The 42,513-nt window shown below is 61.4% G+C and carries 51 protein-coding genes and 1 tRNA gene (1 of these 52 only partly in view); 23 read left to right on the top strand and 29 right to left on the bottom strand.

Features of this window, described 5'->3' with window-relative positions:
• Positions 1 to 86 precede the first annotated feature (86 nt).
• From C5L10_RS34725 to C5L10_RS09825, 3 genes are all read right to left on the bottom strand, one after another.
• Positions 87 to 218 (bottom strand): hypothetical protein, encoded by a 132-nt coding sequence (locus C5L10_RS34725; protein WP_256384677.1) that lies wholly within the window; start codon positions 216 to 218, stop codon positions 87 to 89.
• A gap of 58 nt (positions 219 to 276) precedes the next feature.
• Positions 277 to 927 carry a DUF4189 domain-containing protein gene (locus C5L10_RS09830; RefSeq protein WP_105429479.1) on the bottom strand — a complete coding sequence of 217 codons (651 nt, stop codon included), beginning with the start codon at positions 925 to 927 and terminating at the stop codon, positions 277 to 279.
• 78 nt (positions 928 to 1,005) lie between these two features.
• Complete coding sequence (locus tag C5L10_RS09825) at positions 1,006 to 1,593, bottom strand: hypothetical protein (RefSeq protein WP_245447963.1); 588 nt, start codon at positions 1,591 to 1,593, stop codon at positions 1,006 to 1,008.
• A gap of 232 nt (positions 1,594 to 1,825) precedes the next feature.
• Between C5L10_RS09825 and C5L10_RS09820 the strand changes: the two genes are divergently transcribed.
• Complete coding sequence (locus C5L10_RS09820; RefSeq protein WP_105429477.1) at positions 1,826 to 2,530, top strand: hypothetical protein; 705 nt, start codon at positions 1,826 to 1,828, stop codon at positions 2,528 to 2,530.
• A 77-nt stretch (positions 2,531 to 2,607) separates the two neighbouring features.
• Positions 2,608 to 3,051: a hypothetical protein gene (locus C5L10_RS09815; RefSeq protein ID WP_172716968.1), complete on the top strand. Its 444-nt coding sequence runs from the start codon at positions 2,608 to 2,610 to the stop codon at positions 3,049 to 3,051.
• Here C5L10_RS09815 and C5L10_RS09810 read toward each other — a convergent pair.
• Entirely contained in the window at positions 3,032 to 3,409 is a 378-nt protein-coding gene (locus C5L10_RS09810; protein WP_105429475.1) for a hypothetical protein, read from the bottom strand. The genes C5L10_RS09815 and C5L10_RS09810 overlap by 20 nt on opposite strands.
• A gap of 879 nt (positions 3,410 to 4,288) precedes the next feature.
• Between C5L10_RS09810 and C5L10_RS09800 the strand changes: the two genes are divergently transcribed.
• Positions 4,289 to 4,900, top strand: a complete 612-nt coding sequence (locus tag C5L10_RS09800) for a hypothetical protein (RefSeq protein ID WP_172716967.1) — start codon at positions 4,289 to 4,291, stop codon at positions 4,898 to 4,900.
• Position 4,901: 1 nt separating this feature from the next.
• Here the strand turns inward: C5L10_RS09800 and C5L10_RS09795 are convergent, their stop codons facing one another.
• The 5 genes from C5L10_RS09795 to C5L10_RS09775 form a co-directional block, all read right to left on the bottom strand.
• Positions 4,902 to 5,231, bottom strand: coding sequence for a hypothetical protein (locus tag C5L10_RS09795; protein ID WP_105429472.1), 330 nt, complete (start codon positions 5,229 to 5,231; stop codon positions 4,902 to 4,904).
• A complete protein-coding gene (locus C5L10_RS09790; RefSeq protein ID WP_105429471.1) occupies positions 5,231 to 5,608 on the bottom strand; it encodes a hypothetical protein in 378 nt (125 codons plus the stop codon). Before C5L10_RS09790 ends, C5L10_RS09795 begins: the two co-directional genes overlap by 1 nt.
• Before the next feature lie 562 nt (positions 5,609 to 6,170).
• Positions 6,171 to 6,392 carry a hypothetical protein gene (locus C5L10_RS09785; protein ID WP_105429470.1) on the bottom strand — a complete coding sequence of 74 codons (222 nt, stop codon included), beginning with the start codon at positions 6,390 to 6,392 and terminating at the stop codon, positions 6,171 to 6,173.
• On the bottom strand, positions 6,389 to 6,724 hold the full coding sequence (locus C5L10_RS09780; RefSeq protein ID WP_172716966.1) for a hypothetical protein: 336 nt from the start codon (positions 6,722 to 6,724) through the stop codon (positions 6,389 to 6,391). The genes C5L10_RS09785 and C5L10_RS09780 overlap by 4 nt, the downstream gene beginning before the upstream one ends.
• 11 nt (positions 6,725 to 6,735) lie before the next feature.
• On the bottom strand, positions 6,736 to 7,584 hold the full coding sequence (locus C5L10_RS09775; protein WP_105429468.1) for a hypothetical protein: 849 nt from the start codon (positions 7,582 to 7,584) through the stop codon (positions 6,736 to 6,738).
• Between the two features lie 84 nt (positions 7,585 to 7,668).
• On the opposite strand from C5L10_RS09775, the gene C5L10_RS09770 reads away from it, so the two are divergent.
• Complete coding sequence (locus tag C5L10_RS09770) at positions 7,669 to 8,058, top strand: putative phosphothreonine lyase domain-containg protein (RefSeq protein WP_105429467.1); 390 nt, start codon at positions 7,669 to 7,671, stop codon at positions 8,056 to 8,058.
• A 332-nt stretch (positions 8,059 to 8,390) separates the two neighbouring features.
• Here the strand turns inward: C5L10_RS09770 and C5L10_RS33585 are convergent, their stop codons facing one another.
• Positions 8,391 to 8,657, bottom strand: a complete 267-nt coding sequence (locus C5L10_RS33585) for a hypothetical protein (protein ID WP_172716965.1) — start codon at positions 8,655 to 8,657, stop codon at positions 8,391 to 8,393.
• Positions 8,658 to 8,816: 159 nt separating this feature from the next.
• Positions 8,817 to 8,893 (bottom strand) — tRNA-Pro (locus C5L10_RS09765).
• A 259-nt stretch (positions 8,894 to 9,152) separates the two neighbouring features.
• Between C5L10_RS09765 and C5L10_RS09760 the strand changes: the two genes are divergently transcribed.
• Together C5L10_RS09760 and C5L10_RS09755 are read left to right on the top strand one after the other, a co-directional pair.
• Positions 9,153 to 9,509: a hypothetical protein gene (locus C5L10_RS09760; protein ID WP_046664491.1), complete on the top strand. Its 357-nt coding sequence runs from the start codon at positions 9,153 to 9,155 to the stop codon at positions 9,507 to 9,509.
• A gap of 222 nt (positions 9,510 to 9,731) precedes the next feature.
• Positions 9,732 to 10,643: an MBL fold metallo-hydrolase gene (locus tag C5L10_RS09755; RefSeq protein WP_105429466.1), complete on the top strand. Its 912-nt coding sequence runs from the start codon at positions 9,732 to 9,734 to the stop codon at positions 10,641 to 10,643.
• On the opposite strand, the gene C5L10_RS09750 is transcribed toward C5L10_RS09755, so the two are convergent.
• Complete coding sequence (locus C5L10_RS09750; protein WP_105429465.1) at positions 10,640 to 11,533, bottom strand: DUF1499 domain-containing protein; 894 nt, start codon at positions 11,531 to 11,533, stop codon at positions 10,640 to 10,642. The two genes, C5L10_RS09755 and C5L10_RS09750, sit on opposite strands and share 4 nt — an antisense overlap.
• 109 nt (positions 11,534 to 11,642) lie before the next feature.
• Here C5L10_RS09750 and C5L10_RS09745 point away from each other — a divergent pair, with 109 nt between their 5' ends.
• Entirely contained in the window at positions 11,643 to 11,921 is a 279-nt protein-coding gene (locus C5L10_RS09745) for a hypothetical protein (RefSeq protein ID WP_105401938.1), read from the top strand.
• Positions 11,922 to 11,993: 72 nt separating this feature from the next.
• Here C5L10_RS09745 and C5L10_RS09740 read toward each other — a convergent pair whose 3' ends face one another.
• From C5L10_RS09740 to C5L10_RS09715, 6 genes are all read right to left on the bottom strand, one after another.
• Positions 11,994 to 12,353, bottom strand: coding sequence for a VOC family protein (locus C5L10_RS09740; RefSeq protein ID WP_105429464.1), 360 nt, complete (start codon positions 12,351 to 12,353; stop codon positions 11,994 to 11,996).
• Positions 12,354 to 12,441: 88 nt separating this feature from the next.
• Positions 12,442 to 12,873, bottom strand: coding sequence for a GNAT family N-acetyltransferase (locus tag C5L10_RS09735; protein ID WP_046631219.1), 432 nt, complete (start codon positions 12,871 to 12,873; stop codon positions 12,442 to 12,444).
• On the bottom strand, positions 12,870 to 15,539 hold the full coding sequence (gene ppdK, locus C5L10_RS09730; protein WP_105429463.1) for a pyruvate, phosphate dikinase: 2,670 nt from the start codon (positions 15,537 to 15,539) through the stop codon (positions 12,870 to 12,872). Before ppdK ends, C5L10_RS09735 begins: the two co-directional genes overlap by 4 nt.
• 441 nt (positions 15,540 to 15,980) lie before the next feature.
• The gene (locus C5L10_RS09725; protein WP_105429462.1) at positions 15,981 to 19,442 is read right to left on the bottom strand and encodes a chromosome segregation SMC family protein; all 3,462 of its coding nucleotides are present in this window, start codon (positions 19,440 to 19,442) and stop codon (positions 15,981 to 15,983) included.
• A gap of 36 nt (positions 19,443 to 19,478) precedes the next feature.
• Positions 19,479 to 20,183: a DsbA family protein gene (locus tag C5L10_RS09720; protein ID WP_105429461.1), complete on the bottom strand. Its 705-nt coding sequence runs from the start codon at positions 20,181 to 20,183 to the stop codon at positions 19,479 to 19,481.
• A 144-nt stretch (positions 20,184 to 20,327) separates the two neighbouring features.
• Entirely contained in the window at positions 20,328 to 20,831 is a 504-nt protein-coding gene (locus tag C5L10_RS09715; RefSeq protein ID WP_105429499.1) for a DUF721 domain-containing protein, read from the bottom strand.
• Positions 20,832 to 20,918: 87 nt separating this feature from the next.
• Between C5L10_RS09715 and mutY the strand changes: the two genes are divergently transcribed.
• Together mutY and C5L10_RS09705 are read left to right on the top strand one after the other, a co-directional pair.
• Positions 20,919 to 22,004, top strand: coding sequence for an A/G-specific adenine glycosylase (gene mutY, locus C5L10_RS09710; RefSeq protein ID WP_105429460.1), 1,086 nt, complete (start codon positions 20,919 to 20,921; stop codon positions 22,002 to 22,004).
• An 18-nt stretch (positions 22,005 to 22,022) separates the two neighbouring features.
• Complete coding sequence (locus C5L10_RS09705; protein ID WP_105429459.1) at positions 22,023 to 22,637, top strand: HAD family phosphatase; 615 nt, start codon at positions 22,023 to 22,025, stop codon at positions 22,635 to 22,637.
• A gap of 25 nt (positions 22,638 to 22,662) precedes the next feature.
• On the opposite strand, the gene C5L10_RS09700 is transcribed toward C5L10_RS09705, so the two are convergent.
• Together C5L10_RS09700 and C5L10_RS09695 are read right to left on the bottom strand one after the other, a co-directional pair.
• Positions 22,663 to 23,427 (bottom strand): S24 family peptidase, encoded by a 765-nt coding sequence (locus C5L10_RS09700; protein ID WP_172716964.1) that lies wholly within the window; start codon positions 23,425 to 23,427, stop codon positions 22,663 to 22,665.
• 252 nt (positions 23,428 to 23,679) lie between these two features.
• The gene (locus tag C5L10_RS09695) at positions 23,680 to 24,810 is read right to left on the bottom strand and encodes a site-specific DNA-methyltransferase (protein WP_105429457.1); all 1,131 of its coding nucleotides are present in this window, start codon (positions 24,808 to 24,810) and stop codon (positions 23,680 to 23,682) included.
• Positions 24,811 to 24,956: 146 nt separating this feature from the next.
• Here C5L10_RS09695 and C5L10_RS09690 point away from each other — a divergent pair, with 146 nt between their 5' ends.
• Positions 24,957 to 25,253, top strand: a complete 297-nt coding sequence (locus tag C5L10_RS09690) for a nucleotidyltransferase family protein (protein ID WP_105429456.1) — start codon at positions 24,957 to 24,959, stop codon at positions 25,251 to 25,253.
• Positions 25,253 to 25,600, top strand: a complete 348-nt coding sequence (locus tag C5L10_RS09685) for a DUF86 domain-containing protein (RefSeq protein ID WP_105429455.1) — start codon at positions 25,253 to 25,255, stop codon at positions 25,598 to 25,600. Before C5L10_RS09690 ends, C5L10_RS09685 begins: the two co-directional genes overlap by 1 nt.
• Here C5L10_RS09685 and C5L10_RS09680 read toward each other — a convergent pair whose 3' ends face one another.
• Both C5L10_RS09680 and C5L10_RS09675 read right to left on the bottom strand, forming a co-directional pair.
• Positions 25,601 to 25,948, bottom strand: coding sequence for an antibiotic biosynthesis monooxygenase (locus C5L10_RS09680; protein ID WP_105429454.1), 348 nt, complete (start codon positions 25,946 to 25,948; stop codon positions 25,601 to 25,603).
• Complete coding sequence (locus C5L10_RS09675; protein ID WP_105429453.1) at positions 25,945 to 26,274, bottom strand: NIPSNAP family protein; 330 nt, start codon at positions 26,272 to 26,274, stop codon at positions 25,945 to 25,947. The genes C5L10_RS09680 and C5L10_RS09675 overlap by 4 nt, the downstream gene beginning before the upstream one ends.
• Before the next feature lie 73 nt (positions 26,275 to 26,347).
• Here C5L10_RS09675 and C5L10_RS09670 point away from each other — a divergent pair, with 73 nt between their 5' ends.
• A complete protein-coding gene (locus tag C5L10_RS09670; RefSeq protein WP_105429452.1) occupies positions 26,348 to 27,031 on the top strand; it encodes a helix-turn-helix transcriptional regulator in 684 nt (227 codons plus the stop codon).
• Here C5L10_RS09670 and C5L10_RS09665 read toward each other — a convergent pair.
• From C5L10_RS09665 to C5L10_RS09655, 3 genes are all read right to left on the bottom strand, one after another.
• On the bottom strand, positions 26,982 to 27,452 hold the full coding sequence (locus tag C5L10_RS09665; protein WP_105429451.1) for a DUF1284 domain-containing protein: 471 nt from the start codon (positions 27,450 to 27,452) through the stop codon (positions 26,982 to 26,984). The genes C5L10_RS09670 and C5L10_RS09665 overlap by 50 nt on opposite strands.
• Positions 27,449 to 28,036: a biotin transporter BioY gene (locus C5L10_RS09660; protein WP_105429450.1), complete on the bottom strand. Its 588-nt coding sequence runs from the start codon at positions 28,034 to 28,036 to the stop codon at positions 27,449 to 27,451. The genes C5L10_RS09665 and C5L10_RS09660 overlap by 4 nt, the downstream gene beginning before the upstream one ends.
• 180 nt (positions 28,037 to 28,216) lie before the next feature.
• Entirely contained in the window at positions 28,217 to 28,885 is a 669-nt protein-coding gene (locus C5L10_RS09655; RefSeq protein WP_105429449.1) for a GntR family transcriptional regulator, read from the bottom strand.
• Positions 28,886 to 29,032: 147 nt separating this feature from the next.
• On the opposite strand from C5L10_RS09655, the gene C5L10_RS09650 reads away from it, so the two are divergent.
• Complete coding sequence (locus C5L10_RS09650; protein WP_046664509.1) at positions 29,033 to 29,722, top strand: HAD family hydrolase; 690 nt, start codon at positions 29,033 to 29,035, stop codon at positions 29,720 to 29,722.
• Positions 29,723 to 29,746: 24 nt separating this feature from the next.
• Here the strand turns inward: C5L10_RS09650 and C5L10_RS09645 are convergent, their stop codons facing one another.
• Positions 29,747 to 30,316: a PilZ domain-containing protein gene (locus C5L10_RS09645; protein WP_105429498.1), complete on the bottom strand. Its 570-nt coding sequence runs from the start codon at positions 30,314 to 30,316 to the stop codon at positions 29,747 to 29,749.
• A 126-nt stretch (positions 30,317 to 30,442) separates the two neighbouring features.
• Here C5L10_RS09645 and thrC point away from each other — a divergent pair, with 126 nt between their 5' ends.
• Genes thrC through C5L10_RS09625 form a run of 4 tightly spaced genes read left to right on the top strand, consistent with a single transcriptional unit; the run spans position 30,443 to position 36,729 of the window.
• The gene (gene thrC, locus C5L10_RS09640; RefSeq protein WP_205837036.1) at positions 30,443 to 31,846 is read left to right on the top strand and encodes a threonine synthase; all 1,404 of its coding nucleotides are present in this window, start codon (positions 30,443 to 30,445) and stop codon (positions 31,844 to 31,846) included.
• A gap of 33 nt (positions 31,847 to 31,879) precedes the next feature.
• Entirely contained in the window at positions 31,880 to 33,178 is a 1,299-nt protein-coding gene (locus C5L10_RS09635; protein ID WP_046664510.1) for a pitrilysin family protein, read from the top strand.
• A gap of 30 nt (positions 33,179 to 33,208) precedes the next feature.
• Entirely contained in the window at positions 33,209 to 33,820 is a 612-nt protein-coding gene (locus C5L10_RS09630; RefSeq protein WP_046607106.1) for a GNAT family N-acetyltransferase, read from the top strand.
• On the top strand, positions 33,817 to 36,729 hold the full coding sequence (locus C5L10_RS09625; protein WP_105429448.1) for an EAL domain-containing protein: 2,913 nt from the start codon (positions 33,817 to 33,819) through the stop codon (positions 36,727 to 36,729). Before C5L10_RS09630 ends, C5L10_RS09625 begins: the two co-directional genes overlap by 4 nt.
• Positions 36,730 to 36,735: 6 nt before the next feature.
• On the opposite strand, the gene C5L10_RS09620 is transcribed toward C5L10_RS09625, so the two are convergent.
• Entirely contained in the window at positions 36,736 to 37,440 is a 705-nt protein-coding gene (locus C5L10_RS09620; protein ID WP_046631178.1) for a helix-turn-helix domain-containing protein, read from the bottom strand.
• A 294-nt stretch (positions 37,441 to 37,734) separates the two neighbouring features.
• On the opposite strand from C5L10_RS09620, the gene C5L10_RS09615 reads away from it, so the two are divergent.
• From C5L10_RS09615 to C5L10_RS09590, 6 genes are all read left to right on the top strand, one after another.
• A complete protein-coding gene (locus C5L10_RS09615) occupies positions 37,735 to 38,058 on the top strand; it encodes a helix-turn-helix transcriptional regulator (protein WP_046631613.1) in 324 nt (107 codons plus the stop codon).
• Positions 38,055 to 38,486 carry an SRPBCC domain-containing protein gene (locus C5L10_RS09610; RefSeq protein ID WP_105429447.1) on the top strand — a complete coding sequence of 144 codons (432 nt, stop codon included), beginning with the start codon at positions 38,055 to 38,057 and terminating at the stop codon, positions 38,484 to 38,486. The genes C5L10_RS09615 and C5L10_RS09610 overlap by 4 nt, the downstream gene beginning before the upstream one ends.
• Before the next feature lie 72 nt (positions 38,487 to 38,558).
• A complete protein-coding gene (locus C5L10_RS09605) occupies positions 38,559 to 38,774 on the top strand; it encodes a hypothetical protein (protein ID WP_105429446.1) in 216 nt (71 codons plus the stop codon).
• 11 nt (positions 38,775 to 38,785) lie between these two features.
• Entirely contained in the window at positions 38,786 to 39,253 is a 468-nt protein-coding gene (locus C5L10_RS09600) for a DUF1801 domain-containing protein (RefSeq protein ID WP_105429445.1), read from the top strand.
• Between the two features lie 21 nt (positions 39,254 to 39,274).
• Positions 39,275 to 39,709 (top strand): DUF1801 domain-containing protein, encoded by a 435-nt coding sequence (locus C5L10_RS09595; RefSeq protein ID WP_105429444.1) that lies wholly within the window; start codon positions 39,275 to 39,277, stop codon positions 39,707 to 39,709.
• Between the two features lie 222 nt (positions 39,710 to 39,931).
• A complete protein-coding gene (locus C5L10_RS09590; protein ID WP_105429443.1) occupies positions 39,932 to 41,086 on the top strand; it encodes an acyl-CoA dehydrogenase family protein in 1,155 nt (384 codons plus the stop codon).
• A gap of 243 nt (positions 41,087 to 41,329) precedes the next feature.
• Here C5L10_RS09590 and C5L10_RS09585 read toward each other — a convergent pair whose 3' ends face one another.
• Positions 41,330 to 42,397, bottom strand: coding sequence for a putative zinc-binding metallopeptidase (locus C5L10_RS09585; protein WP_105429442.1), 1,068 nt, complete (start codon positions 42,395 to 42,397; stop codon positions 41,330 to 41,332).
• 92 nt (positions 42,398 to 42,489) lie between these two features.
• A protein-coding gene (locus tag C5L10_RS09580) for a CsbD family protein (RefSeq protein ID WP_046631166.1) crosses the window boundary here: on the bottom strand, positions 42,490 to 42,513 show its 3' portion. Its footprint extends 168 nt past the window's final position; only the last 24 of its 192 coding nucleotides appear in the window; its start codon lies off the right edge, out of view; the stop codon is at positions 42,490 to 42,492.

Below are 42,513 nucleotides of genomic sequence, written 5' to 3'. Positions count from 1 at the left end.
CGGTGGACCGGCTCATCCTTGGAGTTAAGCGTAAGCTCTGAAATCGACATATGTCCAAGCCCTCTTTCGAGGCTGAACATCAATGATCAAGTGATGATCCGGAAGGTGGGGTCAGGACAGCGCTTACTACCGACACGCAGCCGCTCGATATCGAACAGCAGCTTTCGATAGAGGTCGACGGGCTCGTCCAGGCCAAAGGTTTTGGTGGGCTTTTGCATGCTTTATAGGAGGTTCCGTAGTGTCAGCATTGACCAGGCCCCTCTGGTGCTGAAATTTCTACTGCTTCCCCGTTCTTATGCTTTCCGGCGAGCAAATGTTTAACCGAATTTTGCAGCTTCCCATCCTCTCGGTACATCCCTGCAAAGCGACTTCGTCCGCCTCTTCTGCAGAAGAGCCCATCGCGGACACCCAGTTGTCCGGTTTGATGCCCTCACCAGACCTTCGTGCCACGCTCAAGCACTGGTTCTGAAAAGTCGTGATAGGCTGACAGCCGTCGCCACACATGCGTATAGAGATTTTGGTTGCGGCGGCCGGGTCGATCTGGTTGGCAATAACGTAGATCGTTCCGGTTTTTAAATTGAGCGACGCCGCGCCGAATATTGCCCGGTTTGCCTGTGTGGAGGTTTCAGAAGACTCAGAAGCGATGACCTTGTCTTTCGGCTCAGATTTCACCGGTATTGTTGGAGTCGGTTGGGTTGGAACTGGGGCCGTGACCAATTGGGCGGGGTTTTGTGAAAATAAGTATGTTGCCGCGTCCCTTATCGGAGGGACGAGTGTGATAAGTCCCCCGATAATTGTGATGACCGCTGCCCCGACCTCAATCCTGATTTTGAGCCCTGAACCTCTCCACCAACCGACGCTCACAGAGTTCTCTGGCGCAGCCTTCGCTTGCTTCGGTGGCGTGTCATGCGAGATATAGTCGTCCATGTAATCCCCAAACCCTATCGCAAATTTACATGATGACTGCGAGGTTTCCAGTGATTTCGATGCAACCTCTCGACCGCATCAAGCCTCGATCTTCACCTTCTTGCGCAAAAGGACGCCGATATTCAGACGCTGCTGGCCGGGATTGAGGTGATCGTACCGTTTCTCGACGCCATGTTCCTTGGCGACGGCATACAGCTTGTCGAGATCGAGCTTCCCATCGGTTTTCACCTGGCCGTCCAGCCACTTATTGAATGGTGATGCCGCCGTATTCTTCAACCATGCCGCCCGCTGTTCGGCCGTGATCCGCATCTCAGGCTTCGCGTCGGCCCGATAGGTGCTGCCGGATGAGAAAAGGCCAGGCCTCGTGATCTGGAGTGCTTTGCGGTCGTGCTGATAACCGATGTATTCCATGATCTGTCTCGCAATATGCCCGATATGCTGCTTCACGCGGTCATCGACGACGTCTTCTCCGAATTCCTTGACGAGATACTTGCCGAGCGGCTCGACAGCGACACGTTCCAACTCGGTAGCGGTCTGCATTCGGACAACGCTCACCGGGTGCGTCATGAAAGCGTAAATCGCCTGACCGAGTTCTGACTCGTGCAGTTCGCGAAAATGTTGCGGGTCGTAGGTGAAGCCTTTCAGATCGAAATCGATGTGGTCCACGGCGATTATCCTTCCCTCGTTAATTCGTAGCTATGATATATACATCTGCTATTGATCTGACAAGGGGCGATTTCAACCAGCCTGGAAAGCAAGGCAGCAGTTTCGGCGGTTTCGATCAACCGGCGAACGACCCCGCTCAGGCCGAAGCGATATCGGCTGGCGTCGAATAGAATTGGGAAATTTTCAATCTGGTTGCGGTATGTCTCGATGATCGCAACCAGATTGATTTCCTATGTCACCGTTCATCCAGTTGGCCGCCGCCTTCCGCCTTAAAATTCAACCATCCCTCGTCGCCATCTACGCAGACCACCCTCATAGCCCCGATATCGTTTCCCAAGTCGGAACCGGATATCTCGTACGACATCGGGATCGCCCCGTCGTCATCACCGCAAAGCATACGCTCTATGGTGAGAGCGGGACCGAAGACCCTGGTGAAAAGAGCTTCTTTTGGGACGGGAAGCTTCACTACATCAACTCTGTTCCTCGGCAGATTTTCCAAGAACCGTATTTCGACGTGGCCTCGTTCTTCGCAGACGAACTTGCTACAAAACCTCAGCTGCCCGTGGGCATCGTCGCGCTGCCGAAAACACCGATCCCTCTGGTTACCATCGCCGGATACCTCGCCCGAGACTTCAGACGGAGCGGAAGCACCCTCAAGCCCGCAGTCCGGATACATACCGATAGCAGGATGGGTGCGTCCAAGGGTCAGGGCTTTGTCGCCGTGAGATACACCAGGCGTCGGAATAAAAGCAGTTTCACCGGCAATCGGCTGGAGGCTGTACCCCAACCCTCCGGCCTCTCGGGTGGTCCTATGCTGGACACTTTCAGCCTGCTTTCACCCGATCCCAAGATCATCGGCACTTTCACAGACCTGAAAAATGGTGAAGCTTTCGGCGCAAATTCATTGGTCGCACAGAAACTTTTATCGGCCATGTAACTTTCCTGGGACCTATCATCGAATCTCGCAGACGCCGATGCGCATGCTGTTCTCGATACTGATTTTCGAGAGCATGCATGATCAAAGGAAAACTCAGACTTCGGTCAATGGACCTGCAGCGCCGCGCATTTGCCGGTGAGCCTGTGTCCGTTGACGAGGCCGAGGGCACGTTCGATATCACCGTCACAACCGAAACTCCGGTTTGCACCTGGGTCCCTAAGCCCGGCGCTCTCCCGGACGAATTTGGTTTGGTCGAGTGTGTCGACGCCGATGAGGTGCTTCCAGCCGCCAATATGGATTACAGCCGCGTGCCACGCATGCCGCTGTTAGACAGTCATGATGCTCATAGCACCATCGAGAAGATACTCGGTTTGGTCGAGAACGTCCGTGCCGAGGGTCAGTCGATTGTTGCGAAGGCTACGCTCGCGGCACTCTGTTTGCATACGCGAAGAACTGCAAAGCCAGGAACGACGCGGCTTTCAAGATCGCGAACGAACCGAACTAATTCGGCTGACCGCTGAAGGCATCTCCCTCGGCAGCGATCAACTTACCTTTCAGCACGAAGAACTGCTCCAGCGCCAAGATTTCCAACACCTGCTCGATATAGTGCCGGAACTTGTGATCGAATTTGAAGCTGTCGCCGACGTAGGCGAGAAAATCATATCGCCGCAGTCCGATCTCAAAGATAGATGAAAGATGACGCTGATCGAGATCGACCAGGAGAAGCTGACTATCCCAATGCTCTTCTCGATGTACCAGCTGTCGCAGCGTAAACCTAATAGCATCCGTGTAGTGTTGACTCCCGCATACCGCAGTAAACGCCGCTGCCGCTTCATTGAGGTTCTTGAGACGTTTGTCGCTGACACTGAATTTCGTCATTCCATTACTCCTCACAAAAAAGAACGACCCCGGAGATTTCCGAGGTCGCGCAGACATAACGGTGATTATTCGGGTTTCAAGCTTTTCGCCGAGGAGCTGGCATCGGCGGTCGACGTCTTGCCGGTGGGACCGTAAACCTTCGGACCGGTGGTGCAGGCGGAGTAGGTTCCTCAACAGCCAGCACGGGCATCGCAGTCTGCTTGACCCTAATCTTCTCCCAGTATGCTTCACGGGCTGCCTTTTCAGCGGCTCGCTCGTCGGGGGGCTTTAGAGCCATCTGCTTGCACCGCTCGATTGCTTCCTCATCGGATGCCAATGCATACAGCTTGCCGTTTTTCGGCCAGTTCATGGAGCTGCGAAAGCGGTGCTCGAACAAGCTAATCGCCGCGCAGGATGAAGGGAATGTATTCGCGCTCGATCAAGCCGTTCAAGCTGCTACTCCCATCTGCTCGACCGCGTATGCCTCCAGGAGTCTCAGCCTCAGATCGTCAGGCGTCGACAGCCAGTCCACGCCTTCGAGTTGATAATCGACTAAGCTGTGGTGGTCGAAGTTGAAGACGTCACAAATCTCATCCTTGCTGACGACCCCAGACCGGACCAGTCTACGCAGGCGCGAACGACGTTGTGCTCGGTCATCGAACCCATCAGACAATGCCCAGCGGCCCGTCCGTGTCGCGACCCAGGATGTGCCTTCAACGTCAGCGAGACATGACGCCTGCCACAGCCACTGGCACTCGAATAGCTGGTCGCCGTTGTCATCGAGCACGAGAAACGCTGGCTTCAGCTGCGACTTTGACCGGCGCTTTACCCATTCGACGGCGACCGCGAAATAGTTGTCTGGCGAGATCGTGCGGTCTTCCTATGGGATAGTCGGCCAATTTGTTTATTTCACCGCCGAAAATCATGATCAAGCTCTCAGATAACGAGAAGTCAGGGACCTTCAACATGAGATTTATTTTCGCACTTATCCAAGCAGTCATCCGGTTTATGGCCGCAAGCTTGAGCGCAGGCACCGCCTTTTTAGATTGGCTTGCTAGTCGTTTGTCTGGAGGCGGCGCTGGTGCTCCAGCCGCTCCCGTCCCGAATCTGGAGATGGCACTACCAGAACCCGAGCGTCTCCAGCGGGCAGAGGACTTAGCCGTCGGCGAAGTCAAAGCAGTCGACAATCTGATGACACGCAGCCCTGCGCAACAAGCCCAGATTTTTGCGAGCATGGACAAAGACGACCGCATCCTCGCAGACCTGTCACTGCTACGGCCGGAGCAGATCGACTGGTTGGTCGGCTTGCACGAAGACCAACTACGGATCGTTGCGGAGGCCTCCGAGCGGAGAGTAGCTGACGCGCTGACTGGGAAGCCTCAATCGCTGACGGCGATCCTGTCTGTCGGTCAGCCAAAACTAAACGATGCGACGACCCTTGCTCATCGCTTGGCAGCAAAACGGGCGAGCCAGCTCTCGCCAACTCACCCGCCCGCATACGGTCTACAATAAGTTAAGCAGCTTTAGAAAAGCGGCGGCCTATTTCGATCAGTTGCCGCTTTTTTTCGTGCCGCAGCGCTCGGACGCAATCGTCGACGCGGTCCGGATGCTCCTGCAGGAAATGGTGAAAGCGGTATCGAGCTTCGGCTTCCAGCTCGTCCGCTTCGACTGCAGCGTGAAAAGCACTCATGTCGGCCATCTCCAGTTCATTCTCACGGTCGTGCGCATCAAATTTTACTTCGTCGGACAGTTCTTTCACCGACCGAAAGCCTGTGATCATATAGACCTCCTTCGTCGATAAACGCTGGGTGATCCACAAGTCGATAGCTTCGATAATATCCATTATGCAGCAACCTTTGCAGCCAAGCGGCGAGCCGATTCATAGTGAGTGCGGGCCGTGACTTTGAGACGCTCGTTCTCGGCTTTCAGGCGCACGATTTCAGCTGCCTGGTTTTCTGCCAGCTGCATCAGAGTTTCGGAGTAGGCGATAGCGGCGTCGAGCTGACTACGGAGAACGTGACTGTTGTTGCTTTCGCGAGCCTGCCGCATGGCCTGGATGCCACTCATGTGAGCGTTGACGGCACCAGCTGCGAGCATCGTGAACATCGCACCGGTCTGCGCCACGACGGCGGTAGCAGGATCGCGAGAAGTAAAGATGTTCGACATGACAGGCTCCTGATCGTTTGCACGCACAGGATGAATCCCGGCGGTGAAGAACATATTAATTTCGTTATTAAACTCAATGACCTAACGCCGGAATTCTGACAATAAAACAAAATAAAATCATAGCACTGTTACAAATCGGGGGCAAACTTCCTGCCCCCGATTTGTAACAGTGCTACCTGGAGTTAAGCCTATAATGGATGAGTTCTGGAATTAGACCTTTGGAGAACTTATTCGTTATCGCGGTGGCTTTCCAACGATCCAGCGATTACCGCCTTTGCTGCCGCATTTCCGGCACCTGAGCTTGGGAGCAGCGTGCTGATCACTGACGACGGATATCGAGCTTCAAGCCAATCACGATCTACCCAACCCTCGCGTTCGCATCGGCTGCAGCGGCCGCCGACCAAGGCCCAGGAGTGGACATCTCCGAAACGGCCGATAGCGACGTCTTCTAAGAGAGCGACTTCCTTCGGCCTGTCGACGATCACAGGCGGGTCAGGCATGCGGGTCAGGTCAATGCTGCGGCGATGTTTCATAAAAGGGTTCACACTCCCGTCTAAACGGAATGTGTTCCTATTTTGTTCTAATTTTGATGAGAGTCAAGACGCCTCGTTGACCGTCATGCCTGTTCCGGCCTCATGACCGGCATAACATTGGGAAAAGTCGCCACCTGCTCCTCGATTTCGGCTTCAGACGGCAGCGGTATCGGCAGCCCGGCATCGCCAAGGTAGACCAGCAGCGCAGCGTGATCTCGGATTTTGAGCGAGCGAACGGCAACGGCGGACGAAATCTGTCCGTTAAAATAGAGGACCAGTGGATGTGTGTCGGGGCGCTGAATCATTTCTCCGGCTCCCAGCGATATCGCTCTGGATACCTATCGATACGCTCCTGGGTCAGCGGCGTATGACCGCGTTCCTCAGCGATCTCGTATTCGGCCCGGGCTATCAGCAGCTGCTCATAAAAATCAATCTCGTCCGGATGCGCGGCTTCCATAAATGCCGTTTGCTCGGCCGCAGTGCTGTCAAGAAATTTCTCATACAAATCGAGATCACGGAGCCGGAAGCCCGGTCCGGTCGGCATGCGCTTAATCCGCAAATTTCGATTTACAACGTCGTGATGCTCGTCGAAGTCTTCGTTGATTTGTATCAGCAGGCGTTCTTGTTCAGGTGTCATTTGCCCTTTCATCAGACTGCCTTCAGGATCGGTTTAAGGTCGATTCCGTCAGGGATACGGATGTGCCTGGTAAGCTGCGGAACGTCGCGAAACTCTTTGTCACCTCGGACCTTAACATCCTGGGAGATGCGTTGCGTATGGCAATGAGGGCAGCCTCTCAACGTTGTCTCAGTCTGCACCGTCCCTTTGACGATCTTCTCGCCTTTTCCGGGCTGCCACTTCATCAGCTGCTCGAAGTGCGGGCCATCGACCGGGACTTCAAACAGGTTGTCGTAGTATTTGGAAAAGTCTTCCTGGGAAGAAAACATTTGCTGCTTCTTTGCCAGGGTGCGGAGATATCGTCCGCACTTCTCGCAGACGGGATACACGCGAAGCATAAGCCACACGAACACTCCGCCGACGATAAATCCAAGGAACTGAATAAACGCCAGGATACGACCATAGTCGCCAATATCTCCAGTGTTTGTTCCCGCCCTGCCGATCCGCAGACTTGTGTGGCTTAGATAGACATCAAGGTACTCGCTGAAGCTGACGACATCCGACGCCATCTGCCCATCGCCCAGGTCGAGCAGTCGATATTCGCCGTAGTAGATAGCTGTCTGAGCCAGGGCAGCGACGATCAGGATTTGGATCAGGATTAGCGCGGTCGGTCGCGTGTGAAACAGCAATGCCCCAAAATAATAGCCACTCGCAGCGGCCGCGCCGCAGAGAAGAGCGCCCGCTGGAACTACAACGAAGAAGCTCAGTGTGAAGAAGTTGAAGCCTGTGAAATGGTTGACTGCAACGACCGCGACGACCGTCAGCAAAAACGTCGCAATCCCGAAGACGGAGACGCCAAAATTTCCTGCAATATTCTTCATGTGTGCCCCCTCATTATCCCGGTTGCATCATGCACGGCAGACCACCAGAATCAATCGGTCGTCCCGACGTCTTCAAGGATCACGATGCTCTGGTTTCCCACTCTCTCTAGAAATGATTTCCGCTCTGTCATTGCCGACAGCGATCAGCAGTCGACAGGCAAATGGCTGGTGCCGATCTTTGTCCCAGACATCGGCCGCGTTTGGGAGGAACTCGAAGACGCAGCAGTCGAGGGTAGGCTCCTCGCCGCCAAGAAATCGACACCTCACCTACGGAAGCAGATTGGCCATGAACTCGTCTGTGTTTACTGCCGGTCGTCGGATGTCGATGCAGTCACGGAAACCCTTGCCGTCCTGCGCGAAATCGGGATCACGGACGAGCTGCTCTACAAGAGCGACCGTGCGACCGCTGATGGCAGAGATGAATACCTTTACAGCTCTGACGATTTTGAGAGCCCGGCTTTGAAACCGTCTTGAGATTTCCGCCGACGGATCAACCATCGTTCAGTGTCGTCCCAGCGCCTCCATCTTCTGCGCTGGTCGGGTGCTCGATTCCGAGATGGATAACAGGGTCGAGCGTATCGAGGTGTCAGAGCCCGTAAACAGCAGGATGTTTTTTAGTGCTGCTTACGGGGTCTGACACCAACGACATGACCAATCTTGATTTATGCGGACGGTAGCTCAGTCTGGTAGAGCGAAGGCCTGAACGGCCTGGATATAGCGGTAACGGCGTGACTGCTCGGACGCTGCAAGGTAGCAATTAGTCACCGCTAAGTGCGCTGGTTCGATTCCAGCCTCCGCGCCACACTTCAAGCTGCCGCATCATCGGCAATCGCTTTTTCAAGCTCGCCTTTATTCAACATGGCCGAGATATCGAGTTGACCTTCCTTGAAGAAGTTCTCTGGAAAATTGATGTGGTTCACCTTCGACACCCTGGGATGTCCAGCAATGAAATCGGTTCGCTCCTCGACAGTGATTTCGTACGTGCCTGGCGGCAAAAGATCACGACCTACGCTCGGAAGTTTGAACGGATGCTGAAAAGTGACCCACTTCGAATATGTTTTGATGTCACGCATGGCACATACCTAAAGTTGAGGTCCGATCGAAACGTAAGTTATCGGTGAAAGCAGCATCGCGACAGCTCGAAAAATAACTGTCGGGATTTCTGTCGGGTCCGCCAATTTAGGGCAGAAAAGCACTCGCAAAAATTCGGGAAAAAGCGAGCAAAATCAAGCTGGTCGGAGTGGAGTGATTCGAACACTCGACCCCCACGTCCCGAACGTGGTGCGCTACCAGACTGCGCTACACTCCGTGACCAGCGGCGCCTCTATAGACCAGCATTTTTCATTGTACAAGCGCCGCCCATGAAAAATATGCGACAGCATTGCGATCGCCAGCAACCCGGCTACGGAAAGGCGGAAAACCTGGGCGTTGCAAAAAAGCGGCGCAGGACAAAATTGATGTCGGCGGGCGCTCATCGCCTCGCGAAGCCTGACAAAAATCTGTTACGTGCAGTCTCGAAAACCTTGCCTCCCAGGCACAACAGAAGACATGAAGGATTTTTCAGGATCATGAGCCGCCGCGTCATCGCATCGACTGCCCTTTTCGCGCTCGCCCTTTCGGCCTGCACCACCGTCAGCGTTGCCAGCAATCCGATCGAGACCCGCTGGGTGGGTCATTCGGCCGGCGAGTTCTTCGCGAAATTCAGCCCGCCGATCAGCGATATCGACGAGGGCTCCACGACCGTCTATACTTGGCGTGGCGGCTATAACCGCATCAAGCAGCAGGGCGGCCGCACCGCCAGCGTCAGCTGCACCGCCAAGATCACCGTCTCCTCCAGCTACGTGATCCGCGACATCACCATCATCTCCGATCGTCCGGGCGCCAACGGCCCGAGCTATTGCACGGAACTGCTGACCGCCAGCTGAGGCGCGTCAGCCCGCGCAAGCGGACGACATAAGTCATGAAAGCCGCCGGCCGCCGCCCGATAGGGTAAGGGCCGGCGGCAATTTCCGAATGCACCGCAGCGAAAGCGATGCTAGATCTCACGAGCGCCTTGAACAGTTTAAACGACGCGATCAGAGGCCCGGCGCAGAACGGCAATGCCGCGACGGCCGTCATCGAGATCGCATCAGGCGCAGAGGCACGGCATGGCGGAAGACATTACCTTCGACATGGAATTCACCCCTTCCTATGGCGTGCCGGTCAGTGTTGCCGAAGGCGTGCAGCGGCTGACCGTCAACAATCCGTCGCCGTTCACCTTTCACGGCACCAATAGCTACATCGTCGGCGGTTCCTCGGTCGCGGTCATCGACCCCGGGCCCGAGAACGAGGCGCATTTCGAAGCGCTGATGGCGGCGCTGAAGGGGCGCGAGGTCACCCACATCTTCGTCAGCCACACGCACCGCGACCATTCCCCGCTCGCCCGCCGGCTGCGCGAAGAAACCGGCGCGGTCACCGTCGCCGAAGGGCCGCACCGGGCCTCGCGGCCGCTGCATGCGGGCGAGGTCAACCCGTTCGCGGAAAGCGCCGATAGCGGTTTCGTGCCCGACATCGCGGTTGCCGACGGGCAATTGATCGAGGGGGACGGCTGGGCGTTGACGGCCGTGCATACGCCCGGTCACACGGCCAACCATTCCGCCTTCGGGCTGGAAGGAACCGGCGTGCTGTTTTCCGCCGATCACGTGATGGCCTGGGCAACCACGATCGTCGCGCCGCCGGATGGGTCGATGGCGGATTTCATGGCTTCGATCGAAAAGCTGCTGCCGCGCGAGGACCGCATCTTCTTTCCGGGCCATGGCGGTCCGGTGAAGGAGCCGGGCTCGTTCCTGCGGGGGCTTCGCACCCATCGGCGCATGCGCGAACGGGCCGTGCTGGAGCGCATCAAGGCCGGCGACCGGCTGATCCCCGACATGGTCAAGGTGATCTATGCCAGCACCGACCCGCGCCTGCATGGGGCAGCTGCCCTTTCCGTGCTCGCGCATCTGGAAGACCTGGTCGAGAAAGGCCGTGTGCTGACCGAAGGCCCGCCGTCGCTTGCGGGTGCTTACTGGCCGGCCTAGTTCCCGGCTATCCCCAGAAGTTCGGTATCGAGCCGGTCGAGGAAATCCTCGGCAATGGCTTCGCTCATTCCAAGGTCATGCGGCCCGTATCGCGAGGCGACACGGATATCGACGGAAGTCGTCTCGGCGTCTTCCCGCAGCCGGATCACCAGGTCGAAACGCAGGCCGAAAACCAGGGTGCGGGTCTCGCCCTGCAGCAGGACATCGCCGGCATTGACAAAAACCGGTGCGAGCGAGGGTTCCGGGCGCGGCAGCGGGATCGGCGCCACGTCGGGCACCGGTGCCTGTTCGTCCTGCGGCGCGGGACGCTGGGCGATGTCCGGCGCGATCAGTTCGACGCCTTCCTTCTTGGTGATCGCGATCCGGGCGGAAAGCACCGCCTTCTGCACACCCTGATAGACGCGGTCGAGGGCGCCCTCGTAACGCCTGCCGGTGAGGCCGGGATAGGCGGCGAACTGCACCCGCCGATCGGCAGGCGTAAGGATCGTCGAGCGCGGCAGCCATTTCTGGCCGGCCTTCGGCTCGGCTACCCATGGCGGCGGGTCGGCAATATCGGTGGAAATGTCGAAGAGCGGCGGCAGGGTGTAATAATAGAAGGCGCCGGTCGCCACCACGGCAAGCGGGACACCGGCATAGATCAACCCTTTCGTCGCCGCGACGCCACCGGTTGCGCCGACCTGCCAGAGCCGGATCAGGCCAATCAGCGACAGAGGCACCGAAACGGCGGCAATCGCCGCCGAGAGGAACAGCAGCGCCAGGAAATCCGGGGTTGTGAGCGGGCCGAAACGATGGCCCAGCGCGGCGATGACGAACAACGCCAGCGCCGATAGGGCCAGCCTGCGGGCCGTATAGGCCGAATGGGAAACGGGCCGGACAAAACGGACGGGCATGGGATCGGCAAAGGCTCCATGGCAAAAGCGCTTGCTCCTGTGTAAAACAGCTTCGCCCGGAATGGAATCCCAAGGTTGCAGCCCGGCCGAATGAAAAGGAGTTCATGTCATGCGCCCTCACCGCCTTCTCCTCGTCGCCTCGCTTATTGCCCCGCTGGGCGCCCTGCTGGCCGGCTGCCAGACGATGACCCCGGAGGAACGCCGCGCGGCGGACGAGACCACCTGCGCCAGCTACGGCTTCAGGCGCGGCACGGATGCGATGGCGCGCTGCATGCTCGACATCGAACTCGACCGCCGCGCCGAAGGCCGTTCGATGCAGTCCCGTGCCGATGCGATGATGTGGCGGCCGATGGTGGTCGAGCGCCGGGTGATCGTCGAGCGGCGCTGAGCCATTGGAGACAATCCCAGCGCTGCGGATCACCATCGCCTGACATGCCGGGTGGTCATCCCTTCCCCTCGATCACCGGCGGTATTGCAGCTCGATCTTCACGCCTTCCGGGCCGTAGACGAAGATCTGGCCGATGTCGGTATCGGGTATGGCGTCGTGTTCGAAGCGGTAACCCGTCGCCGTGATCCTCTCGACGGCCGCGTCGTGATCGTAAAAGCCGAAAGCCACATGGTTGAACATGCCGGGCGGAAAATCTTCGTCACGGGTGACCATGCTCAGGTGAATGAAGGGATGGCCGTCCAGATAAAGCCAGCGGCCCGGATCGGAAAAGGGCGGCCGGTAGCCTTCCTCGGCCCCGAGCACGCTGCCCAGGAGCGCGATCATCGCGTCGGCGTCGCGCGTATGAATATTGACATGGTCCAGGCGCGGCATGTTTTCCTCCCTGTCGCTCTTGGCGGGGAAGATAGCATGGCCAAGCCGCTGTCCTAACCCTCACCGGCAGAAACGAAGATGGCCGGCTTCAGAAGTTCTTCATGTTGTAATGGGGAATTCCGACGTCGAAGAACTCTTCCCCATAGGTCTTGAAGCCGAAACGTTCGTACATGGAGATCTTGTCGCTCTGGGCCGCCAGATGAAAGCGGTTGTCCCGCGCTTGCCCGTGGGCCTCCATGGCGGCGCGGATCATGGCGCTGGCGACACCCTTGCCGCGCCACGGGCTGGTGACCGCGACCCGGCCGATCTTGACGCAGTCTTCCGCGTAAATGACCCGCAGCGTGCCGCAGACTTCACCCGAAACGACGGCCACGAAGTGGAAGGCGGTCAGGTCGTCGGCATCGAATTCCATGTCGGCCGGCACGTTCTGCTCGACGATGAAGACCTCGCGGCGAAGGCGGAAACCCTCGTTGCAGAGCGTGCTGAAGACGGGCACGGCGAGAACGGTAACCTGGTTCATCCCTTCCTCCTTTCGATCGCCGCCTGGGCCGCGGCAAGGCGGGCGATGGGCACGCGGAAGGGTGAGCAGGAGACGTAGTCGAGGTCGGCATCCTCGCAGAAGCGGATCGAGGCGGGGTCGCCTCCATGTTCGCCGCAGATGCCGAGCTTGAGGTCGTTGCGGGTCCGGCGGCCACGCTCGGCGGCCATCTGGATAAGCTCGCCGACGCCGTCGAAATCGAGCGAGATGAACGGGTCGTGCTCGATGATGCCCTTCCTCTGATAGGTGGGGATGAAGGCCGCCGCATCGTCGCGGGACATGCCAAAGGTGGTCTGGGTCAGGTCGTTGGTGCCGAAGGAGAAGAACTCGGCCGTCTCGGCGATGACATGGGCGCGGATGGCTGCGCGCGGCAGCTCGATCATCGTGCCGGCGAGATAGGCGATCGGAACGCCGGTTTCCGTCGCGACATCCTCGGCGACACGGTCGATGACGCCCTTCACATAGTCCAGTTCCTTGCGCAGGCTGACGAGCGGCACCATGATTTCCAGCTCGACCGGTTCGCCTGTCAGCTTTCCGGCCTCCACCGCCGCCTCGAAGATGGCGCGCGCCTGCATTTCGGCAATCTCGGGATAGGAGATCGCCAGCCGGCAGCCGCGATGGCCGAGCATCGGGTTGAACTCGTGGATGGCGTCGATGCGGCGGGCGAGGAAGGCCGGCGGCATCGCCATCGCCTTGGCGACCTCGGCGATTTCGGCTTCCGTCTTCGGCAGGAACTCGTGCAGCGGCGGATCGAGCAGGCGGATCGTCACCGGCAGGCCGTGCATGATCGAGAACAGCTCGATGAAATCCGAGCGCTGCATCGGCAGGAGTTTTCCGAGCGCTTCGCGGCGGCCCTTCTCGTCCTCGGCGAGAATCATCTCGCGCATGACGTGGATGCGGTCGCCCTCGAAGAACATGTGCTCGGTGCGGCAGAGGCCGATGCCTTCGGCGCCGAAGGAGCGGGCGGCGCGGGCGTCCTGCGGCGTATCGGCGTTGGTGCGCACCGTCATGCGGCGGGTTTTGTCGGCCCAGGCCATCAGCTTGCCGAAATCGCCGGAGAGTGCGGGCTGGATCATCGGCACCGCGCCCTTCAGCACCTGCCCGGAGGAACCGTCTATCGTAACCGTGTCGCCGCGCTTCAGCGTCACGCCGGCGCCGATCAGGAGTTCGTTGCGCAGGTCGACCCTCATCGAGCCGGCACCGACGACGCAGGGGATGCCCATGCCGCGGGCGACGACCGCGGCATGACTGGTCATGCCGCCGCGGGTGGTCAAAATGCCTTCGGCAGCGTGCATGCCGTGGATGTCTTCAGGGCTGGTCTCGATGCGCACCAGGATGACCTTGCGGCCTTCGTGCTCCGCCTCGACCGCCTCTTCGGCGGTGAAGACGATCTCGCCGGTGGCGGCACCCGGGGAAGCCGGCAGGCCGGACCCGACCACGTGGCGCTCGACGCGCGGATCGATGGTCGGGTGGAGAAGCTGGTCGAGCGAGGGCGGCTCGATGCGGCAGACCGCCTCTTCTTCGGTGATGACGCCCTCCTCCACCATGTCGACGGCGATCTTCATCGCCGCGCGGGTGGTGCGCTTGCCGGAGCGGGTCTGCAGCATCCATAACTTGCCGCGCTCGACGGTGAATTCGAGATCCTGCATTTCGCGGTAATGGGCTTCCAGCCGGTCGCAGATCGCCTTGAACTCGGCGAACGTTTCCGGCATCAGCTTTTCCATCGACGGCTTGTCGGAGCCGGAAGCGATACGCCCTTCCTCGGTGATCGATTGCGGCGTACGGATGCCGGCGACGACATCTTCCCCTTGCGCATTGACCAGAAACTCGCCGTAGAGCGCCTTGTCGCCGGTCGAGGGATTGCGGGTGAAGGCGACGCCGGTCGCCGAGGACGAACCGAGATTGCCGAACACCATGGTCTGGACGTTGACGGCCGTGCCCCATTCCTCCGGAATGCGGTGGAGCATGCGATAGGTCATGGCACGCGGGTTCATCCAGCTCGAAAAGACGGCGCGGATGGCGCCCCAGAGCTGCACATGCGGATCCTGCGGAAAGCTGGTGTCCAACTCGTCCTCGATCATCCTCTTGTAGAGGCTGACGACGTGCTGCCATTCGACGGCGGAAAGATCGGTATCGTAGTCGTGGCCGAGTCGGGCCTTCTCGTCCTCGAGTATCTCCTCGAAAATCTCGTGGTCGAGGCCCATGACCACATCGGCATACATCTGGATGAAGCGGCGGTAGCTGTCCCAGGCAAAGCGCGCATCGCCGGCGTCGTGCCCGAGCGACTGCACCGTTTCGTCGTTGAGACCGAGGTTGAGGACGGTATCCATCATGCCGGGCATGGATGCCCGGGCGCCGGAGCGCACGGAAAGCAGCAGCGGCTTCGTCTTGCCGCCGAAGACGCGGTCCGTCAGCCCTTCGATCGCGGTTATGCCTTCGAGGACCTGCGCCTTCAGGTCGTCCGGAAGCGTCCTGCCATTCTCGAAATAGAAAACGCAGGCATCGGCAACGATGGTCAGTCCTGGAGGAACGGGCAGGCCAAGGCTTGCCATCTCGGCGAGATTGGCGCCCTTGCCACCCAGCCGCTCGACATCCGTGGCGCGGCCCTCCGCCTCGCCACCGCCGAAGCGATAGACCCATTTCGACATTGCTGCTCTCCACCCGTCGCAGTCTTTTGCGCAATAACTACAAGTTTTATGACGGTTTGGAAACGGATCTAGGCAGGAATATGTTGCGTCGCAACAAGAGCGGCCGGATACAGGCGTCAAATCGACCTGGCAGCGCTGGAAAACAAAGCTTTGCGGGGCCGGATCACAGGCGGCCCCGCAAAGCTTTCCGCCCGGGACAGGAAACCCGGACGGGGGGTAGGAAACTTTGAGCTGGACTGCGAAGCGTATGGACGCTCAAGCGCGTTCCAATTCCACGGTCCACAAAATAACAATAGTCAGAAAATTACATCCCCCATATGGGTGATTCTACGTAGGTCGCAGGTAGTTTACCCCCGGATGCAGCTTTAAAAATTGATGCTAGTCAATGAATTGACGTAAATCACGTCGCTAGAGAATGCAACTCGCAACAACGGCACCCATTCAGCTCGCCTCGCGCAGAAGCTCCGCGGTCTGGAGATCGACGGAAACGAGCTGGGAAACGCCCTGTTCGCCCATCGTCACGCCGAAAAGGCGGTTCATGCGGGCCATGGTGATGGGATTATGGGTGATGATGATGAAACGGGTCTCGGTCGATGCCGCCATCTCGTCCATCAGATTGCAATAACGTTCCACATTGTGATCGTCGAGCGGCGCATCGACCTCGTCCAGCACGCAGATCGGCGCCGGATTAGTGAGGAAGACGGCGAAGATCAACGCCATCGCCGTCAGCGCCTGCTCGCCGCCTGACAAAAGCGTCATGGTCTGAGGCTTCTTGCCCGGCGGGCGGGCGAGGATTTCAAGACCGGCCTCGAGCGGGTCGTCCGATTCGATCAGCTGCAGTTCCGCCGTGCCGCCGCCGAAGAGATGGGTGAAGAGCCGTTGGAACTGCTCATTGACCACGTCGAAGGCGGCCAGCAGCCGCTCCCGGCCTTCGCGGTTGAGGCTCTGGATCGCACCGCGCAGCTTGCGGATCGCGTCGATCACGTCGGCGCGCTCGCGCATCAGGTTGTCGAGCTTGTCGGAAAGCTCCTTCTGCTCTTCGTCCGCGCGCAGGTTGACGGCACCGAGCCTTTCGCGCTCCATGCGCAGGCGGTCGATCTCGCGCTCGATCTCGCGGACGTCCGGCAGCGCCGAGTCGGGCTTCAGGCCGGCCAGCCGCAGGACCTCGTGGGGCGCGACATTGAGCGCCTCGCGGATGCGGTTCTCGCTCTCATGGCGCTTCTCGGCAGCCGAAACCAGACGCTCCTCGGCACGGCCCCGCTTTTCGCGCACCTCGGCCAGTTCGGACAGCGCGACGGTGGCAATCCGGTCAGCCTCGCGCTGATGGGTTTCCGCTTCGGCCAACCGGTCGGCGGCGGCGCGGCGAGCCTCTTCCGCCTTCTGCAACTCGGTCAGCAGCGCGCGGCGCTTGTCGTCGAACTCCTCGGGCGCAGCTTCGAGATCGGCGATCTCCTCGCGGGCCTCTTCCTCGCGCTCTCTGAGGCTGGCGATATGATCGGCGGCGCTCGCCGCCCGGGCCGTCCAGGAGGCACGCTCCTGGGCGATCGCTGCCAGGCGCCGCTTGCGAGCTTCGGTCTCGCGGCTCAGGCCCTCGTAACGGGCGCGCGCTTCGGCGAGCAGGCCGCGATCGGTCGCGACAATCGCCTGCTGATCGCGCAGCCGGTTGTCGAGATCGGAAATATCGGGTGCATCCTCGAGCTCGATGCGGGCGTTTTCTTCCTGGACGCCGAGATCCTCGATCTGCGTCGTCACCTGGTTCACCGCCTCGCCGGCCACGTCGCGGCGGCGCATCAGGTCGCCGGCTGCACGTTCGGCGGCGGCCAGCGCATCGCGGGCTTCGGACAGCTGGCGCGCGCCGATACGGGCGCGATCGCGGGCGACGGTGAGGCGCCGTTCGGCGGAGGTGATTTCGGATGCGGCGGCGGCGAGCGCCACTTCAGTTTCGGACAGAACGATGCGCGCTTCGTCGATCTCGGCTTCCAGTTCCGAGAGCCGGTTCTTCTGGGATAGGCGCAAGGCAGCCGCACCCGGCGCCTCGGAGCCGGTCACGTGGCCGTCCCAGCGATAGACGGCGCCTTCGCGGGTCACCAGGCGCTGGCCGGGCCGCAGCAGGCGCATCATCCGCTGGCCCTCCGCCGAAGCCACGACGCCGATCTGGGCAAGGCTGCGCGACAGTTCCGGCGGCGCGGTGACATGCGCGATCAGCGGCTGGGCGCCCTGGGGCAGGCCGGGATCACCGGAACCGTCGCCATTCACCGACCAGTAGGTCGGAGCCGAGGCATCGACCGGGCTTTCGAGGTCGTCGCCAAGCGCTGCACCGAGGGCCGCCTCGAAACCACGATCGACGCGGATCATGTCGGCGACCGCGACGAAATCCCCCGACGTGGCACCGGCTGCGAGCATTTTCGAAATGGTGCGGGCCTCGGTCTCCAGCGCATTGAGCGCAGAGCGTGCAGCCTCCACCGGGCCGCGGGCCATCAATTCGGCCGAGCGGGCGGCGGAAAGTGCCGCCTCCACGTCTTCGACCGCGATCGTCGCGTCCTCGACGGCGATTTCCGCCGCCTCGACCGCTTCACGCCTTTCGGCCGGATCGTCGAGGGCGGATAGCCGTTCGTTGATGGCGTCAAGCTCGCCCGTGGCATCGCCAAGCTGCCGGTCGAGGCGCTGGCGGCGCTCTGCGAGATCGCGGATCAGCCGTTCGAGCTGGTGACGCCCGGCGGCTGCCTCGGCGCGCTCGGCGGTGATTGCCGAAAACAGCGCTTCGCTCGCCGCAAGCGACGCCGCGGCAGCCTCGAAAGTCTCGCGCATCTCTTCGGCTTCGGAGCCGGAATCGGCGAGCATGTCGTTGAGTTCGGCCTCTTCCTCGCCGAGCTTTTCGAGGAAGGCGGTATTGTCGGCGGCGAGCCGTTCTTCGCGGCCGATATCGTCGCCGAGCTGGACGAGCCGGCGGGTCAGTTCGTCCCGGCGCTTCAGCAGGCGGTTTGCCTCTTCCTCCAGCTGGCCGCGGGCGATCTGCAGGCGCTGCAGGGCGGCACCGGCCTTCGCCTCCTCCTCGCGCAGCTCCGGCAGCTTGAGGCTGGCGATCGCCTGTTGCTTGGCGGCCTCCATCTGCGCCTGCGCCTTTTCGGCAACGACGCTGGTTACCTGATTGAGCGCGCTTTCCGCCTCGCCTTCCGCCTCCTTGGCCTGCACCCAGCGGATATGCAGGAGCATCGCCTCACGGGCCCGGATATCGGCCGACAGGGTCTTGAAGCGGCTCGCCTGGCGGGCCTGACGCTTGAGGCTCTCGATCTGGCTTTCGAGCTGCGAGAGCACGTCGTCCAGACGTTCGAGATTGCCTTCGGCGGCGCGCAGCCGCAGTTCCGCCTCGTGGCGGCGCGAATGCAGGCCGGAAATGCCGGCCGCCTCTTCGAGCAACTGGCGACGCGCCTGGGGTTTTGCCTGGATCAGTTCGCCGATGCGGCCCTGCCCGACCATGGAAGGCGAGCGGGCGCCGGTCGAGGCATCGGCAAACAGAAGCTGCACGTCCTTGGCGCGGGCTTCCTTGCCGTTGATGCGGTAGACGGAGCCGGACTCCCGTTCGATGCGACGGGTCACCTGGATTTCGTCGGAATCGTTGAAGGCGGCAGGTGCCGTGCGGTCGGAATTGTCGAGATAGAGGCCGACTTCGGCGGTGTTGCGGGCCGGCCGGTTGCCGGAGCCCGAGAAGATCACGTCGTCCATGCCGGACGCGCGCATGTTCTTGTAGGAGTTTTCTCCCATCACCCAGCGCAACGCCTCGACGAGGTTCGACTTGCCGCAGCCGTTCGGGCCGACCACGCCGGTCAGCCCGCGCTCGATGATAAATTCCGTCGGTTCGACGAAAGACTTGAATCCGAGAACGCGCAGCTTGTTGAACTTCATGCCGCGCCCCTCACCTTCCCGTCAGGGAAGGCGTGCTCACAACAGGCTGTCGATGAGCTTGGACATGGATTCAACAGACATATCTCCCGAATACTTCTTGCCGCCAATCAGGAAGGTCGGCGTGGAATTGACGCCAAACTCGTCCGCGCCCCTCTTAACGACGGCGTTCACTTCATCGAGAAGCTTCTGGTTCGTCAAGCAGGCCTCGAAAGTCTGCTGTGAGTAACCTGCGAGTTTGACCGCCTGGAGCAGCGCATTACGCACATTTCCGTCCGCAGGCGCCGCCCAGCCGCGCTGCTGCTTGAAGAGCATCGAGACCATCGGGAAATACTGGGCGGGCGTCGAAAGCTCGGCGGCGTTCTGCGGGCTGCAGCGGGCAAGCATGAAAGCGGCGGTCGCGACCGGATCGAACGGGAATTCGCGGAGGATGAAGCGCACCTTGCCGGTATCGATATAGTTGGTCTTGATCGTCTCGAAAGTCTTGTTGTGGAAATTCGCGCAGTGCGGGCAGGTCATCGACATGTATTCGATGATCATGACCTTCGCCTTTTCGTCGCCCAGCGCCATTTCCGGCAGCGGACCCGGCTTCAGTGCAGCGGCCATGTCCACGGTGCCCTGGGACTCCGGCAATTCCTGCGCGATAGCTTCGGAAGCACCAAGCGGCAAGGCTAGGCAAACAGCGGTGACGGCCACTCCGCCGAGAAGCGCGCGCCTGGTCATGGTCATTTCGTTCATCTGCATGGAACACCCGTGTGCGAGAGATCTTCAATAAAGGTGACATTCCGTATCGCGGCGCCCCAGCGCGAACAAGCTGTCGATAGGCAAATCTCTTCAAAGAATTGTGACAAATCGGAGGTCTATCAAGAGGATCGGCGGGTTTATCTCTCAGACCTTGCGTTTCTGCTGCAGGACGGCGGTGCCGAGTCTTGCCACAGCCTTCTTGAGCGCCTCGCTTTCGATGCCTTCCATCATGGTTTCCAGCCGCTTGGCGGCCTCACCCTTCAAGGGCGGCGGCTTGCGGGGATGCTTGAAGGTCTGGGAGACCGGTTTCTGGACGATGCGGATCTGGCGCACCGCCGGGAAACCGAAAAAGGCGTTGATGCGGGCGATCAACTCGCCCTGGGCATGGGTGAGGAAAAGAGCGCGCGCCCCTTCGCAGGCGATCGTCAGCACGCCCGCCTGATGACCGCCGCCCGAACCGGCGCCCTCGTCGCGGCGCGGCCAGGCGATCTTTTCCGGCCGCGTGCAATCGGCAAAGTCCTCGCCGGCGATCTCGTCCCACGAGCCGAGCAGCGCCGTCGATATGCCAGCGCGGCGGGCGAGCACCGGATCGATGATGCCGTTCGCGATCTCCGATATCTGCAGCTCGCGTTTCTTGGGATAACTCATGACGCCCGCCATTGCGGCCCCGGCAGGCCTTGATGCCGGCGCACTATTCCCACAACTATACGCCATCTCTTCCCATTACGGCAAACAATGCTCCAGACGATCCACACCACCCATGCGCAGAAGCTGCTGACCTGGTACGACCGGCACCATCGGGAGCTTCCATGGCGGGTGAGCCCGGCTGCGGCAAAGGCCGGGAAACGGGCCGATCCCTACCACGTCTGGCTTTCGGAAGTGATGCTGCAGCAGACGACCGTGCAGGCGGTGAAACCCTATTTCGCCAAGTTCCTGACGCTCTGGCCCAAGGTGACCGACCTTGCCGCCGCCCCGGTCGAGGACGTGATGGCCGCCTGGGCGGGCCTCGGTTATTACGCCCGCGCCCGCAACTTGAAAAAATGCGCCGAAGCGGTTGCGGCCGAGCATGGCGGTGTGTTTCCCGACACCGAGGAAGGCCTGCGAGCGCTTCCCGGCATCGGCGACTATACGTCTGCCGCCGTCTCCGCCATCGCCTTCAACCGCCAGTCCGCGGTCATGGACGGCAATGTCGAGCGGGTGATTTCGCGGCTTTACGCCATCGACGCGCCGCTTCCGGGCTCCAAGCCGGCGATGAAGGCGAGGGTGGCTGAACTGACGCCGACTGAGCGGCCCGGCGATTTCGCGCAGGCGATGATGGATCTCGGCGCGACCATCTGCACCCCGAAACGGCCGGCCTGCGCGCTCTGTCCCTTCCGCGACGACTGTCTGGCCTTTGCAGAACACGACCCGGAGCGGTTTCCGGTCAAGGCAGCGAAGAAGGAAAAGCCCGTGCGGTTCGGCGCCGTCTTCGTGGCCGTGACGCCGGAGGGCGAAGTGCTGTTGCGGCGGCGGATCGCCAGCGGGCTCCTCGGCGGCATGACCGAAGTGCCAACCACCGCCTGGACGTCGCGCCTCGACGGCGGGACCACGACGGACCACGCGCCCTTCCCCGCCGCATGGGAAGCATCCGGCACCGTCACCCACGTCTTCACCCATTTCGAACTGAGGCTCGCGGTCTTCCGGGCGAAGACCGCGAAGGTCACCACCGCCGACGGCTGGTGGGAGCCGGTCACAAATCTAGAGGCCCAGGCCTTGCCGACGGTGATGAAAAAAGCCATCACCCAGGCCATTCCACTGGCCTTCGAAAAATCCTCGAACTGATATTCCCGGGACCTGTTCATGGCAGCCAAGATCGACCACATCGTCTTCGATATCGGCAAGGTGCTGATCCATTACGATCCGAACCTTCCCTATGCCCGCGTCATTCCGGACGAGGAGGAGCGCAGATGGTTCTTTGAGAACGTCTGCACCCACGAATGGAACCTGGAACAGGATCGCGGCCGCAAGTGGGAAGATGCCGAGGCGCTGCTGGTCGAGCAATATCCGGAGCGCGAGGAACAGATCCGCGCCTTCCGCAAATGCTGGCACGAAATGGTGCCGCATGCCTATGACGGCTCGGTCAAGATCATGGAAAGCCTGATCGACAAGGGCCACGACGTGACGATGCTGACCAATTTCGCCGCCGACACGTTCGCCGAGGCTAGGCAGATCTTCCCCTTTCTCAACAAGCCGCGGGGCGTCACCGTGTCGGGTGAGATCGGCCTGATCAAGCCGGACGTGGCGATCTACGAAAAGCACGCCCGCGACTTCGGCCTGACCCCGGAAGCCTCGATCTTCATCGACGACAGCCATGCGAATGTCGAAGGTGCGCGCGCGGCCGGCTGGCAGGCGGTGCATTTCAAGGATGCCGAGACTCTGCGGCAGGACCTGATCGCCCACGGCATCGAGGTATAGGACCGTCCGGTCGCGGGACAGGTTCCTAGAGGATCCGGCTCGCGGCGCAGACGCGCCCGACGACTTTCAGCTCTGCTAGACCGTCCTTGAGGACATGCTGCGAACGATACCGTTCCAGATTGTCCGGCAGGAGTTCGAGGCTGCCGTCGGCAAACCGCTGCACCCGCCGGGCGATCAGTTCCGCGCCGGCATCGAACAGATAGACGCTCCCGTCCTCCAACTTGCGGTCGCTGATGTCGACGAAAATAGGCGTACCGTCGACGATCGTCGGCGACATGCTGTCGCCGCTCGCGGAGACGACCCGCAAGTTTTCCGGATCGACCGAGAGCTTCGCCCAGAAACCTCCGGGGATGGCCGTCCACGTGGTGTCGAGGGAAGACTGCCCGGGCACAACGTCTTCATAAGCCGGGATCACCATGCGATCGGCGAGATTCCAGACCGGGCTCGGCTCGAAAAACCCGGCCGGCGGGATTTCCGGAGGTGAAAAATGGATGACGCCATCCTCGACCGACCAGTCGTTGCCGAGATATTCGATCGGAACTTCGGCGAGTTCCGCCATCATGTTGAGCGTGCTGTGGCGCGGCTCAGTCTTGCCGTGACGGTAGTTGTCGAGCGTGTTGTCGTTGAGGCCCAGCGCATCAACGACCCGCAGGCGGCCGCCGGCCAGTTCGCAGAGGATCAGCATCTTCAGCGCCACGGCACGGCGCGCGGCATCCCTGCCCTCCCAGCTTGGAGAGAACCGCGCCAACGCACGCTCGATCCGGTGGCGCAACTCGCCATTGACAGGCATGGACATTCTAAAAAACGCTAAATTGGAAATTCGTTCAACCCCGTACAACCTACGATATCAAGCGCAGGTGACGGCGGGAATACCTGAAATTTCGCAAAGTCGAGTTTGGCCGGGCGGCAGAGGCTGCCAACGCCACGCCGAAAAAAGAAATGGCGCCCGGGATCAGCCTTCCCGGGCGCCAATTATCCTCGTCCGGGACTAGAGGTACGAAACCGGACAAGGCATTCGGTCGATGTGGCGGGGACCGGTGGATCAGTCCAGTTTCGCCATACCGTTTCGGATCACGGATCGCAGTTCATCGATGGGCTTGAGCGATTTGCCATCGTCGAAATGCCAGAACGTCCATCCGTTGCATGCATCAAGGCCCTGCACTTTCGCGCCCAGGCGATGAATGGAACCGGCGTCGCCATTTGCCGAGAGCGTGCCGTCGGCGCGAATGATCGCGCTGTGGCGGCGCTTCGCGTCGGTCAGGACCTGACCGGGCTTGACGAGACCGCTTTCGACCAGCGTGTTGAAGGCGACACGGGGTTCGGCCTTCTTGCCGGTCATGACCGTCAGTTCCGCCTTGCCGAGCGGCTCGACGGAGGCGATGCGAGCGGAAGCCGCATCGATATAATCCTGCTCGCGCTCGATGCCGACGAAGTTGCGGCCGAGACGTTTTGCGACGGCGCCGGTCGTGCCGGTGCCGAAGAAGGGATCGAGAATGACGTCGCCCGGCTTGGTCGAGGCCATGATCACACGGGCGAGCAGCGATTCCGGCTTCTGGGTCGGATGGACCTTCTTGCCGTCGTCGCCCTTCAGGCGTTCGCCGCCGGAGCAGATCGGAAAGAGCCAATCGGAGCGCATCTGCACGTCGTCGTTGGAGGCCTTCAGCGCATCGTAGTTGAAGGTATAGCCCTTCGACTTGGCGTCGCGGCTCGCCCAGATCATCGTCTCATGGGCGTTCTGGAACCGGCGGCCCTTGAAGTTCGGCATCGGATTGACCTTGCGCCAGACGATGTCGTTCAGCAGCCAGAAGTTCAGGTCCTGCATGATCGCGCCGACGCGGAAGATGTTGTGGTAGGAACCGATGACCCAGATCGTGCCATTCGGCTTCAGCACGCGGCGGCAGGCGAGCAGCCAGGCGCGGGTGAAGGCGTCATAGACCTCGAAGGAGGCGAATTGGTCCCATTCGTCATCGACGGCATCGACCAGCGACTGGTCGGGACGGTGCAGCGTGCCGCCGAGCTGGAGATTATAGGGTGGATCGGCGAAGATTGCATCGACGGAATGATCCGGCAAGGCTTCCAAAGCAGCGACGCAATCGCCCTTGATGATGGAGTTTAGCCAAGTGTCCGGACGGACCTGCCGCTTCAGGTCGGCCAGCGGAAGAACTGCTGCCATGTGCTACTCGCTACGCTCTACTCGATACGAATTTTTACTGCCTGTTATGGTTACCTATTTTGGTTACCAAAGCCTGAAGCGGTGCACGATTTCGGGAAAAATTTTGAGGCGTGAAAAGATGGTGCGGGTTGCGCTAGGATTAGCTCATGAAGAGAAGTGAAGCGATCGAAAAGCTGAAAAAGCAGGCCGACGCCATCCGCGCGCTCGGCGCGACCTCGCTTTATCTTTTCGGCTCGGTCGCACGCGACGAGGCCGGGCCGACCAGCGATCTCGATTTGTTTATCGATTATGATCCGCAGAGCCGCTTCAATGCATTCGACCTCGTCGGAATCAAGCTTTTCCTGGAAGATGAGCTTGCGACAGAGGTCGATATAACAACGCGCGATAGCCTTCACCCGATTCTGAAGGACAGGATCGAAAGGTCCGCGTTGCAGGTCTTCTGATGTCCCGCGAGGTCCGGCATTTTCTTTACGATATTCGCCAAACGATCTCCATCATCGAGAATGCGACCGCTGGCAAATCGTTCGCCGACTATAGCGGCGATCCGATTCTCAAACTCGGTCTGGAGCGCGCCGTCGAAATCATCTCGGAGGCAAGTCGTGGGATTCCGGATGACCTCAAAACATCACGCCCGGAAATTCCGTGGCCGAAAATTAGAGGTATCGGCAACGTCTTGAGGCTCGAATATCATGGCCTTTCGGACAAGATCATCTGGGGCGTGATCGTCGACGAAATCCCGAAGCTTAGGCTTGCCATAGAAGCGATACTGCGAGTGGTCGAGGAGCCATAGCTAAACCACATGCACCTCGCGGCTGTCCTTCGGCGCTTCGTCCCGCTCGAACATGCCGTAATCCCTGACGACATGGCCGATGCGCAGGCGGTAATCGGCGAAGACGCCGCCGCGGCCGGCTTTCTGGGCAGCGCGGTGGCTTTCGAGGTTGCGCCACGCCTTGACCGCCTCCTCGTCTCGCCAGAACGACAGGGAGAGGATTTTTCCGCGCAGGGTGAGGCTTTCGAAACGCTCGATCGAGATGAAGCCGTCGATGGTTTCCAGCTCGGATCTGAGTTCGCCGGCGAGGTCGAGATATTTGTGGCGCTCGCCCATATAGGGGATGACTTCGAAAATAACGGCGATCATGGCTTTACCAAAGCTCCGTGCGGCATAGAGACATTCTTGAGGAAGATCCGGTCCTCCTTCAGGATGAAACGCTCGCGTTTCGAGAACGCGTAGTTTTCCTTGCCCAGCGGATCGGCCATCAGCCGGGCGCGATAGGCTTCGTAGGCGGCGAGGCTGTCGATATTGTAGACGCCGTAGGCCGTCGTCGCCGAACCCTCGTGGGGGCCGAAATAGCCGATCAAATCGGCGCCGCAGCGCGGGATTGCCTGGCCCCAGTTGCGGGCATACTCCGTGAACTCGTTCTTTTTGAACGGGTCGATTTCGTAACGGATGAAACAGGTGATCATGACTTTCTCTCCTTATGTTATGGAGGTGTTTTGCCATGTTGCCAGACGAAGATGCTTCGGTTACGGTCGAAGTATGAAAGAAGGTCCAGACATTGCCCGCATCGGGATGCTGTTCGGCGATCCCGCCCGCGCCAACATGCTGACCGCGCTTATGGGCGGCCAGGCGCTGACGGCGACCGAGCTTGCGCAAGCCGCCGGCGTGACGGTGCAGACGGCGAGTTCGCATCTCTCCAAGCTCGAGGAAGGCGGCATTCTTGCCCAGCGCAAGCAGGGCCGGCATCGCTATTTCACGCTTGCCGACGCGGCCGCCGGCACGCTGCTCGAAAATATCATGGGGTTTGCGGCCAGCAGGGGACATCTGCGCCACCGGCCGGGGCCGAAGGATCCGGCGCTGCGCAAGGCGCGCGTCTGCTACGATCATCTGGCCGGCGACTACGGGGTCAGGATGCTCGACAGTTTCGTCGCCCGCGGCGCGATCGAAAGCGATGGTGAGAACCTGACGATGACCGAGGACGGCCGCGGGGAACTCGCCACGCTCGGCATCAATGTGGCATCGCTCACATCCAATCGCCGGCCGCTGTGCAAATCCTGCCTCGACTGGAGCGAGCGGCGCTCGCATCTGGCCGGCACGCTCGGCAAGGCGCTGCTTGCCCATTTCCTCGAAAACGGCTGGGCACGGCGCAGTGAAGAGAGCCGCGCGGTGCTGTTTACGCCGGACGGCGAGCGGAAATTTCTGTCGCTGTTTCCGGCGGGCTGAACTTCATCACCAGCGCGCCGGCATAATCCTCTTGCGCAATGCGATCGCAAAGGCTGCTCCATTCGCAGCCCGTGCAAGCGTGGCGGGTCACGCCGGCAGAGAAGGCGCGGCGCAGTTTCTCGAACAGTGCCTGATCGGAGGCGATCACCGCCCCGGTCTCTAGCTCCCGCCCAAGCAGGCTGGCGATATCCGCCAGCGCCGCCGCATCGCGACCGGCAACCGAAGCACCGAAACAATGTGCACTTTCATCCGACAGGAGCGGAGCGCAGATATCGTCGGGGCCGGAAACGATCTCGATCGTCTCGCCGGCGGAAAGCCGGCCGGCGAGACGACGATAGTTGGCGACGAAGGCTGGGCTATAGCCCTCGCCGACAAAGGTCAGCATGCAGAGAAGATGATGCGGCCGCAGCCTCACCGTCATTCCACCGCAGCACGGTTGCGGGAGGCGACGGCGGCAAGGACGGCTGCCGCCAGGCCCGATTTCAGTGCAGCGCCGAGGATGAACGGGGCAACGCCGGCCCATAACGCCTTTTCAGCGCCGATCAGTGCCGCGAGCCAGGCCCAGCCGAGCGCAAGGCAGAGAAGGTTTGCGATCAGATGCGCAGAGAAGCTGGCGAGGATGCGCCGCCCGGTCCAGCCGCGTTCGGCAAGCCAGCCGGCAACGGCGGCAATCACCGGAAAGGAAAAGAGATAACCGGCAGTCGGCCCCGCGAACACGGCAATGCTGCCCGCCCCACCCGCGAGCACCGGCGCTCCAAGTGCTGCTTCTCCCAGCCAGGCAAGCACCGTCAAGGCGCCGAGCCGCCAGCCGTAGAGAGCGCCGATCATGGTCACCGCGAAGGTCTGCATGGTGATCGGGACCGGGACCATCGGCACGGCGATCCGGGACGCGATCGCCAGCACCAGCGTGCCCGCAAGCACGAACAGGACTTTGGCGGGCACGGACCGCTCGACAAGTCGAAAGGGATCGAAAACAAGCGTCTGGGACGAATTAATCAGGGACATCGGCTCTCCTTCTCAAATTATAGATAATTTTGATTCCCATCTATTTTATGAAATGGTTTTCGCCAGATGACAAGCGCTCGGTGGCAGCTTCATCGCCATGACACCAAGCCGGCGAACACAGATGTCCTGCTTTCCGGCAAACTTCACCGGAAATAAAATTATCTATAACTTTTGAAATAGTCAGCCGACGATGGCGAAAATCTCGCGCGCGGCACCAGTCTTGGCCGGCTGCGGGCCACGGCCGATCCATTGCACGTGCTTCTGCAAGATGGCGGCGGCCTCGTCTGTCTTGCCCTGCCGAAGAGCGGCGAGGATGGCGCGATGGTCGTGGTCGGTACGCTTTTCCCAGCCGGATTGCCAGGCGGAGAACAGGAACCTGGCGCTTGCCGCATGCAGATCGTCGATCGAGGCGAGCAGGCGCTTCATGCCGCAGGGGGCGAGGATCAACCGGTGGAAACGGCGGTTCGCCGCCTCCCAGCCATGCACGTCGGCAGCGGCATCGCCCTCACGGGCCGCATCTTCCGCCGCATCGAGGATGGCCGGGGTCAGGTGGCGGGCGGCATGACGGAGCGCCAGCACCTCCAGCACGGCACGCATTTCCGCCACTTCGCGGACTTCGGCGAGATCGAAGGAGGCGACGCGCACGCCGCGCCGCGGCTCGCTGATCGCCAGTCCCTGCGCTTCCAGCCGGCGGAATGCCTCGCGCACCGGCACGTGGCTGGTCTCGAATTCCTCGGCGATATGATCCTGGCGAAGACGGGCGCCCGGGGCGAGCTCGCCACGCACGATGCGGTCGGCAAGCACGCGGCTGATGCGGCTGGCGATGGTGTCTTCCGGTTCCTTGCCCATCAGCGTTCCTTAGTGCGCCGTTTTCCGCTTGTCGAGAGCCGCCCGCTCCGCTTGTCCCAGCCATGCGCGACGGTTGGTTGAGGTTTGTCCTGCCATCGTATAAAAGGCCGCCTCACCTTATATCAGGCCCATGGAAGGCATTTCCTCATGAGCAGCTTCGACCTCATCATCTTCGATTGCGACGGCGTTCTCGTCGATTCAGAAATCATCGCGGCGCAGGTGGAATCCAGGCTACTGACCGAAGCGGGTTATCCGATCAGCGTCGAGGAAATGGGCGAGCGCTTCGCTGGCATGACCTGGAAGAACATCCTGCTGACCGTGGAAAAGGAAGCCGATATTCCGCTGTCCGCTTCGCTGCTCGACAAGTCCGAGACAATCCTTGATGCACGGCTTGCCCGCGACGTGAAGATCATCGACGGTGTGAAATTCGCGCTGGCAAGGCTGACGACGCAGCGCTGCATCTGCTCCAATTCGAGCACACACCGGCTCGACGTGATGCTCGAAAAGGTCGGCCTGAAACCCTATTTCGCGCCGCATATCTATTCGGCCAAGGATCTTGGGCCGGATCGGGTCAAACCGAAGCCGGATATCTTCCTGCATGCCGCCGAGCAGTTCAAAGTTTCGCCGGAAAAGTGCCTGGTGATCGAGGATTCCACCCATGGCGTCCATGGCGCCAAGGCGGCCGGCATGCGCGTCGTCGGTTTTACCGGGGCATCGCACACCTATCCGAGCCATGCCGACCGATTGACGGACGCCGGTGCCGAAACCGTGATTTCGCGGATGATGGACCTGCCGGCGGTCATCGCTGCGCTCGGCGAATGGGCCGGGGCGCTCTGAGCGCCCCGATCGGTTGGTTCTCTATCAGCTCCGGCGGGCCGGCTTCTTGGCCGGGCCGGTGTCGTAGCCGAGGCGGACGCGGGTGAAGCGCGAGGCGCCGCCTTGCGCGTTCGGGATCTGCACATCCGTCTTGTTGAAGATGAACTGGGTGCCGCCGGCCGGCATGTCGACCGGGAAGGACACCTTCTGCGAATAGATAACGCTGTCGCCGTCGACCACTTCGATGAGGATCGGAAGGGTGATTTGACCGGGGACGCCGACCGGGCCCTGGACGAGACGTCCTTGCGCGACGACGTTGATGGTCAGCGTCGTCTCATTGGCGGTGCACTGGCGTGTCGCATCGGCGAGCGAGGCCTGGTAGAGCAGTTTTTCCGGCTTATTTTCACCGCCGCGCGCATAGGCGCGGTGAATGGCGGTCTGTTCCAGCATGACGACCGGCGGGCAGAATGCCTGCACGACGGGAGTTGCTGCCTCAGCGGCGGGGGCGGCGGTTGCGGTCGGGGTCAGCCCCTCTGTCGGCGCCGAGGAATTGCAGCTTGCGAGAACCGCCACGAGCGACACCGCCAGAAGACCACGCGAAATCTTTGCAAACACCGTACTCAACCCTCTTCCATCCCAATATCTGGGCCATTTACCTGGCGAACCGGAGCGTCACTTTCCGGTCTTTCACCGCCCATTTTCCTGGTCTATATCAGCGGCGCGAATAAAAATCGATTGGGGTTGATGGTCGTGGACTATATTTCTACCCGGGGCGAAGCCGCTCCGCTCGGATTCCGGGATGCGCTGATGGCGGGCCTTGCCCGCGACGGCGGCCTTTACGTGCCACGTCAATGGCCTTCGCTCTCCAAAAAGGAGATCCGCGCGCTGCGCGGCAAGACCTATCAGGAGGTCGCCTTCGAGATCCTCAAGCACTTCGTCGGTGACGAAATTCCCGCGGGGAAGTTGAAGTCGATGATCGACGAGGCCTATGCCACGTTCCGGCATCCGGCCGTCGTGCCGCTGGTGCAGACCGGGCCGAACGACTTCGTGCTCGAGCTCTTCCACGGCACGACGCTCGCTTTCAAGGACGTGGCGATGCAGCTGCTCGCCCGGCTGATGGACTATGTGCTGGCCGAGCGCGGCGAGCGCGCAACGATCGTCGGCGCGACGTCGGGGGATACCGGCGGGGCGGCCATCGACGCATTCGCGGGCCGCGAGCGCACCGACATCTTCATCCTCTTCCCGCATGGCAAGGTCTCGTCCGTGCAGCAGCGGCAGATGACGACCTCCAGTGCCGCCAACGTGCATGCGCTGGCGCTGAAGGGCAATTTCGACGACTGCCAGAACATCGTCAAGGAGATGTTCAACGACGCCGCCTTCCGCGACCGGGTGAGGCTCTCGGGCGTCAACTCGATCAATTGGGCGCGCATCATGGCGCAAGTGGTCTATTATTTCACGGCCGCCGTCTCGCTCGGCGGGCCGGACCGGAAAGTCTCCTTCACGGTGCCGACTGGCAATTTCGGCGATATCTTCGCGGGTTATGTGGCCAAGAAGATGGGCCTGCCGATCGACCGGCTGGTGATCGCCACCAACGACAACGACATCCTCGCCCGGACGCTGAAGACCGGCCGCTACGAGATGCGCGACGTCAAGGCGACCACCTCGCCGTCGATGGACATCCAGATCTCGTCCAATTTCGAGCGGCTGCTGTTCGAAGCCTATGGCCGCGACACCGCGTCGGTGCGCGCCGCGATGGCTGGCCTCAAGCAATCCGGCAGCTTCGAGATCAAGCCGGACGCGTTGAAGGCCATCCGCCGCGAATTCCGCGCCGGGCGGGCAACGGAGCGGCAGGTGGCCGACACGATCCGCGAGACGCTTGCCGAGACCGGATACCTGCTCGATCCGCATACGGCGACCGGCGTTTTCGTCGCAAAAAAGAACGCAAAACCGGCAAGCCCGATGGTCACTCTGGCCACCGCCCACCCGGCCAAATTTCCGGCCTCGGTAAAATCCGCTTGCGGAATTGATCCGGCGCTTCCATCATGGCTTGCTGATCTTATGCAAAGGGAGGAGCGCTTCGATATCTTGGAGCCTGAGCTTAAGGCCGTCGAAACTTTCATCGGCGAGCATGCCCGCGCTAAGTAATACAAGTATCGGCGGCGCCGGAAAGACGTAAACATGAATGTAGAAATCACCCGGCTCGCCTCCGGGTTGACGGTCGTCACCGAAACCATGCCGCATCTGGAGAGCGTCGCGCTGGGTGTCTGGATCAAGTCCGGATCGCGTAACGAGACCGAGGACGAACATGGGATCGCCCACCTCCTCGAGCACATGGCCTTCAAGGGCACCGCCCGCCGTAGCGCCCGTGACATCGCCGAAGAGATCGAGAATGTCGGCGGCGAACTGAACGCCGCAACATCCACCGAAACCACCTCCTATTACGCCCGGGTGCTCAGGGACAACGTGCCGCTCGCGGTCGACATCCTTGCCGACATCCTGACGGAATCGGAGTTCGACGAGGAAGAACTGCGTCGCGAAAAGCACGTCATCCTCCAGGAGATCGGGGCTGCCAACGACACGCCCGACGATGTCGTTTTCGACAAGTTTTCCGAGGTCGCCTACCGGGGCCAGACGCTCGGCCGGCCCATCCTCGGCACGCCGGATACCGTCAAGGGTTTCACGCCCGGGCAGATCCGCAACTATCTTTCGCGCAATTACACGACCGACCGGATGTTCGTGGTCGCGGCCGGCGCCGTGGATCACACGACGTTCGTCAAGCAGGTGGAAGAGCGTTTTGCCCGTCTGCCCATGACCCCGAGCGCACCGCCCGTGCTGGAAGCTGCCCGTTACATCGGCGGTGACGTGCGTGAAACCCGCGACCTCATGGACGCGCAGGTGCTGCTCGGCTTCGAGGGCAAGGCCTATCACATGCGCGACTTCTACTGCTCGCAGATCCTCGCCAACATCCTCGGCGGCGGCATGTCATCGCGCCTGTTCCAGGAAGTGCGCGAACGTCGCGGCCTGTGTTATTCGGTCTATGCCTTCCACTGGGGTTTTTCCGACACCGGCATCTTCGGCATCCATGCGGCAACCGGCGGCAACGAGTTGCCGACGCTGGTGCCCGTCATCATCGATGAGCTGCGCAAGTCTTCGGAAACCATTCACCAACAGGAAATCGACCGGGCCCGCGCCCAAATCCGGGCCCAGTTGCTGATGGGCCAGGAAAGCCCGGCGGCGCGCGCCGGCCAGATCGCCCGCCAGATGATGCTTTATGGTCGCCCCATCCCCAACCCGGAAATGATGGAACGACTGGAAGGCATCACCACGGAGCGGCTCACCGATCTTGCCGGGCGGCTGTTTTTCGATACAGTTCCCACCTTGTCGGCGGTCGGCCCGATCGAACAGCTCGCGCCGTTGACCGACATCTCCACGGCGCTTTCCACGCCGGGGATCCAGACGAAGAAGGCTGCCGGTTAAACCGGCCGCCCTGCCCGGAGCAGCACTAGCATGACCAAATCGGTGTTTCGGTTCCTGTCGCGACAGCCGGACACACCAGAGCTTTATGGCGAAAACCACCTGCTCCGGCTTCCCCGTTATTCCGACTACAAACAGTGGCAGCGGCTGCGCTCGGAAAGCCGGCCGTTCCTGCAGCCCTGGGAGCCGATCTGGCGGCCGGACGAGCTGACCGAGGGGGCGTTCCGCCTGCGCGTCGTCAGAAGTGGTCAGGAATATGCCTCGGGCCTTGCCGTGCCGCTGCTTCTCTTCCGCCGCGACGACCAGGTTCTGCTCGGCGGCCTGACCATCGGCTATATCCGGCGGGGTGCGGCGCAGAGCTGCATGGTCGGATACTGGATGGGCGAGAAACATTCCGGCCAAGGCCACATGTTGGCCGCATTGAAGGTGGCTATCCCGTATATCTACGGCGGACTTCAGTTGCACCGGATCGAGGCAGCCTGTATTCCGGAGAACTGGAAGAGTGTACGGCTTCTCGAAAAGGCCGGTTTCGAGCAGGAAGGTCTTTTGCGCAAGTATCTCAAAATCAATGGCGAATGGCGCGACCACCTGATGTTTTCCCGCCTGCCGGAAGACGGCGAGTTCGGGAAGATGCTGAAGCCATGAACGCCTCAGCCTTGCGTCTTGCGTCATTGATCCGCTTTTTTCCGGCAATCATCGCCCTCCTCGCCGCCGCCGTTGTCCTGACGGCTGCGCCAGGCGCGCGCGCCGCGGAGCCGGTCAAGATCTCGCGAGACGACACGGCGCTCGACCTGACGAGAACCACGGATATCTACGTCAACCAGGGCGAGGCCTTCCAGGTTTCGACCGCGGCCGGCGCGGACGGCATCCGCCGCCGCATCGAGGTGCGCGCCAGCTCTCCCGGCCACCAGGGCGACTGGGCGGTCTTTGCACTTTCCAACGTTTCGGAAGAACAGCTCGAACGGGTGATCGTCGCGCCGCATTTCCGGCTCGCCAACTCGAAAATGTTCTGGCCGGACCTTGGCTCGCAGCGCATCATCTCGATCACGCCTTCGGAAGGTTTTGCGCTCGACCGGATAACGAGCCCGGATGCGGATGTCTTCCGGATCACCCTGAACCCCGGTTCGACCATCACCTTCGTCGCGGAACTCGCGACGCCGTCGCTGCCGCAGATCTATCTCTGGCAGCCGGACGCCTACAAGGACACGGTCAACTCGTTCACGCTCTATCGCGGCATCGTGCTCGGAATTGCGGGCCTCCTGGCGGTGTTCCTGACCATTCTCTTCGTCGTCAAGGGCACCTCGATGCTGCCCGCGGCGGCAGCGCTTGCCTGGGCGGTGCTCGCCTATATCTGCGTCGACTTCGGCTTCCTCGACAAGCTGATCACCGTCACGTCGGGCGACCAGCGCATGTGGCGCGCGGCGGCGGAGGTGGCGCTCGCGTCTTCTCTCGTCATCTTCCTGTTCACCTACCTCAACCTCAACCGCTGGCACGTGCATCTTGGTTACGCGACGCTTGCCTGGGTGGTCGGACTGGTGCTGCTCGGCGGCGTGGCGATCTACGATCCCTCGGTCGCGTCGGGCATCGCCCGCCTTTCGTTCGCACTGACCGGCACCGTCGGCATCCTGCTGATCATCTATCTCGGCTTCAACCGCTACGATCGCGCGATCCTGCTGGTGCCGACCTGGGCGCTGATCCTGGTCTGGCTTTTCGCCGGCTGGCTGACGGTGACCGGCAAGCTCGACAACGACATCATCCAGCCGGCCCTTGGTGGCGGTCTGGTCCTGATCGTGCTTCTCATCGGCTTCACGGTCATGCAGCACGCCTTTGCCGGCGGCGCCTACCAGCAGGGCCTGTTCTCCGACCTCGAACGGCAATCGCTGGCGCTGACCGGCAGCGGCGACACCGTCTGGGATTGGGACGTGGCCCGCGATCGCGTCGTCACCACGCCCGACATCTCGACCCGCCTCGGGCTCGATGCCGGCGCCATGCACGGGCCTGTGCGCAACTGGGTGCCGCGGCTGCATCCCGACGACCGCGACCGTTTTCGTGCGACGCTGGACGTGCTGCTCGAACACCGCCGCGGCCGCCTGAACCACGAATTCCGCATCCGCGCCGAGGACGGGCATTTCCACTGGCTGCAGATTCGCGCCCGGCCGGTGCTCGGCTCGAACGGCGAAATCATCCGCTGCGTCGGCACGATCATCGATGTGACCGAGCAGAAAAATTCCGTCGAACGGCTGCTGCAGGACGCATTGCACGACAACCTGACCGGCCTGCCGAACCGCCAGGTCTTCCTCGACCGGCTGCAATCGGTGCTGACGCTGGCGCCGGCCGGCGACACCGTGCGGCCGACCGTCATGGCGATCGACATCGACCGCTACAAGCAGGTCAACGATAGTCTCGGCATCGCGGCCGGCGACAACATCCTGATCGCGCTGACCCGCCGCCTGCGCCGGCTGCTGAAGCCGCAGGACACGCTGGCGCGGCTTGCCGGCGACCAGTTCGGACTGATCCTCGTCTCCGAGCGCGACCCGGCCAAAGTGGCGGATTTTGCCGATGCGGTCTCCAAGGCGATCATGGTGCCGATCAACTTCGCCAACCGCGAAATCATCCTGACCGCCTCGATCGGCCTCTCCTCGTGGGTCGACCAGCAGGAAAGCGCCTCCGGCATGCTGGCCGACGCGGAACTTGCCATGTACCGGGCGAAACGCTCCGGCGGCAACCGCGTCGAGCCTTTCCGCCCGGCCTTCCGGGCCGCCGGCGCCGACAAGCTGCAGATCGAGACCGATCTTCGCCGCGCGGTCGAACGCAAGGAACTTTTCCTCGCCTATCAGCCGATCATCAGCCTGAAGGATGGCGAGATTGCCGGTTTCGAGGCGCTGATGCGCTGGGATCATCCCAAGCGCGGCAGCATCCCTCCGTCGGAGTTCATTCCGATTGCCGAAATGTCGGACCTGATCGGCCCGCTCGGCCTGTTCGCCATCGACCGGGCCGCCTCGGACCTGATGGTCTGGCAGCAGCAGACAGGCGACCTGCCGGTGTTCGTGTCGGTCAACCTGTCGAGCGCGCAGCTTCTCAACGCCGATCTGTATAACGACGTGCGCGCGCTATTGCAGAAGACCCAGGTCAATCCGGGCCAGCTGAAGCTCGAACTCACCGAATCGCTGATGATGGAGAACCCGGAACAGGCGCGGCTGGTGCTCGGCAAACTCAAGCAAACCGGCCTCAGCCTGGCGCTCGACGATTTCGGCACCGGCTATTCGTCGCTCGCCTACCTTACGCAGTTCCCGTTCGACACGATCAAGCTCGACAAGGCGCTGGTCCGCAACGCTACGGAAAAGCGCGCTGTGCTGCTGCGTTCCGTGATCGCCATGGCCCGGGCGCTGGAAATGACCGTGGTGGCGGAGGGCGTCGAGACCGACGAGGATGCGGCGGAACTTGCCAAGATGGGCTGCCATTTCGGCCAGAGCTATCTGTTCGGCCCGCCTGCCCCGGCAGACGCCGTGCTCCGTCTTCTGAAAGAGCGCTTCCCGCTGACCAAGCGGGCGTAGGCTTTCTCAAGCGGCCTTGCCCGCTCTCGGACGCTCGCGGGCGAAGGGGCTGAGACCCAGCCATTGCTGCATCGAGCTCGCCATTTCCGGATCGCCGTCCAGCTCCAGCCTTCCCTGCGCCATTTCGGCCCGCACCGTCGCAATGCCCATCCAGATGGCGGTCATCGTCCGGAGCGAACTGGTCACGTAGAGGTCGATCTCGAAGCCGGGGTCGGTCGAGCAGACATCGACATCGCGGCCGTCGACGACCAGCCAGTAGCGCTGCTGGCCCGCCGGCCGCTCCGGAAAGAGAAAGAGGACCGTGCAACGCCGCGGAGGCATCGGGGTCGGATCGAGGTGGCGGCGCATGTCCCACATCAGCAGCGACGGATCGAGTTTCTGAAGCGAATGCTGGGTCTCGACCCAATGCTGGCCCCAGAAGCCGAGGGTCATGACCACCTCGCGCAGATCCTCGCCGGCCGGCGTCAGGTGATATTCCATCACCCCATCGGCCGCCTTGCGGTTTTCGACGATGCCCGCCTGGACCAGTTCCTTCAGCCGTTTCGAAAGCAGGGTCGGCGACATGCGTGGCACGCCGCGCCGGAGGTCGTTGAAACGGCAGCTGCCGCACAGAAGTTCGCGGAGGACGAGCGGCGTCCAGCGGGTGCAGAAAATCTCCGCCGCCATCGCCACCGGACAGAACTGGCCGTAGCTCGCGGTCACTTCCAACATCGCCACCTCCTCGACATGCCCCGCGGCAGAGTAATCCCGTTCCGGAAACCGACCAAGTCCGCTTTATGTACTATTGGCCTGATAGCGGAGCGGCTCCGGATTGACGGATTTGAAAACATCTCATCCATCCCTGTGTGTGCCGCACGCCAGACACGATCCATAGCCGCCAAGGCATGACAAATCCATCCGTGGTCATTGCAGCGAGGCTCCACAGCATTATCGCCTCATTCTCACTTGACTCATCCATAGCCACACAGCTATACGTTAATCCATAGCCAACGAGGTATGAATCCAGTGTCAAACGCCCACGATGTGCTCTTCCGAACGCTCGCCGACCCGACGCGGCGAGCCATATTCGAGCGGCTGTGCCGCGAAGGCGAGAGGACGGTCGGGGTCCTGACGGCGCAGGCCGGGGTTTCTCAGCCGGTCGTCTCGAAACATCTCGGCGTGTTGAAGCGGGCCGGGCTGGTGCGCGACCGCCACGAGGGCCGCCAGACGCATTACAGCGCCCAGCTCGGCGCACTCGCCCCTCTGGTCGACTGGACGAGCCAGATGGCCGGGTTCTGGCAAAACCGCTTCGACCGCCTCGAAGACCTGCTCAAAAGGATGGACCAATGAACGATACTTCGACCCAAACACGCACCGTCGTGGTCGAGCGGGAGATTGCGCACCCGGCGGAAAAGGTCTGGCGGGCACTCACGCAACAGCACCTGATCGAGGAATGGCTGATGAAGAACGATTTCCAGCCGGTCGTGGGTCACCGTTTCAAGCTTCGCGGCGAGTGGGGCGGCGTCCTGGACTGCGAAGTGCTGGCCGTGGAGCTTCACAGGGAGCTTTCCTACACCTGGGACCATGCGCATGAGGATGCGGCCTACGATCTGAGAAGCGTGGTGACCCTGACGCTCACCCCGACCAGTACCGGAACCCATTTGCGCATGGAGCAGTCGGGCTTCCGGCCGGACCAGACGCTCGCCTATAACGGCGCCCGCCACGGATGGCAGGGTTTCGTCGGCGCGCTGGAGACGGTTCTGGCGAGGATCGACTGACGCCTTGCGAGAGGCCGAGGCCGGAATTTTTACAGGGCGGCACTGCCGTCGTTTTCAGGGGAGGTATTATCGTTGAGCTGGAACACGTTAACTCGGCAGGTCCACCGCTGGCTGTCGATCGTCTTTACTGCGACGGTCATTGCGAACTTCGTCGCCATGGGCATCGGAGAGCCGCCCTTGTGGGTCGTCTACTCTCCCCTCGTCCCCCTGTTCCTGCTAATGTTGAGCGGTCTTTATCTGTTCGCGTTGCCATACGCCCGTCGTAGCGGGCAACGCGCCAGCGGATAGGAGTGAACAGAATGGTTGGAGAGACACCCAGGAAATCCGGGGCTGCCAAGCCGGCACCCGCCAGCCGCGTCGCTGCGGAGCCGGCTCTTCTTTCGGGCGGCAACCCGCAGATCGCCAAGGGTTACGGCGACGCACCCGTGCAGGCCTATATCGCGGCCATGCCGGGCTGGAAAAGCGATGTCGGGCGCCGCCTCGACGCACTCGTCACCCGCACCGTCCCCGACGTCTACAAGGCGGTCAAATGGAACTCGCCGCTCTACGGCATCGAGGGCGACGGCTGGTTCCTCAGCGTCCATTGCTTCACGAACTACATCAAGCTGGCCTTCTTCCGCGGCACCTCGCTCAATCCCGTCCCTCCCGGCACGTCCAAAACCCCGCAGACGCGCTACTTTCATATCCATGAGGGAGACGGGTTCGACGAAACAAAGCTCGCCGATTGGGTGAAACAGGCCAGCCAATTGCCCGGCGAACGGATGTAGCGACAGGCGAACGGCGACAGCATAAAGAAAGCGACGGCAACCATGGAAATCATGAACAGCATTCCGGCGGACAAAGACCCCTCTCCGGCGCAGTCGATCGATGCGAGGATTCGCGAGCTTGGCGACTGGCGGGGCGAGACGCTCGCCCGCGTCCGGTTCCTGATCAAGCAAGCAGAGCCCGACGTGGTCGAGGAATGGAAGTGGCGAGGGGTCCCGGTCTGGGAGCGCGACGGGATCATCTGCACCGGCGAGACCTACAAAGCAGCCGTGAAACTGACCTTTGCCAAAGGGGCTTCGCTGGAGGATCCGTCCGGCCTCTTCAACTCCAGCCTCGACGGAAATACGCGGCGTGCCATCGATTTTCACGAGGGCGACAAGATCGATGAGGAGGCGCTGAAGGCACTCATTCGCGCTGCCGCGGCGCTGAATGCCGCTCGCCCCGCCCGCTCACAGTAGAAGCCGAAAAGCGCCTGAAAAGCATCGCGAAACGGCGCGGATCGATCCGCGTTCCGGATGCCCTGACAAGGGCTCCGAGTTACCGGATTTGCCCCGATCATTCTCGGCGCCGCAGTGTCGGCGATCAACGTGCGGCAGGGTCTAGTCCATTTCCTGTACTTGCGGCTGCTCGCTGAGCGGCCAACACTCCGCCCATTCTCGACACATGGGAGGAGAAAAAACATGACAGCAGCAACCGAATTCAAACCCGCCCACACGGTCCATTCGAATGCGGTCGGCATTGCCAGATCGCTCGGGCCGGTCTTTGCCGCACGTGCCGCGGAGGCCGATGACGGCGATGCCTTCGTCGCCGACAATTATCGCGACCTGCGCCATTCCGGCCTGGTCGAGGTCGGCGTCCCCGCCGATCTCGGCGGCGGCGGCGCTGAGGTGCGTGAACTCTGCGACATGATCCGGGAGCTCGCGCACCATTGCGGCTCGACGGCGCTCGCCTTTTCGATGCACACGCATCAGGTGGCGATCCCCGCCTGGCGCTGGACGCGTCAGAAGGCGGCACCGGTGATGCCGCTTCTCAAACGCGTGGCGGCGGAGCGGGTCATCCTGCTATCGAGCGGCGGCTCGGACTGGATCGAAGGATCGGGCAAGGCACAGAAGGTCGACGGCGGCTACCGGATCACGGCACGCAAGATCTTCACCTCCGGCTCGCCGATCGGCGACATCCTGATGACCGGCGCGGTGCTCGACGAACCGGATGGACCAAAGGTCCTGCATTTTGGCCTGCCGATGAAATCGCCGCATGTCAAAGTTCTCGACACCTGGAAGGTGATGGGGATGCGCGGCACGGGCTCGAACGACGTGATGATCGAGGGCCATGTGGTGCCGGAAGAGGCGGTCGCTCTGAAGCGCAACCAGGGCGAATGGCACATGCTATTCCACATCATCTCGATGATCGCCTTCCCGCTGATTTATTCCGCCTATCTCGGCGTTGCGGAAAGTGCGCGCGATATTGCGCTCGAGATGGCGAAGCGGAAGGAGCCGGATGCCCATGTGATCGAGCTTGCCGGGCGGATGGAGACCGAACTCAGGGCCGCACAATACGCCCATGCCGCCATGATTGCCGCGGCCGAGCGCGGCGAACCTTCGCCGGCCACGACCAACGAGATCATGATCGGCCGCTCGCTGGTCGCCCGCCACGCGATCGCCGCGACGGAACTTGCCATGGAGACGGCGGGCGGTGCAGCCTTCTACCGGGACAAGGGCCTCGAACGCCGGTTCCGCGATATTCAGGGCGCCCGTTATCATCCCATGAGGACAGGACCGCAGCAGGAGTTTTCCGGCCGCATCGCCCTCGGTCTCGATACGCTCAGGACGTTTTGAGAACCAGCAGCTTGAGGTGGCGAGGTCGAAAAACCAGCATAGGCTGCATTTTTACTCAGGAATGCACGATAAAAAGGGCAAGTTCAACGTAAAGTGGTGCCTGTTAAAATATGATAATGCATGTTTTGGAGTTGACGAAATCGTGATCTTGCCCCCTAATTCCCAGGGGTCTCTGAATGCGCCCCATAAACTACCTCCCGCCTTTCGATCCACCGAAAGGCGGGTTTTCTTTTTGAGGTGGGGCTATCCCCTCTGCGCCTGGATGAGCCGGTGAATATATTCCAGCTTGACCATGACGGCCTGCGACAGGACGAAGGGATAGAGATCCGGCTGGCCCATCGAGCGGTGGATGCTGTTGAGCGCCATGCTGAACGGCACCCAGGCTGAGACGAGCTGTTCCGCATCACGCGCCGCATAAGGATTGAAAGCCACTTCCGCCGCCATTTCCGCGTGGCCGCGCGGTTCGATCACCATGCCATAGGCCCGGGCTGTCTCCAGCGTATCGACGATATGCAGGTAGTGGGCGAAGCACTCGGCGAAATCTTCCCAAGGATGGGTGCTGGCATAGGTGCTGATGTAGAAATCCTGCCAGCCGGGCGGCGGGCCCTGTTCGTAGTTTCTCTGCAGCGCCGCGCCGTAATCGATCGTCTCGTCGCCGAAGATGGCGCGGAATTCCTCGAGCCTGCCGCCGTCGCGCACCAGCTTGTCCCAGATGTAATGACCTGTTTCATGGCGAAAATGCCCGAGCATGGTGCGGTAGGGCTCGTTCATCGAGACGCGCACCTGCTCGCGGGTCGCATCGTCGGCCTCGGCGGCGCGGATTGCGATCAGGCCATCCTCGTGGCCGGTCATGGCCGGCACGATGGTGCCGTCCGGCTGAATCTCGTCGATCAGGAAATCGAAAACCAGGCCGCCCTGCGGATCCTCGTCGCGATTGGTGTGCGGCAGGTTCCAGCGCATCAGCGAGTAGAAGAGATGCCGCTGCGCCTGGCTGATGCGACGCCATTGGCTGAGGCCGACCTCGGTCGAGGCGTCCGGAACCAGCCGGTTATGCCGGCAGGCAGGGCAGAACGGATGCGGATCGTCGGCACTGACCGTCCAGTTGCAGATGTCCATCGCGGCATTGGCGCAGTGGCGCACCTTATAATCCGGCCGGGCGACGAGATGCCATGTTCCCTCCCCTTCATCCTGCGCAAGCGCATGCATGGCCAGATGCTCCGGGACGAAGGCCAGCCGGTGCCCGCAGTTGACGCAGGAGCGATTGTCGAAATGGATGGTCTGGCCGCAATGATCGCAGTCGTAGAGGCGCATGGAACGTCCGTCGGTTTCAAATGGGCGGATACAGAAAACCTGCTCCGGCCGGAGCCGGAACAGGTTCGCATTCTAAGCTTGTAGAGTAACTGTTACATGCGGTCGACAACACCCTT

The sequence above is a fragment of the Neorhizobium sp. T6_25 genome (genome assembly GCF_002968555.1).
Lineage (GTDB): Bacteria > Pseudomonadota > Alphaproteobacteria > Rhizobiales > Rhizobiaceae > Neorhizobium.
The sequence above is the reverse complement of the archived record's forward strand: the minus strand, read 5'-3'. Positions and strand labels throughout refer to the sequence as shown.

What these genes read in the sequence shown, in the direction of transcription:
- C5L10_RS09820 (WP_105429477.1), top strand. Translation starts at nt 1,826, where the DNA reads ATGTCACCGTTCATCCAGTTGGCCGCCGCCTTCCGCCTTAAAATTCAA.
- C5L10_RS09740 (WP_105429464.1), bottom strand. Translation starts at nt 12,353, where the DNA reads ATGCCGCGCCTGGACCATGTCAATATTCATACGCGCGACGCCGACGCG.
- C5L10_RS09815 (WP_172716968.1), top strand. Translation starts at nt 2,608, where the DNA reads ATGATCAAAGGAAAACTCAGACTTCGGTCAATGGACCTGCAGCGCCGC.
- C5L10_RS09610 (WP_105429447.1), top strand. Translation starts at nt 38,055, where the DNA reads ATGAACGATACTTCGACCCAAACACGCACCGTCGTGGTCGAGCGGGAG.
- C5L10_RS09660 (WP_105429450.1), bottom strand. Translation starts at nt 28,036, where the DNA reads ATGTCCCTGATTAATTCGTCCCAGACGCTTGTTTTCGATCCCTTTCGA.
- C5L10_RS09625 (WP_105429448.1), top strand. Translation starts at nt 33,817, where the DNA reads ATGAACGCCTCAGCCTTGCGTCTTGCGTCATTGATCCGCTTTTTTCCG.
- C5L10_RS09630 (WP_046607106.1), top strand. Translation starts at nt 33,209, where the DNA reads ATGACCAAATCGGTGTTTCGGTTCCTGTCGCGACAGCCGGACACACCA.
- C5L10_RS09810 (WP_105429475.1), bottom strand. Translation starts at nt 3,409, where the DNA reads ATGACGAAATTCAGTGTCAGCGACAAACGTCTCAAGAACCTCAATGAA.
- C5L10_RS09780 (WP_172716966.1), bottom strand. Translation starts at nt 6,724, where the DNA reads ATGACACCTGAACAAGAACGCCTGCTGATACAAATCAACGAAGACTTC.
- C5L10_RS09745 (WP_105401938.1), top strand. Translation starts at nt 11,643, where the DNA reads ATGCGCCCTCACCGCCTTCTCCTCGTCGCCTCGCTTATTGCCCCGCTG.
- C5L10_RS09590 (WP_105429443.1), top strand. Translation starts at nt 39,932, where the DNA reads ATGACAGCAGCAACCGAATTCAAACCCGCCCACACGGTCCATTCGAAT.
- C5L10_RS09770 (WP_105429467.1), top strand. Translation starts at nt 7,669, where the DNA reads ATGCTCTGGTTTCCCACTCTCTCTAGAAATGATTTCCGCTCTGTCATT.
- C5L10_RS09680 (WP_105429454.1), bottom strand. Translation starts at nt 25,948, where the DNA reads ATGATCGCCGTTATTTTCGAAGTCATCCCCTATATGGGCGAGCGCCAC.
- C5L10_RS09685 (WP_105429455.1), top strand. Translation starts at nt 25,253, where the DNA reads ATGTCCCGCGAGGTCCGGCATTTTCTTTACGATATTCGCCAAACGATC.
- C5L10_RS09585 (WP_105429442.1), bottom strand. Translation starts at nt 42,397, where the DNA reads ATGCGCCTCTACGACTGCGATCATTGCGGCCAGACCATCCATTTCGAC.
- C5L10_RS09600 (WP_105429445.1), top strand. Translation starts at nt 38,786, where the DNA reads ATGGTTGGAGAGACACCCAGGAAATCCGGGGCTGCCAAGCCGGCACCC.
- C5L10_RS09715 (WP_105429499.1), bottom strand. Translation starts at nt 20,831, where the DNA reads ATGAGTTATCCCAAGAAACGCGAGCTGCAGATATCGGAGATCGCGAAC.
- C5L10_RS09760 (WP_046664491.1), top strand. Translation starts at nt 9,153, where the DNA reads ATGAGCCGCCGCGTCATCGCATCGACTGCCCTTTTCGCGCTCGCCCTT.
- C5L10_RS09735 (WP_046631219.1), bottom strand. Translation starts at nt 12,873, where the DNA reads ATGAACCAGGTTACCGTTCTCGCCGTGCCCGTCTTCAGCACGCTCTGC.
- C5L10_RS09830 (WP_105429479.1), bottom strand. Translation starts at nt 927, where the DNA reads ATGGACGACTATATCTCGCATGACACGCCACCGAAGCAAGCGAAGGCT.
- C5L10_RS09635 (WP_046664510.1), top strand. Translation starts at nt 31,880, where the DNA reads ATGAATGTAGAAATCACCCGGCTCGCCTCCGGGTTGACGGTCGTCACC.
- C5L10_RS09620 (WP_046631178.1), bottom strand. Translation starts at nt 37,440, where the DNA reads ATGTTGGAAGTGACCGCGAGCTACGGCCAGTTCTGTCCGGTGGCGATG.
- C5L10_RS09755 (WP_105429466.1), top strand. Translation starts at nt 9,732, where the DNA reads ATGGCGGAAGACATTACCTTCGACATGGAATTCACCCCTTCCTATGGC.
- C5L10_RS09670 (WP_105429452.1), top strand. Translation starts at nt 26,348, where the DNA reads ATGAAAGAAGGTCCAGACATTGCCCGCATCGGGATGCTGTTCGGCGAT.
- C5L10_RS09750 (WP_105429465.1), bottom strand. Translation starts at nt 11,533, where the DNA reads ATGCCCGTCCGTTTTGTCCGGCCCGTTTCCCATTCGGCCTATACGGCC.
- C5L10_RS09650 (WP_046664509.1), top strand. Translation starts at nt 29,033, where the DNA reads ATGAGCAGCTTCGACCTCATCATCTTCGATTGCGACGGCGTTCTCGTC.
- mutY (WP_105429460.1), top strand. Translation starts at nt 20,919, where the DNA reads ATGCTCCAGACGATCCACACCACCCATGCGCAGAAGCTGCTGACCTGG.
- C5L10_RS09790 (WP_105429471.1), bottom strand. Translation starts at nt 5,608, where the DNA reads ATGTTCTTCACCGCCGGGATTCATCCTGTGCGTGCAAACGATCAGGAG.
- C5L10_RS09690 (WP_105429456.1), top strand. Translation starts at nt 24,957, where the DNA reads ATGAAGAGAAGTGAAGCGATCGAAAAGCTGAAAAAGCAGGCCGACGCC.
- C5L10_RS09695 (WP_105429457.1), bottom strand. Translation starts at nt 24,810, where the DNA reads ATGGCAGCAGTTCTTCCGCTGGCCGACCTGAAGCGGCAGGTCCGTCCG.
- C5L10_RS09675 (WP_105429453.1), bottom strand. Translation starts at nt 26,274, where the DNA reads ATGATCACCTGTTTCATCCGTTACGAAATCGACCCGTTCAAAAAGAAC.
- C5L10_RS09795 (WP_105429472.1), bottom strand. Translation starts at nt 5,231, where the DNA reads ATGGATATTATCGAAGCTATCGACTTGTGGATCACCCAGCGTTTATCG.
- C5L10_RS09720 (WP_105429461.1), bottom strand. Translation starts at nt 20,183, where the DNA reads ATGCAGATGAACGAAATGACCATGACCAGGCGCGCGCTTCTCGGCGGA.
- C5L10_RS09655 (WP_105429449.1), bottom strand. Translation starts at nt 28,885, where the DNA reads ATGGGCAAGGAACCGGAAGACACCATCGCCAGCCGCATCAGCCGCGTG.
- C5L10_RS09725 (WP_105429462.1), bottom strand. Translation starts at nt 19,442, where the DNA reads ATGAAGTTCAACAAGCTGCGCGTTCTCGGATTCAAGTCTTTCGTCGAA.
- C5L10_RS33585 (WP_172716965.1), bottom strand. Translation starts at nt 8,657, where the DNA reads ATGCGTGACATCAAAACATATTCGAAGTGGGTCACTTTTCAGCATCCG.
- C5L10_RS09700 (WP_172716964.1), bottom strand. Translation starts at nt 23,427, where the DNA reads ATGCCTGTCAATGGCGAGTTGCGCCACCGGATCGAGCGTGCGTTGGCG.
- C5L10_RS09665 (WP_105429451.1), bottom strand. Translation starts at nt 27,452, where the DNA reads ATGACGGTGAGGCTGCGGCCGCATCATCTTCTCTGCATGCTGACCTTT.
- C5L10_RS09705 (WP_105429459.1), top strand. Translation starts at nt 22,023, where the DNA reads ATGGCAGCCAAGATCGACCACATCGTCTTCGATATCGGCAAGGTGCTG.
- C5L10_RS34725 (WP_256384677.1), bottom strand. Translation starts at nt 218, where the DNA reads ATGCAAAAGCCCACCAAAACCTTTGGCCTGGACGAGCCCGTCGACCTC.
- ppdK (WP_105429463.1), bottom strand. Translation starts at nt 15,539, where the DNA reads ATGTCGAAATGGGTCTATCGCTTCGGCGGTGGCGAGGCGGAGGGCCGC.
- C5L10_RS09785 (WP_105429470.1), bottom strand. Translation starts at nt 6,392, where the DNA reads ATGATTCAGCGCCCCGACACACATCCACTGGTCCTCTATTTTAACGGA.
- C5L10_RS09775 (WP_105429468.1), bottom strand. Translation starts at nt 7,584, where the DNA reads ATGAAGAATATTGCAGGAAATTTTGGCGTCTCCGTCTTCGGGATTGCG.